This window comes from Spirosoma sp. 48-14 (genome assembly GCF_001898575.1).
In the GTDB taxonomy this organism is placed as follows: Bacteria; Bacteroidota; Bacteroidia; order Cytophagales; family Spirosomataceae; genus Spirosoma.
Window position 1 is genome coordinate 57672 of record NZ_MKUD01000010.1, and the last position, 55864, is coordinate 113535.

Sequence of the window (55864 nt, forward strand, 5' to 3'; positions counted from 1 at the left end):
TAACGTAGATGGTACAGTTGTAAACATTCCAACAGCCCCACCACCATTTGATGAAATCTGTACTATTTTTCCTCCTGTTAATGTACTACCTGCTGCACCAGATGGAAAAGCAGTTAATGTAATACCATTATTAGCTCCGTTCATATTAAAAATAGAAGCAAAGCCCGTATTACTATATATTACATTAGTTCCGTTATAAAACGCGTTTGCTGCAATAGCAAATTCGTTACCACTAGAAGCATCGGTTATTGTGGTTCTACCAAATTGTAAAGCATTAGTATAACTACTCCACAATGTGCCAGGTAATGTTGTATTTCCAAGTTGAATACGCGTACCTTGTGCGCTTAAATTACCAGTAAATGTACCATTACCAGAACCATCAACTAAAAATTTATATCCTGTATAAATTCCAGGAGTAGTTACTATTTGTGGACCTACAGCAAAACTACCATCTGCATTTATTTTTAGTTGATTGTATTGCCCTAAATTAGTTGCAGTTGTACCTGCCGTACCGCTTGTAACAAATCTAAATTGACCTTCATTACCATAGAAATAAAATAACCCACCAGCACCAGTATTTCTATATTTAAAACTAGTACCATCATAATAAGTATTTTCGCCTATCCATGCATTATTTAATGCAAAACTCTGATATTCTAATGCTCCTATTTTTAATTGTGAATCGGTAGTTTGATAGCCAGAACGAGTAATATTACCACTAATACTTGCACTACCATTTACAACCAATTTATCGTTATTAGCATTAGTAGTTGTGTTAATTAATACACTACCTCCTTGACGTTGTAAAATGAGTGGTGTTGTGTAACCAATGCCTGCGTAATATGACTGTAATTCTACATATCCATTACTTCCATTATTACCAGTAGGAGTAATATTTATAGAAGCACCACCACCTGAAGCAAAATTAGTTCCAGTAGTAGCCGCTAATGCGTTACCATTTACAGAAGATATACCATTTCCCGTTATAAGGCCTGTAGTTGTAATTAAGCTCGCTGTCAATAATCCAGTAACAGTCGGGCTAACCAGCGTCTTATTGGTTAGTGTCTGACTGGCGGTCGTCGTTATTACACTGGTAAACCTATTAGTAATCGCCTGATCAACGCGCAGGGGCGTCATCATTTTGGTGTTATCGGTGCCAGTAGTGGCTTCCGTTTGGGTAGCGATAAGGGGAGCGTTTCCTGTATTGGAAGCTGACACGCCCGCTACCGCAGTGGCAACCGTTGAGCCGTAGGCTACTCCAGATAAATTCAGCACCTGAATGGGGCGATAATATTCAACAGCTTTACCGATCTGAATCGCCACTAAATTAGCGCCGTAGGGGTAAATGCCAATGGTTTCCAGGCCCGCAAAAAAATCACCTTGAATCTGGCCCGAGGCCGAATCCGCTACGATCAGGTGATTATTGGACCAGTAGATTCGCTTGGCTTTAGGCTGAACTGTCTGCGCCTGAGCGGCCAGAGCCAGTAAAAGAAGAACCGAAGCAAACAGGGCTTTTTTCATGGTGAGTTCCAATCGAGAAAAAGGCGTTCCCAAGCCGTCCCAATAAGAGCCCGGTGAGAACGCCTTTTTTAGAAAATGACTTATTCGATGAATTGAACCGGTCCTACGCCTGATTTGGTAGGTACCAGCGCCTTAATTGTGACATCTACTCCAAACAGGTCCTCGCTTGAGAAGTCCCCATTCAGTTTGGCAGTCACCGATGCCCGGGGGAATACCACCGCCATGCCTTTTTTGGGTGTAATTTTGACGGTCAGTTCCTGAGATACTACCGAAGCTGGCATGTTCCAGGTCTTGTTCGGGGTCGTGCCCGAGGCTGTGCCGCCAAACAGCGTGACCAGCGTAGCCGTATCGGGATTCATCACCGTCCAGCTGAAGGTAATATCGCCCTGGGTCGTGATGGAATCCACGGGCTGATCGTTTTCTTCTGCGTACAGATTGGTAATGTTGGCGTCCGCCTGGGCCATTTTGGCGGTGCCTTTTTTTGTATAGCCCAGGGTAGTCAAGCTCGTGCCCGGCCCGCCGTCACCGGCAATGGCTCCGAGTGCAATCGAGAGGACACCGCGCGTTAAATTTGCCATGTGTGATACGCGTTAATCAGTTGGGAAAAATTTAAAATCAATGCGGAGGTTGGTATAGAACTGACCCGTTTCCTCCTCTTCCAGCGTGGCTACATTCACTAACCAGAAATCATAACTAGCATCGTAGTGCTCGGCAAACAGGCTCGTGGCCAGATTCACCAGCTCCTGCATACGGGCGAGATCGGCCACCTCCTGCTCTTTGCCGCCAATCTTTTCTTTCAGATTCGGCACATACAAATTCGCGTTGATGGTACCGATCTGGACCTGATCGGCATTGAAGGGAAGCGCGTTTAAAACGATGTCCTCAAGCTGGGAGCCCAGGGGCCGCTTTAACTTATACACCCCGCCACTGATCGCCGTTTTCAGCGCAGAATCCGCGATGAGCTGGTACAGAATGGTGAGCGCATCCAGTCCCGTTTTTTTCATGGTTTCTTCGCTTTTAAGTCCTGCTTGAGCTGGGTTAGTAGATTAGGTAGTTCGGTCTTCGCCAGAAGCTCAGCCGAGGAGAGCACATCGAGGCCCCGACTTTCCACGCTCAGCGCGTAGTTCATGCCTGCTACCACGATCAGGCCCCAGCCATTGCCTAGCTCCGATGCCAGTTTGTTTGCCAGAGCCAGCCCGGCCAAAACACCCTGTCCACCTGACTTAGCGGCCTTGGACGACTTGCCGAAATTGCGTTTAACGACCTGGCCGTTATGCACAATCACGTAGCCAATCGAATTGCGCAGGTTTCCGGTCTGATCACGGTAGGTGTTCAGTTCACGGGCCTGAATGACGCAGAGTTCACCGAGGTAGCTCAGGGTCTGAATCACGCCAGCGGCAAAGCGCTCGGCGATCTGGTCGAAGAGCTGACCTACCTGGGCTTTTGAGGAGTTCCATTTGAAGCCCATCTTACACCCATGCCCTACAATGCATCTGTTCCCGTCTGAACTGCCGAATCGTACCCACTACCCGAACCGTGACCCCATCCAATACCTGCACCGATTGACCTGCCTGTAGATCAGGACAGGAAAGCGGTAATTGAATAGTTGAATCGAACACGTAGGCGGATCCATCGGTCAACGTGACCTGCCTTCCGCCCGAATTCGCTTCATCCCGGCAAGATGAAACCGTTTCCCAATCCTGCGCACTGCCCGAATAATTGCCGTTGTTATCCTGTTGGGATTCACTGGCAATCGAAAGCACTTGCAGGGTATACGGGTACTGTTTCATCTACCAGAGATAGGATTTGTCGCTAACAGATGGGCCGCCCAGCGAGGGCATCACGATACCGGTTTCACTGGCCAACTGCCGACAGTAGGCCGCAATGGCGTCCTGATTCCAGCTCACCGAAAAGCCGCCTTCAGAGACCGTTTTAGGGATCTTGGGCAGCATCGCTACCAGTACATAGAGGAGAGCCGACTTCCGGTTCGACTTAGTCGCTGGATCGCTGATTAGCATATTGCCCTCCGCCAGATAGAGTTCGAGTTGAACATCCGTCACGGTCTGGGAATACGCCGATAGCTCGTCCGCTATGTACTGTTGAAGCGTTGCCATGATTCAGAGATTAGTCAGGCTTTTTTTCGGGATCCTTTTCGGGCTCTTTCGGACCTTCGACGTGACCGATCGAAACCAGGTGAGCGAGCCGGACCTCATCGAAATGAGACACGTCCGAGCCGACTTCGTGGATCTTGTCGAAGTTGTCCTTATCCCGGAACTCCTTCACCACGACGTGCGTGGGTTTTTTAGGGCTTTCTTTTTTATCAGCCATGATTAGGATTGAACCGTGGTTGAGTCAATCAGATAGATATCTGTGACGTTAGCGATGACAGGAACAACGCGCGCTTGAGAATTGGTGAATTCTCCCAGCGTAGGCCGGTTTTGCCGGAACTTGGATACCAGAATGTAATTATCAGCTGTCTGGTATTCTACGCCTGAAACGGGGTGATTCATTTCGGCCAGTTGGGCCCAAACGAGTGAACCGACCTGATCGCTGGTCAAACAAACCACCGCTCCCGTTGCCCAGGGGCGAACCGTCGTTTGACTACCATTCTTTTCGTATTTCATGGTTCGATCAACGATCTCAATGGTAAAGCCGAATTCTTCCTGAAACAGGTTGTTCACCTGGGTCAGGTTGGGCTGCGCCCGAGTGGCCCCATTGTAGCCAATGTTGAAGGCGAACAGATCCATGATCTGGGTGGTCTTCACCATGTTGTTGAAGGCTGTACGGTCCATCATCACGTTGGTAATTACGTTACCATCGGTGTCCCGAGCTTTGGCAATCACCCGCTGAAAATCATCGTAGGGTTTAGCCGTTGAGGCCGAGGACCATAGTACGGATACGCCAAACTTATTAGCGGTCAGATAGCCGTAATCAACTCGGAATCCCGTACCCACCGTTTCGGTGTCCTCAATTAGGGTTACGCCCGTCGACAGCCCACGCAAAAAGATTTCTTCGTTCCGTTCGTAGACGGCGCCAATGACCTTTTTGGTATCGCCAAAGAGTTTGGCCATCAGCGTTTCGGTCATGTTGGGACGGCTGGCCAGGTTGTCCAATTCGTTGAGCTGGGTTTCATTGAGTTGAAGCTCTAAACCCTGCTTGGGAATATTGCCACTGGCTCGGCTAATGGAATCACGCTTTTTGAGCGGTAACGGCGAATCAAAGGCCACAATATCGGCCATCACCAGCGTATTGACCGACTGAACGGATTCCCACTTACCCGAATCCGAATACTCTTTTTTGAGCATGCGCAGGTGCAAGTAGCCCGGTTGAGTTTTAGCGTCATTGAACAGAGTGACGTACTGAAGGACAAGCCCGGCAAAGAACCGCTGGATATACTGAATAAAATACGATTGTTCCATGGCTTAGTCTTGACGGAAAGCGATAAGTGGCAGAGCTGTTTTTACGGCCGACAGAATGGTCGACATATCGAAAGGCGCAGCGGCCGGGTTTACCGTGCCGTTAACCAAAATAGACGCGAAGGGCTTTTTGGTTAAAATGGTAGCGATTAAAATACCTGCATAGGTATGACCTGTTGGCAGGGACGCGTAGGCGGTAGCCCCACCGTTGAGGGGCATGGGTTTAAAGTTGCCCGTTGCCGTTTCCTGAATGATCACGTGCCCGGCCTTAATAACCTCCGGCGTGAAATTAGTAACGTCCAGCGTGCGACCTCCACGGATGGAATCAAAATGACGAACGATCACAATGGAGTCGTTGGCGTCCAGATTTTGATAACCAGTGTTTGTTAAGTCTGCATACATAGTTAACCGATGTTTTTAACGAGTCGATCAATCTCCTCTTTCGAGGCCGTTTTGGTATTGCTCCCGTTCGACTTCACCGGCGGCTTGCTCTGACTTAAGCCGTTGTTGGCTTCCGTCTGCACGAAGTCGGCTGAATCTTCTTTGACCGACTCAAGAAACGCGTTGAATTTTTCGTCCGTGTCGAAATTCATCAGGTCGAAATTTTTCAGCGTGATTTTCTTGAAGGCGTCAGACGAATCTTTCAGCGCGTCTTCTAACTGAGACTTGCGGGTGTCGGCTGTCTTCCCCGATTTGAGTGTACTCACTTCCTGAGCCAATGTTTGCACCGTGGTCAGTAAGCCTTTCGCCCATTCGGGAGCATCAGCGGGAGGGTTGGCCGGGGTATCCGGGTTCGGATCATTCCCTTCCTTTTTTTGAGGATCACCTGCCGGGGCTTTGGCTTTGGCAACAGCGGTAGAAACCCGGCTATCGACTTCGGCCTGAAACGCCTTCAGTAAATCCTCTACTCCATCAACCGCTTCGTCAATCTTGTCTTCCTCCGTGACGGTTTTCTCCAGATACCCGAGAACCCCGGCTATGGCTTTATCGGAAAATCCAAGGCTCTTGTATTTTGCCTTTAAAGCCGCTAAGAGTTTTTCTTTCATGAACTACAGCTTTTGATTTTGATTTGATTGGTCACAAATATATCTAAACTGCTTATATTGCAAGCAGTTATTATGGCTATAAATTATTGATTTACAGTAAGTTAACTAATGATTTTTGATCAAGTTTTGTCCGGATTTTTGGTCAAGTTTTTGCGCTAAACCGGGTCTTGATAAACGGCGTAAATATTTGGAAATGAAACGGTTCTAAAATTGGATTTCCGTAAGAAAACCCGTAAAGAAATTCGTAAGATTTTCCGTAAAAAAATCCGTAAAAAATGCGTGCTGAATTTTTTGTGATCACCCTTAAAAATTTGAGAAATGAACCTGCTGAAGAGCTTTTTTTCGAAGGATAATGCCACAGCCAAGCTATCGGGCTGGCTGATTTTACTGACGAGTCTAATCACATTAGCGGGTCAGTTTTTTCATTTTCCGCCCAAAACGTACCTGATCTTAACGCTACTATCGGGGGCGCTGGCGGTAGCGGCCCAGTTCATGCAGACCAATAAGGTCGTCTCCAAATCGTTCTGGCTCACCTTCGCCTATACGCTACTGGTCTACTTTGCCGACTCCCCGCTGATCGTTCAGATCTGGCCACAGGCGCAAAAGGTCATTGCCTTTCTTGGTGCGGCCGTCAAGCTCATTACGCCGATGACGACCCAGCAGGCCGCTGATTCCAAACCGCCCACCGCTGACCCACTGGTGAAATGATCTGGAAAATTCTATCGGGCGTATCCATCGCCATATTGCTATTTGTCCTACTAGCCTGGCTGGTACCTGACCTTAGAAAATGGCTCAAACAGCAAACGGGCACCAATCAGGAGTTAACTGACTCACTCAGGACCGAAAGGACCAGACGACTTCGCACCGAGGCTGAATCGATCCGGCTCAAAGCCAGTCAGGATCGGGCCGAAATGGCCTACCAGCAATCACTGGCCAAACAAAATGCCATCGTGCCCCAGATCAAGCTGGAGGTGTCGGGCTTGTCAGCTATGCAGCAACGACTGGCCATTCTGGAAAGCCTCATCGCCCAAGGATTGTTGAAACCTGCCGACACAACGGTAAAAACACCTGCGGTTTCCTACAACCTGCCTGAGCAGACCGCGCTGGCTGTTCAATTGCGCATCTGTGATAGTTTGAAAGCGCATAATTTCTACGTCGAGCGAAAGATTGCAACCCTATCAGAAGCGTATCGACTCAGGGGTGATTCGATGAGCCTGTTACACGGCTGGGTTGAGGAGGGCAAAACGATCGCTGATCAGAAAGGACTCTTCACAGGTCGAAATAAACGGCTGAGACTTCACAGCAGGGAACCACCTGTTTTTAGATAATCCGCTTTTTGCTTCTATCCAACGCCCATAAACGGTTTCAACCCACTCGAACGATTGTGAAAATGACAAAAGTATTCGTACCCCTGCTGTGGGCAGCGGGTGTCGTACTGGCAAATGCTCTTGGTGAATTATTGGCGTACTTATCCGGAGTGACGGACTGGGCGATGGTGGGGTGGGCGTTCGGGGGATCGACAGCGTTTGTGGCCTGGGAGGCACTCCAGCGAAAAGCCCCCATTAAACGAACGGGCTGGGAGCGGCTATTGATGATTGCTATCGGCATGTTTATCTCGCTGGGCCTCAACGCCTGGGTGTCGGACCTGACCAAAATTCCGCCCATTCCCTGTACAATCATGCTGGGCGCAGCGGGCTACAAACTGTTTGGCAAACTTCAGGAACGTGTCGATAAGAAGAAAAACATTGAGGACTTAACAAAACTAGGTGACGAATGATACCCTTTGCACTTGGACAGATTGGGTTGGGCCTGTCGGCCGTGTTTGGCATTTCGATTGCCCACATTACTAACCAGTGGCGACACCGCCCGCCCGGCTACGTCATAATGGTAGTCTGGATATTCTCCGTCCTGTCGGTGTTTGCCCTCTCGGACCCCTACGTGATTCCCAGGCTGGACTACCTGCCCACCATTACGTACCTGTTTCGCTTCAGTGCAGGCGTTTCGCTGGCTGCCGTATTTTATTATTTGCGCTACCGGAAAGGAAAACCCTTTTCCAAGACCATGGCGACCCGGATCAATCACCTGATTAGTTACGGGTGTGGGCTGATTATCCTGTCGGTGATTGTGTACTCACTGTTTGGCGATAAGCTGGACAGCCGTACCAAGCAGCAGGTAAGCAGTTTACAGAAAATGGCCGCATCGAATCGCAAAATCTTCCTGCGCGATACGGTGCTAACAGCCCGGCTACGTGCCACGGTGGATTCTCAGAATACCCTACTGGCCAGCTACCAGCAGCAGATTGGTTTTTTATCCAGCCAACTCGCTACCTCAACAGGGGAAATAAAAGAGCTAAAAGGCATCATTCTTTCGCTTCGCAAATCGATCCAGCTCATTGGTCGCCAGCAGGCCAATCTACATCAGGACATAGGCGATATCAAACGTAGTCAGGGACCCCAGAAGATCCCCCCTCAGCCGCCGAAAGAATTCATCCTGCCCGCCGATCCCTTCAAGCGCAAGCCTTGACAAATGCATTTTTCTTAATCAATAAAACCCCAATAATCATGAGTACGAAAGTGAGAGTGACCTGCGTGTCCAAGAAAGAGAGCAAGAACTGGGATACTACCAACCCCATTGCCACAGCTATTGAATTGGAAGTGCCTTATGATCAAAAGTCGGTCTACTGGAAACTATCAGGAGGTACCAACCTGACACTGAATACGGTCAATAAAGCCGCTGCGGATATGTTCGTGATTGGCGGTGAATATGACATTGTGGTCAGCCCGGCTGAAGTAGAAGCTTAATCAAAAGGCCCGGTGATACTTAACCATCCACCGGGCCTTATTCCCATTTCGATCTTAAACTCATCGAATTCGATGACCTTTCGATGTCCAATCCCCTAATTGACGAACCCGTTACAAGCTATCCCGACTTTGGGCCTTATCTGACCTTTAAGGAATCCATCAAGTCGGCTACCGCTATCCGGAAGGGTATTCTGAACATGCCCTCTGCCTTGATTTATCAGAACATGGTCAGGGTGTACCATGATTTTTACGTGCCCATCTGTGACCGCTTCGGCAAGATTCCCGTATCAAGCTTTTATAGGTCGCCTGAACTAAACCGGGCCATCGGCGGAGCGAAGGCATCGGCTCACATGGTCGGCTGCGCGATCGATCTGGATTGTGATAGCCTGCGCACCGTTAGCAATCTGGCTCTGTTCAATTGGATCCGGCAGAACCTCACGTTTGATCAGCTCATCTTAGAAAATCCTGATCAGCACAACAATCCCGCCTGGGTGCATGTAGCGCATAACCGGGACGGGGAAGCGGACCGGATGCAGGTACTGAGAATGGTGTGGGAGAAGGGCAAACAGGTGTATCAGGCGATTTAACTATGGTTTACATCGACAATTTCAATGCGCCCTACCGAGGCATGAAGATGTGCCACATGATTGCGGATTCAACCGAGGAGTTGCTGGCCATGGCAGATAAAATCGGGGTGCAACGCAAATGGATTCAAAAGGCGGGTACCTACGATGAGCATTTTGATATATGCCAATCGAAAAAGGCCAAGGCTATTCAGTTAGGTGCTCAGGAAGTAACCATGATGGAACTGGGCAGGATGCTGGTCAAACGGCCAGGACATCCGCTGTACCAGGCAGAGGAAGTTCGTAAAGTTGACTAGGAACGCCCGATGTAAACCGAAAATGTAAACTATTGTAAACCATGACAGCGCAGCAGGGGCGATTCGTAGAAGAATACTGTAAGCATCAGAACGGCACCAAAGCCGCAATTGCGGCCAAGTATTCTGAAAAAACCGCCAGACAGATCGCTTATAAACTTCTACAAAACCCAGACATCGTTCAGGCTATCAAAGAGCGATACGAATCACTTGGCATGTCAGCGGAAGAAGCCATTAAGCGGGTCTCTGACAATGCAGCCACGCGTCTGAATGATTACATCCGGGTTGATGAGGTATGGGAAACGCCGATGGTGAAAAAGCATTTGTCGATCCTCATCGCCGAACTGCAAATGGAGGTAGATATTGAAGAGGAGGTAGCCGACAGGATTGGACTGTTCAATGGAAATGGAGAGACTAGCGACAAGTCAGAAAAAAAACTGACGGCCGCCCAAGATGAATTCTTTCTCGAACAGGCGAAACGGAAAGCGCAGATTGTCCGCTACCAGGTCGAACTGGAGATGAATCCGAATGCGTATCGATTCGTCAAGGGTGAACCCGTGCTCATCGAAAGGCCAGGCGTTGATCTGATCAAACTCTCGAAAGCGGATGAGAAAGGATTGATCAAAAAACTCTCCTTCAATGAACGCGGCCTACCCTCAGTAGAAATGGCCTCAGCAGAAGGAGCACTAGAAACGATTCTTAAGCTCCACGGCAAGCTAACTCAAAAAATAGAGATGAATACCCCGCCAAGCCAGATTGACACCAGCAATTTGAGTGAAGAGCAAAAAGCGGCCCTGTTGGCTGTTGCCCGTAATATGAAGTAACGCATGACTGCCTTAAAAACCGATTACCTCACACTCAGACCGGATATGCTGGATTTGCTAACGCAGATCGAACGGGATGCGTGTAAGGGATCATTTTTTGAATTCGTGCAGTCGTTCTGGGATGTAGTCATTAAGGAGCCACCAGTCTATAACTGGCATATCCCGTTTTTGTGTGAGGAACTTCAAACCCTGGCCTATTACATTACCAACCGGCTACCCAAGCCGTATGACCTCATCATAAACATTCCACCGGGGACAACCAAAAGCACGATTGTCACCATCATGTTCCCGGCCTGGCTTTGGACTCAGGACGCTTCGTTACGAATCCTGAGTAATTCCTATTCAATGGATTTGAGCACCGAGCATGCGGTGAAAAGCCGGGATATTATTATTTCTGAAAAGTATGGCCGGCTCTTTCCTGAAGTTGTCAAAAGGCGCGATAAGTGGGGCAAATCCATGTATGAGAATACGGCGACGGGTTCGCGTACAGCGGCCTCTACGGGCGGCACTATTACCGGTAAACACGCGCACGTAATTCTAAATGATGATCCGCTCAATCCCTCACAGGCTGCTAGTGATATTGATCGAAATACGGCCAATGAGCACACTAAAACACTTTCATCGCGAAAAGTAAACAAGCGAAATACGCCTATCATCACCATCATGCAGCGGTTGCACGAGGAGGACGTAACGGGCTATTTGCTCAAGAAAAAGTCTGATGGCATTCGCCATATCTGTTTGCCGGCTGAGCTGACCGATGATGTAAAGCCAATAGAGCTTAGAAATAAGTATGTAAACGGTTTGCTGGATTCGAACCGACTGGATCGGGACGCACTGACTGAAGCAAAGATCGATTTAGGCTCACGGGGCTACGCAGGTCAGTTTCTGCAATCGCCATTTGTGGATGGCGGTAATATCGTCAAAAAGGAATGGTTCCGTTTCATCGAACTAGAGCGCTTCCTCAGGCTTCGTCGCAGTGAACCGATGATCTTCTTTGCCGATACGGCCTATACGGAGAAATCGGAAGAGAATGACCCTACCGGTTTACTGGCTACCTGTAAGATTGGGCAGGACCTTTACCTCTTCGATGCCACCAAACAGTGGCTGGAGTTTCCGGAACTGATCAAGTTCGTGCCCAATTGGGTCAAACAGCGCCTATACAATGAGTGTAGTTCACTTCGCATCGAACCCAAAGCCAATGGTATTTCAGTGATTCAAACGCTTCGCCGAGATACCAATTTAAACATTACCAATACGCCACCCCCTAAAGACGATAAAACGACCCGGCTCACGGCGGCTTCCCCGAAAGTGGAATGCGGCAGAGTCATTCTGGTCAAGGGGCCATGGAACGACGACTTTATCGACGAGGTGACGGGCTTTCCGGCAAAAAGCCATGATGAATACGTGGATTTACTCGCCTACGCCGTCGATTACCACCTCAGCACGGACAATTCAAGTTTAGATCAACTCGCTAATTTTTTACCCTGACATGAAATTTACCGACATCACCGAGACCGATGATATTACCAAATCCATCGAAACGCTCAAGGCGGGCAAGAGCTACGACAAATTTGATGACGTAAAGGCTGAGTATGAAATCTCCGAAAAGCGGGACATTCTGAATCCATCGGTCTATAAAGACAAGCCGAAAAAAAATAAGGATGGTCAGCAGTCGGGCGTTACCTACGTCAACCGGATTCCGCTGGCACTCGAAAAGCGGATCGTGGATAGTACGGTTTCGTTCACCTTCGGCAATCCCGTAGAAGTAACCTGTGAGCAGGACGATGAGATGAGTCTGGCCATTCTGGCCGCCATTAAACGCATGCTGTCGGACAATAAGATCGACAGCTTCAACCGGCAGATTGCCCGCGACATTGCCCGCTGCACTGAATCGGCGGAGGTGTGGTTTCCAGTCAATACCAAGGAGAGTCATGCGCATTACGGATTCAATACGCCGTTTAAAATGCGGGTACAGCAGTTTTCGCCCTGGAAAGGCGATTTACTCTTTCCGTATTTTGATAAAACGGGCGATATGATTGCCTTTAGCCGGGAATTTCGCGTCAAGGAGAATGGCAAAGAGATCATCTACTTTGAAACCTATACCGACGAGCAGAAGGTCGTCTGGCGCAAAGACGAATCCGACTGGGAAATGGTCGGAACACCGGAGCCGATTCAGATCAAAAAAATTCCGGTGGTCTATGGTCAGCAGGACTTCGTAGAATGGAATGATGTCGAGCCGCTCATCAAGCGGCTGGAAAAGCGCATTTCCAAGTTTGGTGATACCAATGATTACTTCGCTTCACCCAGCTACGCCGTGGTGGGCGATATTACCGCGATGCCTGACAAGGATGAGACGGGTAAAGTATTCCAATTAGGCAGTGGGGGGGATATCAAGGTGGTGAGCTGGGATCAGTTGCCCGAAGCTATCAAGCTGGAGGTCGATACCCTGATCCGGTTTATTTTCAGCAATACCCAGACCCCGGACCTCTCGTTCGATGCCGTGAAGGGACTCGATCTATCAGGCAAGGCCATGAAATACCTCTTCATGGATGCCCACCTGAAGGTGAAAACCAAGCGCGAAATCTTTGATCCATATTTACAGCGACGAATCAACATTCTAAAGGCCTATACGGGTGAGTTGAACACCGCTTGGAAGAAAAAGGCCGTAGCCATCGAGATCATTCCTAACATTGTGCCTTACATCATCAATGACGAAAGCGATCTGGTGGATATGCTGACGACGGCTACGGGGGGTAAATCCATTATTTCCCAAAAGACGGCCGTCGCTAAATCGGGCCTGGTCGATAATGTCGAGGAGGAGTATAAGCAGATTCAGGCCGAAGAGGAGCGGGCCAATACTCTCAACATCTTTCCCCCAGCCGCCTAGATGATCAGGATCGATAACAAATTTAGTCTCAAGCAAACGGTTTACCTCAAAACCGACCGCGATCAATTGCCCCGACTGGTGACAGCCATAAAGGTATGTCCTGATGATTTGCTCTACGAACTGATACAAGGCACGACCTCCTCGTATCACTATGACTTTGAGATTTCGGAAAGTGCCGATGTGCTGATGACGACGACCAACTAATGAGTAATCTACTAACAACTGTCCCTAAATCTCGATTCAAAGACTGGGAAACCGCTGAGCGGGTGCTCCGCCGGTGCGATGGTGAAACCGATTTTGGCGAGGAAGGATCGGAATGGCTTTGGTTTATCCGAACCTCCCATTTGCCTAAAAAGCCGCTGGATGAATCGGTCTGTTTTATGATTTACGACGGACTGGTACGGGGCTATTTTCATATTATCGAAAAAGCCTCATCCCGGAAATGGGTAGACCTGGGCTATCTCTTAGAAGATAAGCCATCCCCTTATGTGGTCGTACTAGCTCACTGGACAACACTACCTAAATCACGCCAGGTTGAAGCGACAGGCTTTCAGGGCTGGCGCTATACCGCTCTTCGCCCATGAGCAATCGAAAGTTCGCCAAAAAGTATAGGTAGAATGTTAACTTTTTTTGTACAAAACTGGGTAAGTAGCTGATAGCTAGCCAATGTATTCGCCTGAAATGATATGTAGAGTTCCGATTTTTTTTGTACAAAGTCCATGAGCAATCGTAAATTCAATATAGCTGACTGGAACGCGAATCACTTTAAAAAGGTGGAGGAAGTTGCCCATAAGGTAAAGGTCATTTACTACACGGCCGTCAAGGAAGCGACCCAGATAGCCCTGTCAGCCAATCCGGATCCAGCGCAGGAATTCACCTTCGACGCCTATCCTAAAACGCGCGAACGTATTAATGATTTGTTGCAAAAGTTAGCCCTGCATCTGGTGGTGACGATTCAGGCTGGACAGAAAGCGGAGTGGACATTAGCGAATGCAAAAAATGACGCTTTAGTGGGCTACGTGCTGGGCAAAACTGCCCTCAGCCGGGCGAGTGTTTCTCGCTATTCCAATCAAAACTTAGAAGCGCTGGCCGCGTTTCAACAGCGAAAGATTCAAGGGCTGGGTGTGTCGGATCGGGTCTGGAAATACACGACTCAGTTTAGACGGGAAATGGAACTGGGATTGGATTTAGGTATCGGGGAGGGGAAATCGGCGGTGCAGATTGCCCGAAGTATGCAGCAGTATTTGGTGGAGCCGGATAACCTGTTTCGCCGGGTCAGGAATAAACGGGGTAATCTGGTCCTTTCTAAAAATGCCGAGCTGTTTCATCCGGGCACGGGTGTGTATCGGAGTAGCTATAAAAATGCGCTCAGGCTGTCAAGAACAGAAATCAATGCGGCCTATCATTCGGCCGATCGGGCCCGCTGGAGCCAGTTGGATTTTGTAGTAGGGTATGAGGTCAGACGCTCGAACAACAAAACGGCCTGTGAGGTTTGTGACTCGCTGAAGGGGTTCTATCCAAAAAGCTTTGTCTGGAATTCCTGGCACCCATCCTGTCGATGTAACGCCATACCCATCCTAGCCACGGCCGAGGAATTAAGCCAATTGAACCGGCTCTTACTGACCGATCAGGATACCTCAGCGTTTCGCAGTAGCAAGGAAATCACGCAGATCAATCCGGGCTTTATGGAATGGCTGGATAGGAATCAGGAACGGTTATCGCGAGCCAAAAGCCTGCCGAGTTTTATTACGGATAATCTGGCGCTTGGGGTTTAGTTGGTAGTCAACCAAGGTATGTTTGCATACGCTTGGCTTTACAATGGCCATGATCTTACGCCGGTTCAACTCGGTTTTGGTTGGTGGGCAGATTCGGTCAGCAAACGCCTGTAGTTCGATCACTTGCTGTTTGAGGGGTACCATCGTAGCGCCGAGGTCATAAACCGCATGGCAGGTGTAGACCAGGGAAGAATTAGTTTAACGCATTCGAGATTGACATATCGTTCGACGTTATTAGCCCAGCGGGTTAGCCATCGGTCCATCATATCTCCGGCCTGACGACGAACTACGACCAATTCAGTTTTTAGCTGGTCTGCCAAACGTTCACAAGTGGGCAATGAATCTTTCCACTCCGTTCGACCTAAATCCGAATGGATCAGTAGTCTTGGTCCCCGATGATTTATTTCGTTCAAGTGCTGAATAGTGGCCCACGCTGCGGCCGTAGAATCCTTTCCGCCTGAGACACCAATGGCCACAGGCATCCAGTTGTTGAGATGGGTTTTTACTTCAGGAGTCAGAGCTATTGAAAACAACTTACGAGTAGGCGCAAATAGATTTAACTGGTTCATACCTTTGTCTGTATGGAAGGAGACTTATTTTGTAATGCGGGGAATGGTGATTTGTATTTACGTGTATCGGGCCATCACATCCGGCGAAAGGTCGGTGTTGGCTGGTCGCTCACAACAGTCGATCAACTCCCCCCTGACATCAACTGGAGTCCGCTGCACTATAAGCAGTTTGATACGATGGTGCCCTATCTGATCAAAGAGGGGCTGTTGCCTGAAAATGTCCAGTTCGCAGGGGAGCGGCCAGCGCCGAAAGCGTCAGAGCAGGGACTCAACAGCACGCCCCACTAACCATTCCATCGTTGAAGGTGGATTCGCATTGCCAATTTGAATCTGCTGATCCTCTTTGTTACCTAGAATTACATAATCATCAGGAAAGCCTTGCGCTTTAGCTGTTTCCTTGGGCTGCAACATCCGAAAGTAGCATTCATTAATATCGGGCTGATTATGAGCCTCAACCAATGATACACTGTCTTTGGTAGGTATAGTCGAAACTGGATCGGTTGCTAAACGGGCATTGTTAACACCATGGTAAGGTGTCAAAAATGGGGTTGCGCTCATCAGCCAATTTTGTATACTGGTTGTTTGCGCTGCCAATGGATCAGTTATACCGTCAAGGCTTCGCGAACCACGCATTGTCAAAATGGCCGATGGCGCCAAAACAATACTACTATGTATGCCGCCAGCTGATACTGTCGACAGGGGGTCGGTTAGTTGATGCGTCAAACTCTTCCCTCGATGGATCGGCATAAACCCTGGCATGGCCAGCCCCGCGCTCTGCTGCGTAGTCTGAGTAAATAAAGCTTCATCAAGCCCGTACGCTTTGTGGGCCGATTTGGTGTGCGACATATTAAACAGGAACGGAGCAAACAGGTAACTACTGAAACCTGTCGTCTGCGCATTGAGTACTTCGGTTTCCGCTCCACGAATCCGCGAACCTAACGAGCCATGCTGATTGCGCTGATCAAGAATAGTTGGACGTAATCCATATTTCTTTAAGCCATACTCAATTCTGGCGATCGTATTTGGCGACAAAGGGGCCATCTTATTAGCTACCCGATCGCCAATCTTTACCATTGGAATTGATAAGTCAAGACAATTCACAGCTGCATAGTAATAGGGCAATACTTCCTGATAACAATTCGGACATCGGTACACATATCCACCTTTGGGGCCATAGGTCTTATCGATACAACCCGGCTTCCAGGATTGAACAGCCTCAACCACTCCGCAGCGTATACAGGGAGCCTTAGGGGTAAATCGTAAATTAGGCTTCTTATTCCCCTTTCGCCAAAAAACAATATAGATTCGGTCACGGCTCTGCGGAGCATAATGAACAATATCAGGGCCGTGCGCAAACATGGCGTTCATGTAAACGCACTCATGTAGATAACCTAATTTGTGCATCGCTTTCAGCCAGGTATCAAAAAGTGGCCAGGCGCGAACACGCACGACGTTCTCGATAATAACGACGTCATGACGATGGTATTCGGCAAACGTAACGACATCCCACATCGTTGCGCGGCTTTTGACTGCCTTTTCGTCGAAAACCTGTGGACTGAATAGGTCGGTTTGAGCTAGATTTTTGGTTTTACGGCCGCCAGCCTGACTATGATAGGTACATTCAGGTGAAGCAATGTAAATATTCGTCCGTTCGTACCGAGCAGGGTGGGTTTCGGAAATGTTTACGCAGTCATGATCCGTATCCGGATGGTTGGTATTATGGCTATCAACAGCAAGCTTCCAATGATTACGAGCATATTTGACCCGTACACCTTTTACTTGTTTTGCGCCCTGCGTAGAGCCGCCACAACCACAAAAATCGTCACTTAAAGTAATATCGGATGGATGAATAAGATTGCTCATGCTAAAACTAGGTGTAGGATAAGGTTTGTAGTGAGCGTAAAGCCCTTATGGATTGGTTGACCTCCTCAGCGACAAGGATTCGCTGATCTAATAGCCACAATAATTGTTCAGCCCTGGCAACAGACTCACTTGTCGAACAAATCGTTTTTTCCATTTCGCTATTCGGAAACAGCACAATTGAGAATGCGCGCTTCTTTTCGTTCCATTGAGGCAATCTTGTGGCAACCCCTCGAATCAAAAGGAATCCCAATTCAGTCGCATCGAAAGCACGTTTAGGCTGATACATGACAGGGGGCAAATCTTCGTTTTCTGACAAATAGAAGCATCGATTCTCTCCGCTTGAGAGTGTTACCCAGTAGCTGTCCCCGGGCTGCAATTCCTGATCAATACCAAGCAAAGCAAGTTCTACGCTTTGCTCAAATGAGCACACTTTATGTTCTGGTTTCATTTTGTGTCTGATTTAACTTCGTACTTCCCACAGGCAGCGAGTAGGGCGGCATGATCGATGGCAGGAAAGTCCTGAATCTGTAAATGTTCTGGCCATTCACTCGGGTCAGTGCCATGCCGATCAGTCAAGCCCAGCTCTTTCGATAAGTGCGTACCGAGTTGTTTAATAAAAACAGCTGTTCCGATTTGCTGAAACTGATAAGCCAACTGCTCAATCCAATCGACCTGACAAGGTCGGTAGGTGTACTTTCCCTGATTGTTACCCGATTCGCCACCCAGAATGACCCAATCAATCGGGGGGAGTTCCTCTGAGGGAGGGGTGGGCAGTTCACAGGCACAGCATGCCCACGTATTACCATAACACGCCCCACTGGTATGGGGGCAGTTATGCACATAAGTAAGCAGTAACCGGCCGGGCGTGATTTCTTCCAGCATGGGCTCGAAAGAAATAAACCGAATATGGGCGGGTATTCGACGTAGTAACATGCCCCGCTCGATATACTCATCTGACTCGATGCTCACACCCAGCCAGACGCAGCTTGGCGGATGGCCGTTTAACCAGGCTTCAAGCCATACCGCCAGATTCAAATAGTCTGAATTGTCGCTACCTAGTTCACAGGCCTGTTCGTAGGCTTTTTTGAGCGCAGGGATAATATTTTCCGGTCGCTTGGTGAGCATCTGGAAAATATGCAGGTTTCGACACAGGTAGATGATGCGAAACACTTCATGAATGAAGGGGAAGATATCTTCGTGAAATACATCCGTCAGCGAAGAGGTAAAGATCAGTTTAGGCTCTTTCCACTTTAATGGATTGTCGAATACGGTTTTAGTCCGTGTAACCCGTTTGGCATCGTAGCGGGTATTGTCCAGACTATCCCGGTACATATAGCAGTTTTTGCAGCCTTCACTCACCTTTGAGCAGCCGCGGGCCACATTCCAGGTGGCAGAGGTCCAGCTAATTTTTGTTGATTCAGCCATGATTAAGAAGGTATTGAAGTAGAGTAGGTAACGACTGTTCGACGTTCATAGGAAAAGACCTTGCCACAGTCGTCATAGGGACAGGCCAATTCGCCCTCATCGTCTTCGTAGGCCCACGAGTCGCCAAGGGTGCCAAAGCAATGAGGACAGACCATTTCGGGCGTATTGCGGCAATCGGCCGTTCGTTCCCATTCGTCAATGAAAGCCTGCTGTTCTGGGGTGAAATTGGTGTTTGCCATGATAGTTATATGGATTGTGAATCAAAAAGGGTAGCTGCATCATCAGCCGCGAACCGGCTTTTTACATCTTTCAGGTTCTTAATGGCCTGTTTGTAGTAGCTTTCCTTAAGCTCGATACCAATCCCAAAGCGGCCGTAACTAACTGCTCCGTAGACCTCGGAGCCAACACCCATAAAGGGAGTCAGAACTACTTCGCCCGGATTGGAATACATATCCATACACCGGTCAATCACATCGAGCTGGAGCGGATGAACGTGCTTTTCGTCATCCTCATCCTTGCCTTCTTTATAGGACAACACGTTATCCACCCGGATATCATCCCAGAAAACCGAAGCATAGCGACGGAAGATGATTTGACTCATCTTGTTTTCGCGAGGGTCCTGGCAGTTTTTATACCTATCGACGAGTGCCCCCCAATTCCCATATAAATGCTCCAGATAGGGGGGGACAGGTATAGCGCCCGCGTAGCGGGTGAAGCCTTTCGGATGGGTGACCGGAACTTGATTCTCCCCCTTCTTTCGGAAGATCATCAATATATCACCCAGAGCCGACCGTGTTTTGGTCGAATCTTTCACGACCCATTTATGCTGAAGGCCTTGAGCCCGCGTTCGGAGTGCGACGGCCAGCGGCTCTTTCCAGATATAGCGTTCGTCGAAGAATTCAAAGCCATGGCGTTCGTGCATTTCCAGAATATGACTTGGAAAGTGCCAGAGCTTATTGCCTTTTTCTGGAATGTGCTGGCAATGCACAATCGTCATGCGGCCTGGCTTAGTTACCCGGCCCATCTGTTCGATTAAGAATTCGTACTGGGCCAAAAACTGCTCTTTGGATTCGCAGTTGCTGAAATCATTTTCCGAACTGGAGTAGTTATAGAGCCCCGCAAAAGGCGGAGAATAGATACTCAGATCAATACTAGCATCGGGCAGGGTTGGTAGTACGTACATGCAATCGCTGTTATAGATCGCATACGTATCGGTAAGAAGCTGGTCTTTGATCATGCGCATAGGAAGCTAGGAAGTTGGACAGGTTTCGAAAACGGAGTAGCCGAAATGGTGTAATCCTGATGCAGGAACCGGTTGAGCTGGGCCGTCATTTCGGCGGCTTTAGTGGCTTTGGCCGAAAGCGATAGCAGCACACGGGTTTGACCATCACTGCAAATCCGGTCGGCTACAACATCGCGCGTTTGGCCAAATCGCCAGAATCGGCGGACAGCCTGATACCACTGTTCATAGGAATGCGTCGGAAAATAGGTCGTATGGGCACAGTGTTGCCAGTTGAGTCCAAAGGCGGTAATACTAGGCTTAGTGATGAGCTTTTTTAGTTCGCCCCTGGAAAAGGACACAAGTAATTCCTCTTTTTGATCAATGGACATGGTACCCTTAATCTGGCGGGCTGAGGAGTCCAGCGATTCAATCAGATCGGCTTCATCATTGAGGTTGGTCCAGTAAACACTCGTGTCGTGCGATCTGGCCAGTTCGACCGCTTTCTCGCATCGATGCTCGAGCGTGGCCCGGCTTTCGGCCCGCAATTGCTGAAAGTTTTTGGCTTCCATGGCAAACAGTTGCATCTGACCACCGACGGCCAGCGGCTGTTTGTTTTTCACCACATGGTCGTTAATAATTAATTCAGGCAACTGGAAGTTTTCATCAGAAAACCCCAGATCACTTGGTTTGCGAACCGATAAACTCCAACTGGAAACCCATTTCCAGAAATTCTCCCGGGCGTGGTTTTTTAGAATCCATTCCGTACCGATGTTAGCGGGACTGATGGTGTCTTCATTGTTTTTAAAGAACCGCGTCAGCATATCCATATACCCCAGATAGCCCAGGGCCTCGGAACTCGTACCCAGTTCAGTGTAGTCATTGGGGGCTGGTGTGGCCGTCGACAGGATGCGGTATTTAACCTGTTTGACAAAAGAGGTAATCAGGTTTTTGGTCGCCCCTTCAAAGTTTTTCAGAATACTACTTTCGTCGAGAATAACCGCTTCGAAATCCTGACTGGCGAAATAGTGTAGCCGTTCATAGTTGGCAATGATGATTTCACCTTTATAGCGGCCATCTTTTGAGTATTCAACGCCTTCAATGCCAAACTTTTGGGCTTCAGAAACGAATTGGAACGCAACCGCTAACGGGGTAAGGATTAGCACTCGTTTGGAAGTCTTTCGGACAATGTTATGGGCAACCACCAGTTGAATGATCGTTTTACCCAGGCCCGTATCGACGAAATTGGCCCCTCTGCCTTTTCGAATCGTCCAGTCAGCGGTGTACTTCTGATGATCAAACATCGAGTCTGGCAGCCAGATGGATTTAAAACCAAATGAGCCAACCAGGTGCGATTTTTGTTGTAAAAAGGTTTGATAGTCCTGCATGGCTCTTATTTGCGTTTACCGTCCGATAATATCTTCACCAGTTCCCCCTCATATTGCCACCCGGCTGGATCCTTATCATAGCGCTCGATTTCTTCCGGTGTAGCATACCGGAATTTGTAGCCCTTCGCCTGATGGGTCACTTCTCTGGCGCAGTAGCCAATCGACTGGGAGGAGAGCCGGTAATGCTTACCCGCACTGAGTACAGTGTGAAAAAAGCGCCCATCGTTCAGACAGATCACCGGGCGGGAAGACGTCTTACGTACATAGCGATCAATGGGCGGCTCTGGTAAGACCGAGACGGGATTGACCGTAATCCCTTTGGGCGTTTGAACAACAATGCCCAGCGCAGCCTGACGGGCCACGTAGCGGTCGAGGGTGTGAGGCCGAACAAAGGCGGTCGTCGGCACAATGATCGATTTGCCGAATAGTTTGCAGGGCACCAGATTCGAAATATCGGTTTGGGCAAGGTGTTTTTCACCCATGGGGGTGAAGCCTTTTTCCGAGGATTTTCCGACTAAATAGGCGGGGGTTGGCATCGCAAAATTGATTTTAGGGTGAGTGCTCCCAAAGCAGGTAAACTGCTAAAAAGGGGCAGGAAATGAGTTTGGAAAGCGTTATTCGCGCAGGCTGGGCGCTGCGGGGTCGAATTCGATCAGGTTGAACATTTGAATCATGCGGTCATATACCCGGCCGTCGTAGGCCTGCTTAATTGCATCTTCACTGGCATTACTGGTCAGATGCGTGTAAGGGCCGCGGGCGACGCGGTATCGGGTTTGTAGCAGAATATCCAGCAGATTCACCCGGTTGCCCATATAAGTAGCCTCCCCTTCAGCGCCAAAGTCGTCCAGATGCAATCCTAAATGGGTATGGCCGTAATATTTAGAGCCGGATGGACTAGGGATCATGCCCGCATAGCGATCGATTAAGGTCGGACCTCCTTCGTCTTTTTTGGCGTAATCACTGGCCAGCGAAACGCAGGAAACCGTAACAAAGGGCGCATAGGGATTGCGGGCAAAAAGCTCTAACATATCCGACTTGCCCACGCCCTTGGGGCCGCAGAGCAGAATTCCTTTTTTGAGTGAAAACGCACCGGGTTCAAGTCCCATCAGCTCAGCGCCTTCGGTTTCAAAGCGGGCATCTCCGGTGAAATACAGGCAGAGGGTTTGGTAAATGTGCTCATTCCACTCCGTTAGTGTAAACGGTTTGGGCCAGAACTTTTCCCGTGCCATTACCTCAGCCCGTTTTTTCACCTCGGCCATCAACAGTTCAGCGGTATCCGGCACAAACGAAGCAAGGGCAATTTTCTGGGATAGTTTTTCCCGCTCCAAGATATGATGCTTGGCTTTCTGGCCAGCTACCAGTAGCGAGGGCAGATTCTGAATCAACCAATCCTGCTCTTCCTCCTCATTGAGCTGAGGCCAGGCGGAGGACGGATAGCCGCAGTTAGCTGGAAGCTTTACGGTTAAAACCCTTTCCGGTTGATCCAGAGGACTGGGCGGAAACGGGAATTTTTGGGCCGCTTGTCCGACTGGGTTGGAAGGGGTGAGTTTTGGCGTTTCCATTGCGCTTGATGATTGGGATGTTAAACTCTTTTTTTAGCAGGTAATTGGCGGGGGCTTTCAAATAACCCAGCTCGTTAGAGAGCATGTATCTTGGGGTATGTTCCAACGCTTTTTCTCGCTCTTCGTCGGTAAGGTCCATCCATAGCTTTCTCAGTTCGGTTTCGTTGCCCTCCAGCAGGTAGATCGTTTTCCAGCTCGAGTAGGGCACGTTCAGTTTTTCCGAATCGCTTTTGAGCGTGAAAGACTCGCCATGTTTTGGGAGGGGGCGGGGGGGAGGGTCTGTTTTTTTTTGTTCGCCGGTAGGCGTTGAAACAGACCCTTCGCCCGCTGTATGTGCTAGAAAAGTTTTAAATGGGTTTTCTAAAGGTTTTCTATCCTTATATAAGCTATAAGGAATCGGCTTATAGGGTGTAAGGAAATTCCTTATAGGGTCTAAGGAATTTCCTGATAGATCAGGCGGTGGATTAGGGGCACTATAAGGAATTTCTTTATAGTCACTGTCCGTAATTTCCTTATACCTATCAGCATTTTCCTTATAGGGGGTAACCAGGTGCGGCAATGGGCCAATGGTACGGGCGTTGGCCCGCTGACCCAAGATGGTAGCCTGAATGATGCCTTCCTTGTCCAGCTTACGAACCAGATCCGAAACGCTCTGGGCATGGATGCCGATAGCCGCCGATAACTCTTTGTTGCTATCGTGACATAGACCATCTTTCGCTATAGCCGCCCGGTAGCAGATCCGGGCCAGCAGTAGCGTTTCAGCGCTGGTTCGGCCAAGCCGTAAAATGACGGAATCAACCCAAATACCCTTCATGAAAATCCACTAAAAATACCTAACTCTATACACTATACGTTACTTCGATTCAAACCCCATATCAGCCTTGTTGACCGAAAAGAACAGGGGTTGCAGGGTCTGGTTAAATGTCCAGACTGAACACCAGAGCTTGCCTGTTAAGAGAAGTTTAAGTCGGTCCAGGGGCGATAGCTGCCAACACGTAATCCTGATGCCTTCGGTCCCTTCCCGGATGTAGGCAGGCAGGGGCCGGTACTCAGGCTGATCCTTGGCGATGACAATCGTCTGCTCGGCAAATTCGATTGCTGTCAGCCCGTAGGGGCGCTTATCCTCAGCGTCGAGCTTAACAGCAGACAGCGTTTTGTAAAGGAGCCAGCCAACAACCAGCATGGCCAGTGCTACAACGATGAGGGCGATTTTGATACCCGTGAAAAGAAGCATAGTTAATGATTTAAAAGTCGTTTGATAATTCGGTTCAATCGTGCGTTTTCTTTTTCCAGTTCACGGATCAGTTGATCTTTTGGATCTGGTAAGACAGGAAGTCGGCAGGTGCAGCGGTGAGGGCCGTAGATGGCACTACCATAGCAACCAGGAATGAGCACCTTGCCAACTTCCTTGTCGTAGACGTAATGACACTTCACTACTACTGCTCGATAATGGCGATGTCCGGCGCAATCTCCCGAATGCTGTCCAGGACCTTGTCGATCTCAAAATCGCGCATTTCTTCGATCAGATCGTTTGCCTGGGCTGATACCAGTGTACACGACAGATCATCAGGCTTGATATAGACCTCTACTTCGACTATTCGCTTCGGCGTTCCTTTGAAAATGGGAACATTCAGATTGAAACTCTCCGGCAGATTACTTTGAACGGCCTGATTGCGTAGGTCGGTCGCATTGCCCCGGTTATCAGTTGCCTTTTCGATTTCACGCTGAACCTTCGCCTTGAAGTTCTGAAGGTCCGAAACCAGGCTCATGGCGGTTGATTGAACCTCGAAGGCAGAACGATTCATTTTAAACAGCTTGGCCATGTCGAAATTGGACAAATAGCGCTCGGTGTTGATGCCAAATCGGACAAACATGGGATGCAGTTCCAGTTTGCCTTCAATGGTGGGTCCGAAGTAATCCTGTTCGCCAATGTCCAGTTTGATCGACAACTTATCCCGGTTGACCAAAATATGACTTTGTTTCTGATCGATCAGACTCACGCGTTTGGAAAGCCACTGGAGCGGGCTGTCCAGTACGCCTTCGATGTCGAGTTGTAGCGGTTCCCGCACTTCCAGCGCTTTGCCTTCCCGGAAAATGATTTCGTTAGTGCCAGCCAGCTCGAGTTTGATTTCTGGTTTCATAAATAATTAGTTGTAAAAAATGTGAGGAAATAAACGCTTAGTAGGGTAAGCGTTTTTAGTCGTTGGTGCCCGTTTTGAACTCATCGCCCCGCGTGAGACCAAACACGGTTTGCTGATTTTCACCAGGCCGCATGGGTCGGGAGCTGACCAGCCGTCCTTCGGCGTTGTAATAGCCGACGATCTTAGCCTCGGTATCGAAGAACATATAACAGGGCTCGGTGACCTGCTCGGCTTTGTTACGCAGATACAGCAGTGTTATACCCGCTTTGCCTTTGAGTTCTTTCAGCGTTTTATTGAACTCATCGGTAAGTTTTTTCTTTTCAGCCTCCAGCTTGGCAATCTGGATACTGACGTCGGTGTACGAATCCTTGAGCTGATTCAGATCATCCGATTCGTAGGGCTTGAGGTATTCCAGCTCCTCGACACGGTCGCAGTTATCGCTCAGGTAGCGTTTGCGTTCTGACAAAGGGATGTCGGCAAATAATTGGTTTTGCATCGTAATAAAAGGGGTTTTTTAAATTGGTAAATCATCGTTGGGATGGCGGGAAGGAGTCTTGCCCTCAAACGTGTGAAGCTGCTTTTTCAGCTCCTCATTTTCTCGTTTGAGTTGGCGCATATCGTCCAGCAGGGAGCGGTAGGGATAGTCAGACCGTCCCCCAAAGCCATACCCCCAGTTATCCAGTAGCGAATTGTGGTCTTCGTCCTGAAGCTTTTTAATGGCCTGGTTCAATAGTTCAATCATCCCCCGAAGCCGGGCATCCTTTTCGTGATGGGTGCCACCCATGCCCACCATTTCAGCGCACATGATCACGGATCGGAAATAGACCAGCGTTTCCTGATTCATGCGCTTGCGTTCCGATATGGCCTGAGCCGCGTCGTGTTTGTAATGATTGAGAATGGCCTGAATTTTCTTAGCCAGATCACCACAGTGGAACGTGTGAATGATTTGCTCATGCTCTTTAACAATTCGCTCCAGTTTAGGATCCTGCGTAGGTTCAGCTTCTTCATCCAGCCATCGAACCAGGTCCACACTGCGCTCCAGATTGTCAGCAGGCATATAACCGCCATCTTTATAAATCATCAGGCGGGGGAAATTCGCATTGTCCATGAACAGGGTAATAAGCCCCTCCACTGGTTTTCGGTCATTTAAATTGATCCATTTCATGATTTTGGTTTGGTTTTGGCATACGTGAAACAGCGTGCGTATTCAGCAATAGAGGGCGAAAAGGAATAGACAACAGGCACTCCTTTCGTATTGAGCGCATAGCTAACGCGCTGCGGAAACTGGATAGCCAGGGTACTTCGGGGGTTTGCCAGTGCTTCACCAGACAAGCCCGTTATGGTTGCGTAGAGGGGCATAGGGTGTAGATCAAGTTTGGATTTTTAAGGCCATTTGAATAGCCTGCTCAAGCGCGACAACTAATGGGCTTTTCACCGGATAAGTAGCATATGCAATAGTTTGCCCAACTCCAGGGACATTGTTGTTATGCCAGCTTGCAGCCTCATATTCTGCTGTATAACTTTCGTTTAACTGAGCAACTAATGCCTGAGCAGTATCCAGAAGGCTAGGAGCCGCAGCAATCAATTGAGCATTCGCAAGAGTTTGTAGATTAAAATCCTTCCAACCCTGTTCCTGCCCTTTCCGTGGTCCGCTTCGGTGCTGTTTAAAAACCACAATGGGCGCACATCCTGTTGGAGCACCTTCCAAAACAGGCCCCCGAACCTCCAACTCATGTTTGGCTTCGTTGTAAATTGGCACCCAAGGACCCGGTGTATGTTGCGTATTCATAGGATGTGGAGTTAAACAGCCGCTACGTGCGGAGTATAGTTGAGCATGTAGAACCGGCGCGTCACGCTGTTATAACCCAGTCCTTTTTCGCGAGCGCGGACTTTGAGGCCCTCCCAGTTGGCTTTAAATTCAGCCTGAGGTAGAAAGTCCAGATCCTTTAGTTTCAGGGCATGTTCATCCCAGTCAGCGGGGAAATCAGACGACAACCCATCGACTCGGTTTTGCCAGTCGCTGAGTAGTTTCGAACGTTCGGCCAGTTCCAGCTTGTGCGGATGACGCTGCTTTTTCTCCTCCACCGGTGGAATCTGATCCGCCGTGGTCAGGCCCGGTACATGTTGCTTGACAGCCTCCACCGTTTTAGCCACCACAGGGGCGGAAACGGTAGGGGCTTCTTTGACCTCGTTTTTTATGGAAAACTTATGACCAAACAGATCGGGCAAGTACTCCCAGACCAGCTTAGCCAGTAGATGATCGTACAGGGGCCGGGCGGCCAGGGGTGGATTGAACTCAGCCTGATCCGCGGTTAGACTGCCTACCAGACGCCCCGCTTTTTTGAGCGATACCGTGCAAGCCGTAGCCGTCGTAGCCGTTTCCACGCTGTAGCTATTTCGCTTCAGGACCCGTTCCGTAAGACCCCGTTCCAGCACTGTTTGATTATTAACCACACTCACCCCATGCAGGGATTCCAGTACGGTCAGGCCCAGGGTTGTACCCAGAAACAGTTTCAAATAGGTCTCGTCGCTGTTATCGCAATACTTGGAAGCTGTCAGCTGATCGGCCAGAATCTTTAGGTCAGCGTGAGTGGTAGGGGAAAGGAGCGGATGCATGATGAGAATTGATTGTTCGATAGTGGCGTACCAGATAGCAGTGCAGCATCAGTAGGAACCCGGCCATGCATAGCGCAATGACCAGATTATCGTAGAGCAGATCACCTAAGAATCGTTTCATCGCGCAAAGGAGCAGTAGAGGTAGCCAGCGAAGAAGGCGCTCAGGATTAGTATGCCCGACCAGGTGACGATGGTAACCCAGTCGTAGGAACGTGCTAACTTTTTCATGACCGGGCTTTGGCTTGGGCTTGGGTTTGATTTTGAACCTGTACCTGTAAATCCGAGAGAATAGCCGACCCCGCCAGCTGGGCCGTGATGCTGCCAATACCCAGCGTTTTCATCAGGTACTGGTACCGCTCGGCCATCATCAGCTGCACTTGAGCGGGGCTCATCGGGCGTTTCATTTGTTGCTTGTTTTGCATAGCTTTGATCTTGAAAATATTTGAAGTTTTGCACCTGAGCCTGGCACTTGCTGGGCTCAGGTCTTTATAGGATGCCTGTTAGGCCGAAATACGCTTCTTCTTGACCGCTTTCTTTTCGAGTCGCTTTTTGTAAAGACCGATCGCATCAGCTACGGACAGACGGGTGGAGCGTACAATAGAGCGGATTCGTCGTTTATGATTTACCTCGACCTGATAGGTTTTTTCGGGAAGAATTTTCGCTTTGGTCAGATCAAAGGGAAAGCGTGGGTCGTACTGGGTGACCGCTTCCACGTGTACCGTTTCCTGAACCGACGGGAAAATTTCATTCCGTAGGTCTGCTCGGAGTTGCTTAGCTTTTTTGGCGCTCATGTGAATTGATTATTAGTTAACTGTAAATTTTTAGGGCGGGGTAGGGTGAACAAAGAAGGCCAGCGGCAAAAGGCCCCTGGCCTTACTCCCTTTTTATCCACACCATAGAGATAGCTAGGCTATTAACCTGGCTACAGCTTCCCCTTTTATTGGGCAAGAGTTACATGGCTTTCGCCTTTTTCTTGCGTGTTGAATGCAGCACGGTCGATACATCCACCGGACTGCCAGAATTTAAATACGCCAGCAGCTCAGGCTTATAGAAATAGAGCCGGCCGTGCCGCTTCTGGTGAGGGATCTGGCTAATGTTCTGATACACCGTTCCGGGCGCAATGCCCAGTACTTTGGCGGCTCCTTCCACGTCCAATGGCAAATTCTCGTCCACCGCCGAAGCCGACTGGAACGCCTGAACGAGGCCGATCAGGTGGTTTACCAGCCCTTCCATTCGGTTAAGCTGGGCCTGTAATTCGTCGAACGGGTTAGTCATGGCTGGCGCAGGATTTGGGTAATCTTTTGAATGCTCGATTGACTCAGTCCGTATTTCTGGGCCAGATGGCTCAGCACGGCCGTTTTCATGCTTCCTTTTCGGATCTGGCGCTGGTATTGGGCGATGATCGCTTCGTTGCGTTTTTCTTTTTGCTGGCGGGCGGGGGTGAGAAAAGGCATAACAGTCGAAGGTTAGGCGTTGGCGGTCGGCAAACCCAGCCGGACAGCGGTTAGGCTCGTTGACTGGATCAGTTTTCTATTCAGCGTGCGGTGAATAAACTCGCGCCCTTTTTCGGTCCACACCAAATAGTGTTTGGTTTGAGGCTTGCCTGCACTGTCGGTATAAGCGTGGGTTTTCAGATGTGCGTAGTCCTTATCGACGTGGACGGAATAGAGCACCCACGTGCCGCGCTGTTTGTACTGCACACCTGCCATGTGCAGGTGTTTGTTGAGTTTAATGGCACTCATGCCCAGTTCCTGCGCAATAACCGTCGTGGTCAGTTCGGTCGTAGAGGAAAGAACCGCATCGGCGTATAGGGCCTTTGGGCGTAACGCTTCGTTTTCTGCCAGAAGAAGCTCTTTCTGTTCGACCTCCACTAAAAGCGCTTGCAGGGCTTCCTTATAGGTTTGGGGCAGGGAAGGGGCTTCTGCCGTTTTTGCCACAACTAAATCTTCTGCCCAATCTCGAAAGCGTTTAGCTCGGTCTGATTTGATAAAAAAACCAAGTCGAACCACACCCCGTTTTGTCCACCACGTTTCGGCTTGATTTCCAACGGCGTTAGGATTCCTAACGCTGACGAAATGCTTTCCTTCAATCAATTCATCTGTGTGAACAGACTTATGATAACGGATATTCCCATCATCAACGCCGAATCCAGCAGCTACCTCAGCGGTTGTCAATGCCCATTCATGCACAGCATGAGGGCGAACGTTTAGGGCTATTTCGTCGAATTGAAGTTGCATAGACTTAAGCAGTTAAAGGTTGGGCATAAGGATCGTACGACTCCATCCAATCAACTTCAGCCTCAAAAAGCGAGGTAAATCCATTCATTTTGTTACGAAATGTTCCAGCTGTGACATGATGGGCCTCACAGAATGATTTTTGAGCTACTTGCCGTTGGGTATGATTCAACCGTTCATATGCCGATCTGAACCGCGAGCGTAGGCTTTTTGACCGCTTGCTCATCTGCCTTGGATTATTATCTTTGCTTGTCATACGTTTGTCATTTCACTGTCAAGCGTTGTCATTACATTGACATGTGCAAATGTAATTACATTTTATATCGTGTCAATGCATTATGGAAAATTTTTTTGATGAAGTAATTACAATGTCAATACACGAAGGCAAATGGCTTAAGAAAACGCTACGCCAGAGAGGTATCAAGCAGGAGGATTTTGCATCCGACTTAGGACTTTCGCGCAATCAATTGATTGTACTCATGAAGGAAAGTCCCTTCAGCAAGCGGTACCGAGGTGAAATGTTGGCAAAACTTGGTTTGTCAGAAGAGGAGTTTGATAGAATAGCGCAGTTGGAACATGATGAACCAGATGATGAAACCGAACCTGAGTTTCATTCGCCATATAATGCCAAGCATAAGGGGAGTAGCTCGAAGCTAAACATGTGGTGGGTACCAGCCAAAGCAGAAGCTGGGTTCATCAGAGGTTTTGCAAAACGAGTATTTCCCAGTATGATTCAACGAGGTAGTATGCCCTTTATTCAGGGTGAATGTTTTGGTTTTGAAATAGAAGGCTTTTCAATGTTTCCAACCTATTTACCTGGAACATACATTGTTTGTACAATGCTGGAAGATGCGAGTTGGCTTAAGAAGGGGAAAGTCTATGTCTTTCAAACGCACGATGGATTGATTATTAAATTTTTTGAGCGCATTGAAAAAGGATTGATTTATACGCGCGCCGATAACAATAATTTCAATCCTGTCCAGCCGATTCCAGTAGAAGAAATTGTGCAGTTATATAATATAGAATTTGATATGAATCGACCGAAACATTAACATAGAAAACCTACACCGTAACCTTCCTGATATGAAAAACACCTTTACTTTTTTATTGGTCATACCCCTGCTTTTAAACTGCGAACCTTCTAAAGAGCAACTATGCTCAAAAATGGATGATAGCATTCGAAAGCATTATGAGGACATGGCTTTTAAGGCTAATATCCCTTTAAAAATATTTGATATAAAAACAGTTGATTTTAAAATGGTGGGTCAGGACAAAGTAGACTCTCTTACCCATGATCGATATAGTAATATGATGAATGCTTTTCATCAAGCTTTCTTAGCAACTAATGAGGTTGCAAAATCTAAAATTGAATTAATGAAGCTTGGTGGAGAAATAAATGGAAAAGCTTCTGAGTATGATAAAAATAGAGTAGATGAATCTTTAGCCAAATTAAAGGAGCTTAGCGATTCTGTAAATTATTATGTGCGCTTAGATTCTCTATTAGAAATAAAGATGAAGGCTCGAAAAGACGATCCTAAAATCTATTATTTCTCAAAGACATTTACAAAACTGACTGCTGATAATAAGAACACATTAGACACTCTCTATTATGTGCTTAACAAAGATTTCAAAATAATTACACATTAATTTTCTCCACCCTCAATCCTTCCTGAAAAATGAAATGGACTTATACATTCCTTGTATTGGCTGTCCTATTAACGGGCTGCGGTCGCTTTATCCCTACTGAAATTGAGTCGAATAAACTCCTTGGTATTATACCGATACAATATGGCAAAGGTAGTTACCAGGCAACCCAGCAGGTAAGAGCCAGTCGGGAGGATATATTTCGTCAAGCCCGCCGGTGGGCCGCATTTCATGTGCCTGATCCTTCGGCTGCACTTTCAATCAGTGATAATATGCTGGGCGACATTATCACCTATGGATCAATTGCCAGTGTTTCGCTTCAGGAGAAACGCCTTTACGTGAATCTGCCCAGCGTTCAGTATTCAGCAAGCATCGAATGCTATGACAATGCTTACCGGGTAACGCTAACTAATTTTGTCATGCAGGGGCAGCCTACACCTCATCCAATTGAGGTCCGCAATACCGATATAAGTAAAAAGCGGGCCCGACTTCAATACGAAGCGATTGATCAAAAAGTGATAACTATTCTGGAAAGTATTGACGGATTTATTCGCTCAGAAGTAGCAAGCGTGCCAAGATAATCCCAGTCTTAAACGAGTGATTTTGTACACAGCCTCAACTCTTCCTGTCCATGAAAAACCTGTTTACTTTTTTAAGTATCATCATATCTTTTCCTATCGTTGCCCAGAATAACTATGTAGCGACATCACCTAACTCGGCTATACCGGGTAATAATAACGTTTTAGTTGGGCCTAATTCTGGTACTGCCATCACAACGGCTGGGTACAATGTCTTTTTGGGTGCTGGGACTGGTTCTAATACGACTAGTGGAGAAGGCAATGTGTTTATTGGCTATACTACCGGACGCAGCAATATATCTGGAGCGTACAACACCTTTGTAGGGCTTGGGTCCGGTACGCACAATGTAAGTGGTTACCAGAATACCTTTCTTGGAAATAATACAGGTGTTTGGAATACTGCTACTGGTAATACGTTTATTGGGGCCGTTTCGGGTAACTTAAATTCTACGGGTGGAGGCAATTCATTTCTTGGCGCTTATTCTGGCTATGTTAACACGACAGGAAATAACAATACGTTTCTGGGTAGTTATGCCGGCACTAATAATGAAACAGCCTCCGATAATACCTTTGTTGGCACCGAATCTGGCAAAGCAAATTCTACCGGTTTTAGTAACGTTTTTATTGGTTCAGCTTCGGGTAAATCCAACACCACTGGAAATTCAAATATCTTTTTAGGTCATAACAGTGGCATGGCCAATACCACAGGAGGGAGTAATATTTTTGCTGGCGAACAGGCTGGTTACTCCAATACAAGTGGAGGGGGAAATATCTATCTGGGTAATAGTAGCGGAATCAGTAATACAGCTGGTAACAGCAATGTTTTTATTGGTGGTAGTTCAGGCTATAATAACCAGGCGAATTATAACATTTTTATTGGCCTCGCTGCGGGGGCCAGCTTTGAGCCGCCACCTAATACGACATCTGCCGATCCTACTGGATATGCCAATACGATGATAGGCTATAAATCCGGCCAATTCAATCAATCAGGTGCATTCAATACATTTTTAGGTAATGGTACAGGGGCACGAAATACATCAGGCTCTTATAATACATTTTTAGGGTCAGGAGCCGGTGGTGAGGGCGATGGCGTATTTAAAGGTTTATTTATGACGACAGGTATACGAAATACCTTCGTGGGTAATGCCAGTGGCTATTTTATTAAAACAGGCAATGCCAATGTAGCCGTTGGCTCTCAAGCTTCTTTTAATAATCAGTACGGTAATTATAATGTAACTGTTGGGGATTCTTCTGGATTTAAAAGCGTAACTTCTAATAATGTCTATGTAGGGAGTAAGGCTGGCTTCAACAATTTTACAGGAGGAAATAATACATTCCTAGGGTTCAAAGCAGGCTACAATAGTACAGGTTCTAACAACATCATCATCGGCCCTTCTTCTGGTACCGCAATCTCTACAGGTGACGATAATGTGTTGATGGGCTACAACGCCCAGGCCATCGATGGCCTACAAAATGCCATCGCCATCGGTTCCAACTCCCGCGTAGCTGTCAGCAACGCTATGATCTTAGGCAATGGGGTGAACGTGGGCATCGGTACCTCAGCACCCACGGCCCGGCTGGAAGTGGTCAGCGATAAACCCGATCAAAGTGGCTTAAAGCTATCGAGCCTAACAGATAATAGTCGAACGACTCATCAGAGTGATCAGTTTCTAACGGTCGATGGCCAGGGCAACGTCGTCAAGGCCCGATACCAGCTCCGCATTCAGGATCCGGCCCAGTGGAGTGATAAGGTCTTTACGCCTGGCTATTCGCTCAAGTCACTGCCTGCTATCGAACGTTATGTACAGCAGAACGGGCATTTGCCGGATGTACCATCGGCCGAGGAGGTAGCCAGTAAAGGGGTGGATCTGGTCAAGATGAATGCGCTCCTGCTTCAGAAGATCGAGGAGCTGACGCTGCATGCGATTGAGCAGGAGAAGCGTCTGGAAAAACAACAGGCACAATTAGATCAATTACTAAAAACCTCTAATAAGTAAGCTTTTAAAAACCACCGCTTAGTAAAGTGGGGTTGACAATAATCAGCTTATAAGTAGATTTGAATACCCATATCCTTACGTTATAAATCCTCTTTTACAGGGAGTTGCAAGCTACTATGCTATTTAATTCGTATATTTGCGCCCCCTTTTAACTTACACCATTAAAGGGAAAATAATGATTCAACCTGAAACCCCAACTGTAACAACACCTTCAAAATTAGATATACCCACATTTGCAGACTTAGTTACCTATTATGGACCTTATTTAGGCCTGATTATTGCACTGATCATTGTTATCTTGATCCTTCAATATGTTTGGTTCAAACGGGTACTTAAGGCAAATGCAGAAGAAATTAAGCGGCTTGTTGATCATGAAAAAGAACTGAGTACGCGGCTCATGCACTTCATTGATCAAAGGATCGGTTTTAAACCACCGAAGCCTCACCGGTAATAACAAACCGATAGAAGCCCACGTTTATAATAAAATGTCCACTCAAATAGTAGAGATATGCTAACAACCGAATCCATTGTCCTGCTGGTATTGCTTCTTGGATTGCTGTTGACGTTGGCGATTCAAATTAGAAGTACGTTGCAAATTGAAAAGCATAACCTGGTATTGTACAGGCTTCGCGCTACCCATGATGAGGTATTTCTTACCTTAGTTGACAATGTTGATAATGAATCGCTTTCAAGGGAAGAAAAGCTGGAAATGAGAGTAACTATTGAAAAACTTGAAATTATGACTAGGTTTTTTAATAAGGCTAAAGAGCGATTTACTTTTAAAAATCTGTCTCAACTTTTGTTTGCCAAAAACAATTCTCCTTATGTAGAAACTGACATTCAACAACTAAGCCCTGAAATTATAAAGGTAAGAAAGACTGTTACAGGGGCATTGTTATTTGCCTTTGAGCGCTATATTCCTTTTTACTTTTTTCGACTAGTGATGAAACTTTTTACTCTGGCCAGCCAGTTGCTTTTTCTTTTCGGAGTAAAACAGATTTCGAGTAAGTATGAAAAGCTAAAGGAATATAAAAAGGTATTTGAGATATATAAAAATGTAAATAAAAAATACCATCAGTACGAGTTATGTGAAATCTAAAAGATGATTTCACTAAAAAGCCCAGATGAATCTGGGCTTTTTAGTTTTAACGATTTGTTATTACAGCAAATTACTCAAATACTTCCGCGTCTGCTCATCCTCAAAACTGCCCAGGTAGTCCTCCGTTGTTTTGAGGCTGGTATGTCCCAGCGACTGCGAAATAAACGCCACCGGCGCTTCGGAGCGTAGTAGAATCGTCGCAAAGGAATGGCGGGCGGCATAGGTGTTGACCTCTTCCTGAATCCCAAGCGCCTGGGCTACCCGGGCCATGTACTTGTTGGTCTGTTTGACCAGCTGCTTAATGACCGCCTTTTTGCGCCGGGCGTCCATGTCATCATTCAGGTAGGGAAACAGATAATCCATCGGACCCCGGCTTTTATTGCCCCATTCATCGAGAATAGCAAGGCTCTGGGGAAACAGCTTACAAACGACCTTGATCTGTTTGGCCCGGCTGGTACGGGTCGTCTTTTGGCGCACAAACGTCAGTTCTTCCGACTCCAGATTGACATCCTTCCAGCGAAGCCGAAATATATCCGACAGGTTCATACCGTTACACAGGTACGAAAACACCCAAAAACACTTGCTCCGCTGCTCAGTGGTGCCTTCCAGAGTGGGATAGGCGATAATGTCCAGAATCCGCTGTTTGGTCAGCGACTTCTTCACGTTGATCGTTGCCGGTACCGTGTAGCCTTCCTTGGTGAACGGATAGGCATCGGCCGGGATCTGTTTGTTCTGAATGGCGTCGTTAAAGATGGCCCGCAGATTACGGGTATACATGCTGATGGTCGTCAAACCGGCCGGGGTAGGGGTCCCTTTGGGTGAGCGGGGTGCTTTTCCGAATTGCAGCATCCAGTTTTCGTACCGATACAAAAAATCGGGCGTGATATGATGAAGCAGAAGCACAGGAGAATCGCCCAGCAAACCCCGCCGATCGGCGGGCGAGAGCGAATCGATAAACCGCTCGAAGGACCGGGCCGAGGACTTATAGTTATCACTGTTGCCGATTTGGTCCGCAGCTTCAAATTCGGCAGCCTTGGCCCGCATCTGGGAAATGACGTCCGTTTTATTGATTAGTACCGGCCCCTCGCTCTGCCAGGCGGCTTTAAAGCCAGCAATGGAAAAGGGGCGAAGCTGCTGGGCCAGAAGTCTGGCTTTCTCAATATGTGGGCTCAGCAGGTCATAGACCGCCTGGGCTTCGGCCGACAAAGCGATTCGTTTGGCAGGATTGTCAAACCTGGTCACCAGCCGCTCGTACAGGGCCGGTTTGACCACAACACCCTCTTTGATCGGAAAGGCAATGCGCTGGCGGATATTCTGATACGAAACCCGTAGCTTTACACTGTAAAGACCCTCCCTGGTGGGATTAAAGGCGAGGTTGAGCGAGGGGATATTGGGGTTCATGACTAGTGAAAAAATGGCCCAAAGAATGGCCCGAAACTAGTCAAATAGCAGCAAATAACAGCAAAATAGTTTTATTAAAAATGGATAATAATTGGCTAATTATCTGTTAGTTGTCAAGTATCGTAAAACAGGCGGGTAAGGGTATGGAATCGTATCCGCGTGCCTTCTAAGCAGACGGTCAAGCGTTCGAGTCGCTTCGGGATCACTCAGATAATCAAGCACTTATCTAAAATGATAAGTGCTTTTTTGTTTAAACCGCGTTTTAAACAAATATTACCCCGGTTGTTAATCAATAAAAAAGGTCTTGGTACAGACCTGCTTTTAATATTTATCTAATTCCAGTAAATCAACGTTTGATTTTATTCTGGCAAACCGCAAGCATACAAACTTTTAATGGCTTGTAGTCTTCTCCTTATAAGAATCCCTTCAATGCCTGCCACATGTGCTTGGTTGAACAAAACTCGGTTAAGCCCTTTTTGGGAGCTAGGAAGTACGTTCTCTATGAGTTTTGCCATGTCCCATCTGTAATTACTGGCACATAGACGTATATAATAACCAGCGTATTACATTTTTACATACGTTTACTGCTTCATTTTGAGGTTAAAACGTATGAAAGAATTTTCCCTATCCGACCTTTTAAAGTCAATTTGTGGAGAAAAAAGAAGACGGCTGCCATACCAACTCATAGTGCTAAAGAGTTGGTTGTTTTTCCTGCTTGGATTGAGTTTGTTAGGCTTTCTGGGAAATTCATCTGAGGCTTGGGCTCAATGTCCTGCCCATGTTAATCCCGTTGCAAGCCTGACCGTTTTGGCAGGGTCAGTAGTCAATGCAATTAGTTTTGATGGAACATCCAACAGTTATGAGTGGTCCAACTCTAATCCTGACATAGGATTGCCAACCAACGGTAGGGGAACTATTAGCTCGTTCACTGCCCTCAATAGTGGAACCAGCTCACAGACGGCTATCATAACTGTAACTCCAATAACTAAGTCTTCTCCTCTACTGTACGTGAGCTTAGAGCAATCGATAAGCAGTACAACAACTGGATTAGTGGATGTCTATGACCCTATATCTAATACGATTCTTACGTCAATTGAAATCGGTCATGATCCCTTCGGCGTAGCAATCAGCCCGGATGGCAGTCGAGTCTACGTAACTAATAGTCAGTCTAATAATGTAAGTGTGATCAATACCACCAATAATACGGTGATCGCTACCGTCCAGGTTGGTGCTTCGCCGAGTGGCATATGTATAACTCCTGATGGTCATTGGGTTTATGTATCCAATCGGGAATCCAATACTTTAAGTGTTATCAGTGCGTCTACCAATACGGTGCACGCCACTATTCCGGTTCAGAAAGATCCTCTCGGGATAAGTGTAAGCCCCGAGGGAAACCGAATCTACGTAGCATCCAGTTTCAAGGGAGTGAGTGTTATTGATGTTGCAACAAATCAAGTAATAACGACTATTTCAATAGGATATCCTATTGGAGTGAGTGTAAGCCCTGATGGGAAGCGGGTTTATGCTACCAGTGTATCTGAAAGTGCGGTAAAAGTTATTGATGCAGCTACCAATACCATTATGGCATCAATCCCAGTGGGCGATATCCCTTATGGTATAAGTGTAAGTCCGGACGGCAGCCGAGTTTATGTGAGCAATGAACTTTTGAATACAGTAAGTGTAATTGATGCGCTCGCCAGCGCAGTAATTGCTACCATCCCAGTAGGCTTGCGTCCTAATGGGATAAGTGTGAGCCCAGATGGGAAGCGAGTTTATGTGATAAATTCGTTAGGGTTTAGTATGAGTATTATTGATGCGGCAGCCAATACCGTTATAGAAAAAATATTCTTTCCTAAACCAGTTGGGAATAATTTAGGAAACTTTGTTCAGTCGGGTTTATGTAAGGGTGAGCCTGTAAACTTTACAATCACTGTGCTGCCGATGCTCAGTTTACAGGCTAACTCCACTCTTAGCGTCAATCAACCCATATCAGTAACGGCTACTGGTTGCTCAGGGGGGGGGACCATTAACTGGAGCCCTCAGGGAGGGCTTGGCTCGGCAGATGGAGCTGTCTACACTTTCTCGGCACCCGGTAGCTATACCCTTTCTGCTTCCTGCACTCTGGGTAGTTACACCAGTCAGACTAGTACTCCCACGACACTGACAATACTGCCGTCAGTACCAATTTTCGCGATTGCTTCCGTCAACCTGATCAGCTGCGAGGCCACCGATACTGGTCGGCGATTGATCAAGTTCGATCCCGTCTACACGGGGCAGACAGGAGAGAAGATTGTGCTTGCTATTGCCTACGATAACTTCATTACTGATCAATCAGGGCCCTACACTTTAGAAGTGCCTATTGATCAGACGATTCTGACGTTTATTGCTCAACAGGGAGGTACTACGGCCATTTACAACTACCGCTGGCTGGATGCCTGTACACAGGCAACATCCAATCAACAGCCGATCACTACTGGTATTCCTAGTCAGACAGCCCTGGTAGGGCAAGCATATCAGCTTAACCTGGCTACTTACTTTGTTGATCCGAATAAAGATCCTTTAAGGTTTATCGTATCCGGTCTTCCCGACCATCTAAAGTTGACAGGATCCATCATAAGCGGCACTCTCTCCAGTACAGAAAGTTTTGTGATCAGTGTAACGGCGGTTAATCCAAAGGGTTTGTTCGTATCGACGACTTTTCAGCTCACAGTCAATGAGGTAATCCCACCAACTCAACCCTTTACTATAGTTAGTGTCATCATGAATGGTTGTCAGAATTTGGGGAATAATCTGCGGCTGGTGAGTTTCTCTAATCAATACGCTGGTCTAACGGGGGAGCCGATCGTACTGGCGATGACTAATGGATACATCACTACGCTGGCAGGACCTTACAGCCAAACTCTATCAACTGATCAGCCGCTTTTAACTCTGATTGCTAACCAGGGAGGGGCAACCGCTGTCTTCAACTACAATTGGCTGTCGGCTTGTGGTAGTGGAGCGCGTCGAGCGATTGGGGAGATATCGACTGACTTGCAGGTGAAAGTACTGGGTAATCCGGTGCAGGGCCAACAGGTGGAGTTGGAGATTCGGGGCGTGGTAGGGAGTTGGGTAGAGGTATCATTGCTGGATGCCCAGGGGCGCTCTAATCACCAGCAGCGGTTGACTTGGTTAACGGACGGGGAGCGAGTGAGTGTACCTTTAGCTCCAGCTTTAGGTATGCAGTTGGTTAAGGTACAGACTGAAAGTCAATCCCAAACGCTGAAAGTAATCAAGGGTCGCTAACATAGGAGCAGTAACCGATTTATTCCATCAAAGTTGGGTCTTACTCTCCTTGGGCTGGTACAAGGCAAAATCCATACCCAGTACTTTCAGGTATATTATAGGGAGCTTACCACCTTGCATCTGGGTGCGAGGTCCTCATTAAAGCTAGCCAAGGAAACGCATTATCAGGACTTATTCTAAAGACTTTTCTTCGGCATACTACCTCTAATAGCTGGCTATGTCTTTTTGCAGGTATCCAAGTGAGCGATAGGAGCATTTTGCTGTATGCTATTTGGTTTGGGAGTTGAAAGCTGGGAAGGGTTAGAGTGCCACGTCGTGTTATACCACCTTGCCAAATAAGGCGATCTACAAAAACTTATTTTAGTAAATAAAAATTTTAAAATGGTTATATATTGGGAGTGATAGATAAAGTTTATACATGGCCGATATACGCGTTATGGGCCAAATACCCATTTCTGGTTGTCGCTTTTTATCGATAAAGCGCTTCGTTTTGTCCAACGATATGGGCTCCCATTCAACTCCGCTTGGTGGTTCGATAGATGGCAACTTCAGTGAAGCCATTAAAGGCCAGCAAACCAACTCAGCTAGTTGTAGTTATCAGTCATAGTGTTTGAATCAAAACGAGTTAGCTGTCGCTTGTACTAACCACAAAGTACCCCTATGACCATTAGGAAGTTACTACATTGGATTACACCACTAACGTTAGGAGCTTTAGTGGGTCTCTACGAGATCCTGCATGGCTTATATTATGTACTGTACGGAACACCCGAACAGAAGCGAGATTATCCACTCGAGATTGTACTAGGTCTGCCTATCATGGTCATTTGCCTTGGGGGACATTGGGTGATAAGTCGGCTTACACATTCGAATACGCGCACTATCTGGATTATTGAATCAATATTGGTGGGGCTGACCCTGTACGGTTTTTATCGGTCGTAAAAGTGCATAGTACGGTCAGAAACGGAGCGGACAGCATTTTAGTCAGAACTCAGTATGAATAATATCGTAACGATTTGTTAGGCAACAGCCGGGCTGAAACAGCTAATTTATTGGCAAAAGGGTAGGAGTAGAATTAGGGATTCCCAGTAGGCGATCTTGCTCCTTGCCCATGTAAATTACTAATCGAGTGAAACGTTAAATTTTACTATGAGTAGCACCTCTGATGGTCATCCAACCATGCATATATCTAAATCCTGAATGGGCTATAAAACTCTTGCAGATGAAGATGGTGATTGCAGAATAAAGAGAAATCTATTAATCTGTCGTGACTCTGCATCAGTGGATTTAGAAAGCCAGTAATGCGTCTATTCCATAAAATGAAGTGCCTCTTTGAAGCTATGTTGCTACTGTTTCTAAGAAGTTTCTAAGATCTGATTAAGGCCTTTCTAAGTATTTCAGGTGTTATTTGCTCTGTTCGCAACTAGCCGACAGCGGATGGGGCTGTCTCGGAGACGCCCAATAATTCATTTATTTATAGCGAGTTATGTCAAGACCATGAAGCTGGGTGTCGATGCACTCGTCTGACCAATGGCTATGCGGTGGTTAAGAAAAATTTGCCAGTAGATAGCTGGATGGTTCGCCAGCATCTCGTAACCGCTTTTTCTATGAGTAACACGATAGAGTATCCGCAACGATCGCTTGGTCTTACGTTCACCCCAGACCGTAAGGCCCGGCTACATATATGGGCGCCTTTTGCTGAAAAAGTGGTCGTTACCCTCCCCATGAAATCGTTGGAATTACCTTTACAAAAGGGTACTGACGGGTATTGGAATACCGAAACGGATCAGATCAAACCCGGTGATTTATATACGTTTGTCATTAACGACGAGCAGGAATGCGCTGACCCGGCGTCGCTCATACAGCCTCAGGGAGTTTATGGGCCTTCTGAAGCTTTTGATACATCAGCTTTTTACTGGGAAGATGCGCACTGGATCAATCCGCCTATCAACGAATACATCATTTATGAAGTCGATATCTGCACCTTTACACCAGCAGGTACCTTGAAGGCGTTGATCCATAAACTGAATTACCTGAAAAAGCTGGGTGTTACGGCTATTCTGCTCAGGCCGGTCCCCCCGTTTCTGAATCCTAACGATCAACAGCCGGGATCGCCTTTTTTATACGCTGTTCAGTCGTCCTGCGGTGGTCCGGCTCATCTGCAACAATTGGTAAATGCCTGCCATTTTGAAGGAATTGCGGTTATTCTGGATCTAGTATATCAATGGGGCGAACAACCTGCAAAGGAGGTAGGAAACGTTGGCTTTCTGGGCCATTCGCAGACTCGTATGCCTAATCGTAAACCGGCTTTGTCCCATGAGGCTAATGAGCGCTATATTATCGAAAATATGCTCATGTGGTTCCGGGAGTTTCATATCGACGCGCTCCAGTTGACGGATAGTCAAACCCTGCCCGATGCTGACCAGCTACTTCATCAGATGCGAACGCATACGAGTGCGTTGACCCGCATCACCGGACGGCAATACTACCTGCTGGCTGAACACGCTATCACGCAACGCCTGTCTGGTAACGATCAGCAGACTGGCGATCTATTTGTAGAGCAGGTGCCGCCCGAAAAAATGGCTGAGGCAACCGGGATATCCTTTGATCAGGATATGGTCATCCGACGGTGCCAAACCCGGCATTATCAGGAATCGTATCTGTATGATTCAGACTTTTCGGCTGCACTCGATGAGTTATTCGATCAGGGAGATGGCGATGGGGTAGGCGAAGGGCTGATGTCTATTGCGCAGAAATGTGCTAAAACCCATCCTAGCCTGCTGGAGGCCTATGCTGATCAGTCATTGTCTACGGAATTTGTGAAGCTGATGGCGGGCTATATTATGGTAAGCCCCTGTATACCTACCCTGTTTATGGGCGAGGAGTGGGGGGCTATGAATCCGTTTCAGACACTGACTCCCGGCGAGCCAGTTTCAATAGGTTCGGTTCCTGAATCGCTGCTCGTCGATCAGGAAAGCCAGTCGGTCTCTGCGTTGCCCTGGGAAAGGCTGAGCGAGCAATCCTGTAGCACCTTATATCAGTATTATCAGTCGCTTACGGCGCTCCGGCGACAACAACCTGCCTTGCATCACCTCAATTCGGGGCAAACCCGGACCATTCAAAAGCAGGGTGAGCCAACCATCCGTATGCACCGATCGTATAAAGCCAATGAGGTGGTATGTCTGATGAATTTTTCGCCTGAAAAGCAAGTCGTTACCTTGCCTGAATCGAGAAATGGCTGGCAGAAACTGCTCGATTCGGCCGATCCGGTCTGGGGTGGTCCGGGCCAGTCGCCCGAGTTGGTGACGACTACTACAATGCTGACACTACAGCCCGAATCAATCGTCGTTTATAAAGCACAGTCCTGAACTTGTTTGGGCGAGATAGCAAACGCATAAACCCTGCCTATATGGCACTTAAAAGTGCAAACCGATGAGTGATTCTGGTACATGCTAACTAGGTTTTAAAGCGTCGTAAGGTTGGCGTTGACCTGATCTGCGTTAACGTGATGATCTAGTTTTCACTGAGCAACTTTAATAACACACCATTAGTCCAGCCGAAGCCGTCCTGATTAGGGTATTCACCGCCTTTAGCTGCGGCCGTACTAACTACGTCGTATTTTTCGACCATCTTGCCCGACGCTTTGTAGACCCGTAGATTTTCGGCTACCCAGTGTGTCTTAACCTTATTAGCCAGTGGAACCTGACGATACGTGCGGAGTCCCTGAATAGCTATCCATTGCAGTGGTGCCCAGCCGTTGGGCGCATCCCACTGCTGCCCCGTAGTTTGCAGTGTCGCCGTTAGGCCGCCCGGTTTCAGAAACGATTGTTCCACCTTGCGGGCCACCGTCACAGCCTGGGCCGACGTAGCAATTTTTACAAAAAGAGGGTATACCCCCGCCAGCGTATAGACCAGCGATGGTTTGCGGGACACGAAATCATAATCGAAAAAGAAGCCGCTTTTAGGATTCCAGCAGTAGCGCTGGATGGCGATACGGCGTTGCTGGGCCAGTTGCTCATAGGTTTTCGAACGAGTTAGATCGCCTTTCAGTCGGTACCCGTCTGCCAATGTTTGCTCCAGATTGACCAGTAGCGTATTTAAGTCGACGGGAACGAAATCGGTCGTGTGAATCGTGCGTAGATTTTTTCCATCCCGGAACCAGCGACTGCTGAAATCCCAACCCGACTCGGCCGCAGCCCGAAGATGCCGGTAAAGAACCGCCGGATTTCTGGTATGCCGGACCAGTTGCACATCCTCTCGATACGATTCCGGGCGCGGGGTTGATTGGTCGTCATAGTAACGATTCATATACACACCTTCGGCCAGTTGTACCACCCGTCGGTAAGCCGGTTGTTGTGTTGTTAACCGATCTTTGCCATCCATCCAGAAATCATACTCCTGCTGGAGTTCGGGCAAATAGGTGAGCAACGCCCGACGTCCCTGAATTTCTGTGAGCAGATTGACCATGAACGAGAAAAACGGCGGCTGTGACCGACTCAGAAAATACGTTCGATTTCCGTTGGGAATAAAACCAAACGTACGGATCAGGTAGGCGAAGTTATCGACCATATTTCTAATCAGCGCTGTTTTGCCCGACGCCCGAAGGCCTAACATCGTGAAATAGCTATCCCAGTAATAAATCTCTCCAAAGCGCCCACCGGGCACGACGTACGGATTTGGCAAGGGAATCAGCGACCCAGCCTGTTCACCTGGTTTAGAACGGGGCGTGGCCGGGCGAGTGAGTACAGGCCATAGATCGGTTATGTGCTGGCTCGCTGATTGACCGACGCGACTCGTGTAGCCCGATGCGGACTTGGTCGGTAGTGTAAACTGTTGTAAAACAAACGCTTTTAGGGTGAAGTCGTTACGCTGCCGGGCTTTCTCGTAGCTCGTCAGAATGGCTTCTGGCGGGTAGTTGGGAATGCAGTCGGCAAAGGTTTTCGAATCGGGGAAAACCGCTTTTAGCTGAACGGCTTCAAATAACTTACCGAATTGCTCGTCGGGGCCTGGTAGGGATTGTTGTTCTGGGCTGGCGTTTTTAAGGACCTGCTGCCCCTGACTGGCGGGTAGGCTACTAAAAAAGAAAACAAGAACTAAGAGGTATTGAATCGGATGGTATTGTTTCATGAAGTTCCGTTTATGGATAGGGCGTTCGATTAGAACGACCCTATCCCATCAACTGTCTCAGGCACAAACGCTTTCGCTACAGTGTCCGGCCGGTCTATAATCGATTGAATGATCTGCAGCGGTACGCGTACCCATTCGGGACGATGGCTTAACTCCTGATTTAAATCCGAGATGGCTTTTTCGAGCAGATAGGTTTCCAGCATCATTTGCAGATCGTCGGGATCGTCAGGAATGAACGAGCTGCCCTGAACTGTATCCAGATAGGCCTCCATAAAAAAGTTGCTCATGCACTGCGCCCAGAATCCGGCATAGGGTAGTAGGGGAGCAGTATCTTCGGCCGTTACCTGATTTGTCTGTAAAAAACCTTCGTAGCCGACGTAGTAAAACGAGCGGATCAGGGACGCTACATCGCGCAGGGGCGACCGCTTCAAGCGACGTTCGCTGTAGCTCCGGCCCGACTCGCCACCGAAATCCTGAATAGCGATGTCTTTTCCCGTCAGCAGAATCTTTTCCAGTTGCAGATCGCCGTGAATGCGGATTTTCGTGCTGACCAGTTTTTTACCATAAATGCGTTTGAACAGGGCTAATACCTCTTCTTTTCGGCCTAGTATCCGTTCCACATCCTGCCGTACATCGTCCGGAAGGCGTTGAAGGTTCCGTTTCTGCGTCTGGTAGCTTTCGCGAACCAGCGATTGGAAACCGGCATATAAAGAGCGCTGATAATGGAGGGAGAACTCTTCCGGTGAAAAATCGCCCAGTGTCTTGTCAGACGCCAGTGCCCGATGCATCTGGCCGATTCGTTCCCCTAAAAGGCGAACCTGCTCGGCGGCACGATGACCGATCAGCTCCTGAGTTTCATGCCCAAGCTCAGCGAAGGAGACGGGTTGGCTCAATGTACCCAGGCTGGCATTCACCGCATCGGCCAATTGTACCGGATTGCGGGCCAAAATCCGTTCAATGAAATTGTTGATGCGCTCCAGTACGTACTGCTTGCCATCGCCATGCTGCGCTACCTGTTTCTGCATGACGGCCAACATGATTGGCTCGCCAGAAACAAACATTTCGAGCATACCCGCAAACGGAGGCACATTGGAAAAACCGGCCTTTTCCGACAGGAACCAGCTTATTTCGGCATCCGGGTTGATGGATCGGTCGACCTTCCGATATACTTTCAGTACGAAACAGTGGTCGTAGACAATAGAGGCATAGGCTGGGCCGGAAGCCGCCAGTTTCGACTTTATTGTGCTGTGCTGTGCTACGTAATCCGTTAGCATTGGCTTACTTTGACGTACCAGATTGCCTTCTGCAGGCCTGTTTTCCCCAGCTATTTTCTGAAGTAATGCCTGCTGTACATCGGGGAGGTACAAGCCATCGCAGAGTACGCCCGACTCATGGCCCAGATGCAGATCAGCCAATACAGCCTGGGGGCAGCTATGCAGCAGAAGAGCGGACTGTAATTCGTCGGCAAAGGCAACGACCAACTGGAAAATTTCGGGCAGGCCGCGCTCGTACGACACCTCAAGCAACAGAATATAGGCCGAGCCTACCGGCAACATCAGTGGGGCATGGTTCAGGATCGTAACACTCCGCATGGTTACACGCTTTTCCCGGAACCAGTCCGTTCGGAGCAGATAGTCGGGTAACACTTTCGTTTCCAGTCGTTCGCGGGTGTTGTGATTCAGGATTTGTCCCCAGAGAGCAACGTGTAGTTCGGGCAACTGGAGCGGGCTAGTCTGATTTACAGCTGCTTTTTCCAGGACAAACCATTGGTAGTCGTGAGGAGCCAACGTGAAGAAATACGTTTCCCGTTCGGAAATGGCCGGGAACGCATTCCGGCTGAATAACTCCACAGGGATGTATCCACCGAAGCCATCCAGCTCGATCTCGGCAGGTTGTGCATATTTCGACAGGTTGATGATAATCAGCAGGGTCTGCTCTTCGTAGGTGCGGGTAAACGCCAGCACTTTCGGATTTTCGACGTTCAGGAACCTCATATCCCCCCGGCCAAACGCCTTGTATTTCTTTCGCAGCGTCATCATCCGCTTCATAAACCAGAACAGCGACGAGGTATTCTGGCGCTGGGTTTCAACGTTAACGGACTCGTAATGGTACTCCGAATCGAGAATGGTAGGTAAATACAGCTTATGCGGATTGGCAGCCGAAAAGCCCGCATTCCGATCGGGCGACCATTGCATGGGTGTGCGAACTCCGTCGCGGTCGCCCAGGTACACGTTGTCGCCCATCCCGATTTCATCACCATAATACAGAACGGGTGTACCGGGCAACGAGAAGAGCAGTGAATTCATCAGCTCGATTTTCTTCCGGTTGTTGCTCAGAAGGGGGGCCAGTCGATGGCGGAGACCGAGGTTAATGCGGGAGCGGGGATCTTTGATGTACGTTTTGTACATATAGTCCCGTTCTTCGTCGGTAACCATTTCCAGCGTCAGCTCATCGTGGTTGCGGAGAAAGATGGCCCACTGGCAGTTTTCGGGGATAGTGGGGGTCTGATCGAAAATGTCGGTGATGGGGTATCGATCTTCCATCTGCAACGCCATAAACAGACGCGGCATAACCGGGAAATGATAATTCATGTGGCATTCATCGCCATCGCCAAAGTACGACGCTGCATCTTCGGGCCACATGTTGGCTTCGGCCAGAAACACTACCCCCGGAAAATGGTCATCGATGTGCTGGCGTAGCTGTTTCAGAAAAGCGTGTGTTTCGGGCAGGTTTTCGCCATTGGTGCCTTCCCGCTCGAACAGATACGGAACGGCATCGAGCCGGAAGCCATCCACGCCCATCTCGCACCAGTAGTCGATGATGTTGAATATCTCGCTTTGAACAAGCGGGTTGTCGTAGTTCAGATCCGGCTGGTGATGAAAAAAGCGGTGCCAGTAGTATTGCTGCGCTTCGTGATCCCAGGTCCAGTTGGAGTGTTCGAAGTCCTGGAAAATAATGCGGACATCGTTGTACTGGGTGGGGTTGTCGGTCCAGACATAGTAATCGCGTTCGGGCGATCCTTTTGGCGCTTTTCGGGCGCGTTGAAACCAGGGATGCTGATCGGAGGTGTGGTTAATGACCAGCTCTGTGATAACTTTCAGGTTCCGCTGATGGGCTTCGTGAAGCAGCGTTTTAAACTGGTCGATGGTACCGTACGACGGGTTGATGGTGTAGTAATCCGCAATGTCGTAGCCGTCATCGCGCAGGGGCGACGGATAGAAGGGTAACAGCCAGATCGCCGTAACGCCCAGTTCCTGAAGGTAGTCCAGTTTCTGAAGCAAGCCCTTAAAATCACCGATGCCGTCGCCATTGCCATCGCAAAAGGCTTTGATGTGCAATTCATAAATAATGGCGTCCTTATACCACTGGAGATTGCCCTGAAGATCTATGTTCGTTTCTGTCATGATTTCTGGAAGTAAACGGTTCGATTGGTCGATAGCGCTAGCCTGACTGGTACTGAACCCGACTCTATCGACAAACAGGATTTTGGCAACTTCTCGATTCGAGCTAAGAATCTGCTTACAGACCGCTTAGAAATTACTTAGAACGCTTTTGAGACTTGGTTGTTTAGCGGGAAATCAAACTTTTGATGGAACGTCTCTAAGAAGTTTCTAAGATTTACTTAAGTCGGTTTTAAGCTTGATAGACGTCTTTTGTACTACACACTGCGCGTTCAGTAACGCAACAAGCCTGCATGACAACATCTAAAACTCCGTTTAAACGCCTGATTATTGTTTCCTATCGATTACCATTTACCGTTAAGGAAAAGCAGGAAGGTTATGAACTGGTCCAGAATTCAGGAGGTCTGGTATCGGCCGTTTTGTCGATGGCCGGGCAGATGGGGCAGTCGTCCGATGGCTTACCGACCAAAATTCACTGGGTAGGGCATGCCGATTCGGCCTTTCAGGAGGTGGATGCGTCGGTTTTTGAGAACGAAACGTTTGTGGCTCATCCGGTTTTTGTCGATGAAACGGTTCACACGGGCTTTTACTACGGATTTAGTAATGATCTTGTCTGGCCCTTATTCCATTATTTTCCGTCGTATGCTTCGTTTCGGGAAAGCGATTTCGAACACTATCAACAGGCCAACACTTGTTTTCTGAAGGTTCTGAATGACCTGATCGAACCCGGCGACCTGGTCTGGATTCACGATTTTCAACTGATGCTGTTGCCTCAGATGGTGCGTCAGGCAACTCCCGACGCGTCGATTGGTTATTTCTTCCACATCCCGTTTCCGACGTATGAAATCATCAAGTTACTCCCTCGTGCCTGGCGACAGGAGTTGTTAAGGGGTGTTCTGGGGGCCGATGTCGTTGGGTTTCATACGGCCGATTATGTGCAGCACTTTATGCAGAGCGTGGCCGAAGTGCTGGAGCTACCCATTATTGATCAACGGATTGTGTTAGCCGATCGGTCGCTGCTGGTTAAAGAGTTTCCCATCAGTATCGATTTCAATAAGTTCGATCAAAGCAGCCAGGACGCCGATGTTATCCAGACCCGGTTGCGCGATCAAGCCATGCTGCGTCACAACCGCCTTATTTTTTCGGTTGATCGGCTCGATTACACAAAAGGAATCATGTATCGATTGCGGGGCTTTGAGCGGTTTCTGGTTCAGCATCCCGAATGGCATGACCGGGTTACGTTTGTGATGACGGTGGTGCCCTCGCGCGATAAAATCGGTCAGTACCAGGACCTTAAACGTGAGATTGAGGAAACAGTTGGCCGGATCAATGGGCTATTTGGCACCATTGGCTGGCGGCCTATTGTTTATATGTATTCGTCGCTCTCGTTTACTGAACTGATGGCGCTCTATACAGCCTGCGACGTTGCCCTGATTACCCCGCTCCGCGACGGGATGAATCTGGTCTGTAAAGAATTCATTGCCAGTCGGCACGATCACCGGGGTGTGCTGATTCTAAGCGAGCTGGCGGGAGCAGCCCAGGAACTTCGGGAGGCTATCATTATCAATCCGACCGATACCCAGGAAGTCGCTGAGGCCATTCAGCAGGGGCTTACCATGCCCGAAGCCGAGCAGGAGCAGCGGTTGATAACCATGCGTAAGCATCTGCAGAACAATAATGTGTTCCGCTGGAGTCATGATTTCCTGTCGTCTTTTCAGGGCGCTCGCGAAAGTGAATCTGAGCTGGAAACCGACCTACCGATTGCTTCATTTGTCAGTTCGTTCGAACAGGCTCAGCAGCGCCTGCTCCTGTTCGATTTCGACGGCACACTGGCCCCTATTGTGAATGATCCGGCACTGGCTTGTCCGTCCGATGCCTTAAAGAAAACCATTCAGCGCTTGGCCGAAACCAGCGATGTGGTCGTCATTAGTGGCCGTAATCGGGCGTTTCTGGAAAAAACATTCGCGGGTATTCCGGTTTATCTGGTTGCCGAACACGGCGCTTTCCTTCAGAAACCAGACCAGCCCTGGGAGCGACTCGATTTATCAAGTGATGATTGGGTCGATTCGGTTCGGGCGATGATGACCCCCTATGTCGAACGTGCCCCCGGCTCATTCATCGAGGAAAAAGAAACCTCCATTGCCTGGCATTATCGAAAAAGTGAGGTTGATGATATTGAAAATCAGGCCGTTGATCTGGCTACCCAATTGCGAAGTACTGCCTATACAATACCGTTGACGATTATTCAGGGAAGTAAAGTGGTGGAAGTTAAAACCGCACAGCATAGCAAGGGCACCGTTGCCAATGCCATTTTTGAGCAAAAACCGTATGATTTTATCGTGAGTATTGGCGACGATACCACCGATGAGGATATGTTTCGGCAGTTACCCAACTGGGCGTATACTGTAAAAGTGGGCGCTGGGCTTTCGTTTGCCCGTTACCGCCTGGCACGGCAACGCGATGTCGAAAGGTTGCTGGAACGAATGAGTGAGGTAGTCGTTGAAGCCTCCTGAAACCAGTTACTTACCTGCTTTTGATCAGGTCGTCGACTCGGTTTTCAGGCTTGGGCGATTCGTTTAGCTTTTGGCGTAAATGCCTGTAATGCGGTGGAAGCTTATCGAAGTTTGAGCTTCTGAGCCCATACCAGGCGCTGGCAAAATAGCTAAGAGCGCCTATCGCCAATATGACTAGGGTCACGATCAAAAATAGCAGCATGAGATAGTTAACGTTAAGGTGAACAACCCAAACAACATTGACCATACCCTGCCAGTAAGAAAACAGGGTATGGATCAATGCATGGGAAAGCGCATGTTCACCGCTTTGTAGGGGCAAAGTGGCGGTAACGAATAAGGAATTACTTAAACAGACCTTAGAATTTGATTAGAGCCATGTAAGGTATTGTTAGTCAATAAATTAGCGAGGGTGAGTTTAACCAATGAATTCGTTTCGTGGTTTACTACTATATACGGGCTGCTCATCGGGAGCCTATTGAACTATGAAACTATTAGTAGTAGAAGATGAGGCCAAGACGCTACAGGCCATTCAGCAGGGACTGGAAGAAAGCCAGTTTGAGGTCGATATTGCCTACGACGGGTTGATTGCCAAGCGGTTGGCGTTAAAAAACAATTATGCGGCCATCATTACAGATCTGATTTTGCCAGGTCTTAACGGTTATGAACTGTGTCGCCAGCTTCGTGCCGAGGGGCTTACTACACCCATTTTGATTCTGACAGCGCTGGGCGAAACGGATGATAAGGTTATGGGCTTTGATGCCGGGGCCGATCAGTACCTGACCAAGCCATTCCAGTTTGCCGAATTACTGGCCAGAGTCCGGGCGCTGACCAAACGGGGTACGCAGGTTGCTATGACCGCCCAGACTTTGCGCTATGGAGGCATTGAAATGAATCTGGATGCTAAAACCGTTACCCGCGACGACAAACCGATTGATCTGACGGCGAGGGAGTTTGCGCTGCTGGAGTTTCTGATGCGTAATCAGGGACGGGTACTTTCTAAGCCGGCCATTGCCGAACACGTCTGGGATTTGAATTTCGACACGGGGACCAATGTCGTCGAAGTTTACATTAACTACCTCCGTAAAAAAATCGATAAAGACTTTCCTAAAAAGCTGATCCATACCCAGTTTGGTATGGGCTACATGTTTAAGGAAGAATGAATGAGCGGGGGCAGGGAGCAGGGTGAGGGGTAGCGTATAGACCCGTAACACCCTGCCCCACGCACCCTGCTCCCTGCCCCTCGCCCTATGACTATTCGAAATCGGTTGACGATACGCTTTACTGGCCTGGTTTCCAGTATTTTGTTACTGGCCTTTGTGAGCATATACGCTTTTTGCTGGTATTTCATTTCGTCGGACTTTTACCGTCGGCTCGACCGGAAAGCCAACACGATTGGGGATATGCTGATTCGGCATCGGTTGAATACTGATCTGATTCGGCAATTGACCCGGATTCGTAAAGATCAGCTACCCAACCAAAAGATCATTGCATTCGACCAGCGGGATTCCATTATTTTATCGACCAACGAAGCGATTACCCTAACCCTTCCCGAATCTATACTGGGCGATATTCGTCAGGTTCGGGAGAAGGCGTTCCGGCAGGATAAGTACTATGTGGTTGGTACGCGGTTCATGACGGCTTCCGGCCAATTTGTTGTGATTGCCAGTGCTGAGAATAGGTATGGCGATGAATTCTTACGGCGGTTATTCTGGTCGCTGACAGGCCTTTTCTGCCTGATTGTAGCCATTACGGCCTTTTCCGGCTGGTTTTTTGCCGACGATGCCTTACGCCCGGTGCAGGCTATGGACCGCACACTCAATGCCATTTTTCCAAAAAACCGCGACGAACGATTACCGTTGCACCACGATAATGATGAAATAAGCCGCTTATCGCAAACTATCAATCAACTGCTGGACCGAGTCAACGAATCGTTTCGGCTGCAACGGATGTTTGTCGCCAATGTATCGCATGAACTTAAAAATCCGCTTACCCTCATCAGTTCGCAACTGGAAGTGAGCCTGCTGAATGAGCGAGGTCCTGAAGCCTATCGGCAAACCATTCGCTCAGTGTTGCAGGACGTGACTGAGCTGTCCAGTTTAACCCACGAACTGCTCCGGCTTTCACAGCTCAACCAAAATGATGCCGTTAGTTTGCTGACCGATCGGGTGCGTATCGATGAAATCGTTTGGGATGTTCGCGCCCAGATAAAAGCCATCAATCCGCTGTATGCTGTCACAGTTCAACTCGGCACATTACCCGAAGAGCCTGATCAATTGTCCGTTCAGGGGAACAAAACATTACTGGAAACAGCCCTGAAAAATCTGACTGAAAATGCCTGTAAGTTCTCGGATGATGGGAAAGCGGAGGTAAATGTAGATTTCCTGGATGCCGCTGTTACCATCCGCATCCAGAACCAGGGGAAGCCCATACCCACTGCTGATTTGCCGTATATTTTCGAACCCTTTTACCGAAGCAGTAAAACGGCTGAGGTGCGCGGGTATGGAATTGGTCTGTCGCTCGTTGAGCGTATTGTTCGGCTACATCGGGGACATGTACAGGTCAGTTCATCCACAGGCCAGCCGACCGTATTCAGTATTGTTCTTCCCCGGCAATAGCTACCAGTTTATAAGTAAGCGTTTTGCCCAGGTAGGGTGAGGGCAGATTCTTAAATCTGCCCTAGTGAGGTTTCTCAAAACCGAACGATTTGTCTGGCTCGGTTTTGAGAACCTGCCTCCACGAACTCAAATAGTTTCTAAGAATATTCTAAGGAGTTTATCAGCGAATACTAATTCGACGGAGGCAGATTTGGTTGTTTACTAACCTACCCTTAGCTGTAAATAAACCAGACACATGATCCGTACAACCCATCCTTATACCCCATTTTTTCCACCGGGGCCCGCAACGCCAACCCGAAAACGACCGACGAACGATCCTTTATTCGACGATGATCCGCCACCTCAGCCCGATTGGCTGTTAATTCTGATGTGTGCCCTGTTTTTGTTGACCCTCTTTCTGGCCTGGTACGTCGATATTCCGCGCTTATTGCACTAATTGGGCGTCTATCTACTACGTTATTCGATCAGTAGTTTAACTTTTTTGCTTTTGGTGCGGCTCTGTAACCAGCGTTCGATTCGGCGTTTCTCGGTAGGTGTGTGTTTCCGGGAAAACTGTGCATAGACAAGGGTAACCGTATCGGGTCGGTTACTGGTTGTGTTCATCACCAGAGCCCTGGTCGCTGTAAATGTGCGTACATCGGGCATAAGTGTTTTGAGTTCATTACGCAGGTCGGCAACTGGAAGGCCAGCTATCTGATTTCGCCGGATGTAGTTTTGCAGTGAGTCGATGGTCTGATCTTTTCGGGCTATGGCACCCTGACTGTATTTGATCATCTGGTCGGCCAGGGTATTGGTAATGGCATTCATATCGACTTCGGTATCTTTAAAATTCCCCTGTTTAATTATGAGTTGAGCATCCTGGATTCCATAGGCTCCCATCCTGTTCTTCAGTTCGTTAATAGAGTCCTTCGGTAGTGGTTCGCCTACTAGGGTTAGTTCCAGTTTACTCTGTTGGCGATTATACCGGGCTGCGTAATTAATGACCTGCCGATACTGGAATTCGCATTCGTTGGACACAAACCGTTTGGCCGACTGCTCGAAGATGGTTTTACGGACAATCTGATAGGCAAGGTACGTGCTGGGTACAATAACGATCAGGACGGCAATCCAGATGGTATTTCGAACCCGGCGCTCAACATCAGGTGATAGATACTCCTTCTTATGGAAATTCAGAAAGCGTACCATCAGGAATGTAGACAGGCTGATACAGATGCAGTTGATCAGAAATAGGTAAAAAGCGCCGGCGAAGTAATAGAAATTGCCCGTTGCCAGTCCATACCCTGCCGTACAGAGCGGAGGCATCAGGGCAGTAGCAATAGCCACTCCCGGAATCACGTTCGTTACTTTTTCCCGACGCGATCCGGCAATGATCCCGGCCAGCCCGCCAAAAAAAGCAATAAAGGCGTCCCAAACGGTAGGCGATGTACGAGCCAGCAGTTCGGATTGCGCAATATGCAGGGGGCTTATCAGAAAGTAGATGGTCGAGGTGAGCAGGCTGATAAAGACGGCAATGCTGATGTTCTTGATGGCTCGTTGAATCAGCGTCAGATCGTTAATGCCGATACCCAGACCAATACCCATAATCGGGCCCATCAGTGGCGAAATGAGCATGGCGCCGGTAATAATCGCCGGGGAGTTGACATTCAGGCCGATGGAGGCAATAAAAATGGCGAAAATGAGCGTCCATAAATTAATTCCGCGAAACTCGATGCCTTTACTGATCGACTGGATAATCTCTTCCTCCTCGGCTTTGTCTTCGTCCAGACTAAACCTGCCACGAAGAATTCGACTAAACTGAGCAAACACGTCAGAGCGGTTTGCCCGTAGGTTGTTTTGATTTTCAGTAATCATTTTGGTGTAGTGGGCTTAGGATTCCTGATAACTCAACCCGGTTTTTAATCAAAAGTTAATGTATTCTTGTGTAATTATTCTTTTGTCGATGGATCTATTTACCCTGGCCACCTTGCTCATTGTTGCTTCGGCGCTCTTTGCTTACCTAAATACCCGGTTATTGAAATTGCCGGATGCCATTGGTATTATGGTGCT

Annotated in this window: 65 protein-coding genes (2 of these 65 only partly in view); 28 read left to right on the top strand and 37 right to left on the bottom strand. The window is 48.2% G+C overall.

The annotated features are described in order from the left end of the window. The 10 genes from BGO59_RS08625 to BGO59_RS08670 all read right to left on the bottom strand — a co-directional run. Positions 1-1521, bottom strand: partial view of a hypothetical protein gene (locus BGO59_RS08625; protein WP_293683207.1) — the beginning only. It extends 1791 nt beyond the left edge of the window; only the first 1521 of its 3312 coding nucleotides appear in the window; its start codon is at positions 1519-1521; its stop codon lies off the left edge, out of view. A gap of 80 nt (positions 1522-1601) precedes the next feature. Next, a complete protein-coding gene (locus tag BGO59_RS08630) occupies positions 1602-2099 on the bottom strand; it encodes a hypothetical protein (protein ID WP_293683209.1) in 498 nt (165 codons plus the stop codon). Between the two features lie 12 nt (positions 2100-2111). Beyond that, on the bottom strand, positions 2112-2525 hold the full coding sequence (locus BGO59_RS08635) for a hypothetical protein (protein ID WP_293683211.1): 414 nt from the start codon (positions 2523-2525) through the stop codon (positions 2112-2114). Continuing rightward, entirely contained in the window at positions 2522-2989 is a 468-nt protein-coding gene (locus tag BGO59_RS08640) for a hypothetical protein (RefSeq protein ID WP_293683213.1), read from the bottom strand. The genes BGO59_RS08635 and BGO59_RS08640 overlap by 4 nt, the downstream gene beginning before the upstream one ends. Before the next feature lies 1 nt (position 2990). Next, on the bottom strand, positions 2991-3311 hold the full coding sequence (locus BGO59_RS08645) for a hypothetical protein (RefSeq protein WP_293683215.1): 321 nt from the start codon (positions 3309-3311) through the stop codon (positions 2991-2993). Then, complete coding sequence (locus BGO59_RS08650) at positions 3312-3635, bottom strand: DUF6706 family protein (protein ID WP_293683217.1); 324 nt, start codon at positions 3633-3635, stop codon at positions 3312-3314. Positions 3636-3645: 10 nt separating this feature from the next. Further along, on the bottom strand, positions 3646-3849 hold the full coding sequence (locus BGO59_RS08655; RefSeq protein ID WP_293683219.1) for a hypothetical protein: 204 nt from the start codon (positions 3847-3849) through the stop codon (positions 3646-3648). Positions 3850-3851: 2 nt separating this feature from the next. Beyond that, a complete protein-coding gene (locus BGO59_RS08660) occupies positions 3852-4940 on the bottom strand; it encodes a major capsid protein (protein ID WP_293683221.1) in 1089 nt (362 codons plus the stop codon). Between the two features lie 3 nt (positions 4941-4943). Next, positions 4944-5339, bottom strand: a complete 396-nt coding sequence (locus BGO59_RS08665) for a hypothetical protein (protein WP_293683223.1) — start codon at positions 5337-5339, stop codon at positions 4944-4946. A 2-nt stretch (positions 5340-5341) separates the two neighbouring features. Next, positions 5342-5983, bottom strand: a complete 642-nt coding sequence (locus BGO59_RS08670; RefSeq protein ID WP_293683225.1) for a hypothetical protein — start codon at positions 5981-5983, stop codon at positions 5342-5344. A 318-nt stretch (positions 5984-6301) separates the two neighbouring features. Here BGO59_RS08670 and BGO59_RS08675 point away from each other — a divergent pair, with 318 nt between their 5' ends. The 13 genes from BGO59_RS08675 (at position 6302) to BGO59_RS08735 (ending at position 15147) form a co-directional block, all read left to right on the top strand. Further along, complete coding sequence (locus BGO59_RS08675) at positions 6302-6691, top strand: hypothetical protein (RefSeq protein WP_293683227.1); 390 nt, start codon at positions 6302-6304, stop codon at positions 6689-6691. After that, on the top strand, positions 6688-7311 hold the full coding sequence (locus BGO59_RS08680; RefSeq protein WP_293683228.1) for a hypothetical protein: 624 nt from the start codon (positions 6688-6690) through the stop codon (positions 7309-7311). Before BGO59_RS08675 ends, BGO59_RS08680 begins: the two co-directional genes overlap by 4 nt. Positions 7312-7373: 62 nt before the next feature. After that, a complete protein-coding gene (locus BGO59_RS08685; RefSeq protein WP_293683229.1) occupies positions 7374-7760 on the top strand; it encodes a hypothetical protein in 387 nt (128 codons plus the stop codon). Continuing rightward, positions 7757-8506: a hypothetical protein gene (locus BGO59_RS08690; RefSeq protein ID WP_293683230.1), complete on the top strand. Its 750-nt coding sequence runs from the start codon at positions 7757-7759 to the stop codon at positions 8504-8506. The genes BGO59_RS08685 and BGO59_RS08690 overlap by 4 nt, the downstream gene beginning before the upstream one ends. A 38-nt stretch (positions 8507-8544) precedes the next feature. Then, positions 8545-8784 (top strand): hypothetical protein, encoded by a 240-nt coding sequence (locus BGO59_RS08695; protein ID WP_293683231.1) that lies wholly within the window; start codon positions 8545-8547, stop codon positions 8782-8784. A gap of 83 nt (positions 8785-8867) precedes the next feature. After that, complete coding sequence (locus tag BGO59_RS08700; protein ID WP_293683232.1) at positions 8868-9371, top strand: D-Ala-D-Ala carboxypeptidase family metallohydrolase; 504 nt, start codon at positions 8868-8870, stop codon at positions 9369-9371. Positions 9372-9373: 2 nt separating this feature from the next. Beyond that, positions 9374-9664: a DUF4031 domain-containing protein gene (locus BGO59_RS08705; protein WP_293683233.1), complete on the top strand. Its 291-nt coding sequence runs from the start codon at positions 9374-9376 to the stop codon at positions 9662-9664. 41 nt (positions 9665-9705) lie between these two features. Beyond that, positions 9706-10485, top strand: coding sequence for a terminase small subunit (locus BGO59_RS08710; protein ID WP_293683234.1), 780 nt, complete (start codon positions 9706-9708; stop codon positions 10483-10485). A gap of 3 nt (positions 10486-10488) precedes the next feature. Beyond that, on the top strand, positions 10489-11973 hold the full coding sequence (gene terL / locus BGO59_RS08715) for a phage terminase large subunit (protein ID WP_293683235.1): 1485 nt from the start codon (positions 10489-10491) through the stop codon (positions 11971-11973). A gap of 1 nt (position 11974) precedes the next feature. Continuing rightward, positions 11975-13372: a phage portal protein gene (locus BGO59_RS08720; RefSeq protein ID WP_293683236.1), complete on the top strand. Its 1398-nt coding sequence runs from the start codon at positions 11975-11977 to the stop codon at positions 13370-13372. Further along, positions 13373-13576 (top strand): hypothetical protein, encoded by a 204-nt coding sequence (locus BGO59_RS08725; RefSeq protein WP_293683237.1) that lies wholly within the window; start codon positions 13373-13375, stop codon positions 13574-13576. Next, entirely contained in the window at positions 13576-13956 is a 381-nt protein-coding gene (locus tag BGO59_RS08730; RefSeq protein ID WP_293683238.1) for a hypothetical protein, read from the top strand. The genes BGO59_RS08725 and BGO59_RS08730 overlap by 1 nt, the downstream gene beginning before the upstream one ends. Positions 13957-14091: 135 nt before the next feature. Then, positions 14092-15147 carry a hypothetical protein gene (locus tag BGO59_RS08735; RefSeq protein WP_293683239.1) on the top strand — a complete coding sequence of 352 codons (1056 nt, stop codon included), beginning with the start codon at positions 14092-14094 and terminating at the stop codon, positions 15145-15147. 119 nt (positions 15148-15266) lie between these two features. Here the strand turns inward: BGO59_RS08735 and BGO59_RS08740 are convergent, their stop codons facing one another. Beyond that, positions 15267-15716, bottom strand: a complete 450-nt coding sequence (locus BGO59_RS08740) for a hypothetical protein (protein WP_293683240.1) — start codon at positions 15714-15716, stop codon at positions 15267-15269. Positions 15717-15728: 12 nt separating this feature from the next. Here BGO59_RS08740 and BGO59_RS08745 point away from each other — a divergent pair, with 12 nt between their 5' ends. Then, a complete protein-coding gene (locus BGO59_RS08745; RefSeq protein ID WP_293683241.1) occupies positions 15729-16004 on the top strand; it encodes a hypothetical protein in 276 nt (91 codons plus the stop codon). On the opposite strand, the gene BGO59_RS08750 is transcribed toward BGO59_RS08745, so the two are convergent. The 22 genes from BGO59_RS08750 to BGO59_RS08855 form a co-directional block, all read right to left on the bottom strand. Then, positions 15972-17579, bottom strand: coding sequence for a DNA cytosine methyltransferase (locus tag BGO59_RS08750; protein ID WP_293683242.1), 1608 nt, complete (start codon positions 17577-17579; stop codon positions 15972-15974). The two genes, BGO59_RS08745 and BGO59_RS08750, sit on opposite strands and share 33 nt — an antisense overlap. Before the next feature lie 7 nt (positions 17580-17586). After that, positions 17587-18027: a hypothetical protein gene (locus BGO59_RS08755; protein WP_293683243.1), complete on the bottom strand. Its 441-nt coding sequence runs from the start codon at positions 18025-18027 to the stop codon at positions 17587-17589. Continuing rightward, entirely contained in the window at positions 18024-19004 is a 981-nt protein-coding gene (locus BGO59_RS08760) for a DUF5131 family protein (RefSeq protein ID WP_293683244.1), read from the bottom strand. The genes BGO59_RS08755 and BGO59_RS08760 overlap by 4 nt, the downstream gene beginning before the upstream one ends. A gap of 2 nt (positions 19005-19006) precedes the next feature. Continuing rightward, on the bottom strand, positions 19007-19243 hold the full coding sequence (locus tag BGO59_RS08765; protein WP_293683245.1) for a hypothetical protein: 237 nt from the start codon (positions 19241-19243) through the stop codon (positions 19007-19009). 5 nt (positions 19244-19248) lie between these two features. Then, entirely contained in the window at positions 19249-20247 is a 999-nt protein-coding gene (locus BGO59_RS08770; RefSeq protein WP_293683246.1) for a DNA methyltransferase, read from the bottom strand. Continuing rightward, positions 20238-21611 carry a DEAD/DEAH box helicase gene (locus BGO59_RS08775; protein WP_293683247.1) on the bottom strand — a complete coding sequence of 458 codons (1374 nt, stop codon included), beginning with the start codon at positions 21609-21611 and terminating at the stop codon, positions 20238-20240. The genes BGO59_RS08770 and BGO59_RS08775 overlap by 10 nt, the downstream gene beginning before the upstream one ends. A 5-nt stretch (positions 21612-21616) precedes the next feature. Beyond that, positions 21617-22147, bottom strand: a complete 531-nt coding sequence (locus tag BGO59_RS08780) for a hypothetical protein (protein ID WP_293683248.1) — start codon at positions 22145-22147, stop codon at positions 21617-21619. 78 nt (positions 22148-22225) lie between these two features. Continuing rightward, the gene (locus BGO59_RS08785) at positions 22226-23173 is read right to left on the bottom strand and encodes an AAA family ATPase (protein WP_293683249.1); all 948 of its coding nucleotides are present in this window, start codon (positions 23171-23173) and stop codon (positions 22226-22228) included. Continuing rightward, positions 23055-23987 carry an Lrp/AsnC family transcriptional regulator gene (locus BGO59_RS08790; protein WP_293683250.1) on the bottom strand — a complete coding sequence of 311 codons (933 nt, stop codon included), beginning with the start codon at positions 23985-23987 and terminating at the stop codon, positions 23055-23057. The genes BGO59_RS08785 and BGO59_RS08790 overlap by 119 nt, the downstream gene beginning before the upstream one ends. A 39-nt stretch (positions 23988-24026) precedes the next feature. Further along, positions 24027-24407 (bottom strand): hypothetical protein, encoded by a 381-nt coding sequence (locus BGO59_RS08795; RefSeq protein ID WP_293683251.1) that lies wholly within the window; start codon positions 24405-24407, stop codon positions 24027-24029. A gap of 202 nt (positions 24408-24609) precedes the next feature. Beyond that, positions 24610-25314 (bottom strand): hypothetical protein, encoded by a 705-nt coding sequence (locus BGO59_RS08800; RefSeq protein WP_293683252.1) that lies wholly within the window; start codon positions 25312-25314, stop codon positions 24610-24612. Positions 25315-25369: 55 nt separating this feature from the next. After that, positions 25370-25810, bottom strand: a complete 441-nt coding sequence (locus tag BGO59_RS08805; RefSeq protein ID WP_293683253.1) for a hypothetical protein — start codon at positions 25808-25810, stop codon at positions 25370-25372. An 18-nt stretch (positions 25811-25828) separates the two neighbouring features. After that, on the bottom strand, positions 25829-26479 hold the full coding sequence (locus tag BGO59_RS08810; protein ID WP_293683254.1) for a hypothetical protein: 651 nt from the start codon (positions 26477-26479) through the stop codon (positions 25829-25831). Continuing rightward, entirely contained in the window at positions 26476-26673 is a 198-nt protein-coding gene (locus BGO59_RS08815) for a hypothetical protein (RefSeq protein ID WP_293683255.1), read from the bottom strand. The genes BGO59_RS08810 and BGO59_RS08815 overlap by 4 nt, the downstream gene beginning before the upstream one ends. Before the next feature lie 10 nt (positions 26674-26683). Next, a complete protein-coding gene (locus BGO59_RS08820) occupies positions 26684-27103 on the bottom strand; it encodes a hypothetical protein (RefSeq protein ID WP_293683256.1) in 420 nt (139 codons plus the stop codon). Positions 27104-27114: 11 nt separating this feature from the next. Beyond that, positions 27115-27930: a hypothetical protein gene (locus BGO59_RS08825; protein ID WP_293683257.1), complete on the bottom strand. Its 816-nt coding sequence runs from the start codon at positions 27928-27930 to the stop codon at positions 27115-27117. Continuing rightward, complete coding sequence (locus BGO59_RS08830; protein ID WP_293683258.1) at positions 27896-28051, bottom strand: hypothetical protein; 156 nt, start codon at positions 28049-28051, stop codon at positions 27896-27898. The genes BGO59_RS08825 and BGO59_RS08830 overlap by 35 nt, the downstream gene beginning before the upstream one ends. 103 nt (positions 28052-28154) lie before the next feature. Continuing rightward, positions 28155-28334: a hypothetical protein gene (locus BGO59_RS08835; RefSeq protein ID WP_293683259.1), complete on the bottom strand. Its 180-nt coding sequence runs from the start codon at positions 28332-28334 to the stop codon at positions 28155-28157. Between the two features lie 96 nt (positions 28335-28430). Continuing rightward, positions 28431-28721 (bottom strand): hypothetical protein, encoded by a 291-nt coding sequence (locus tag BGO59_RS08840; RefSeq protein WP_293683260.1) that lies wholly within the window; start codon positions 28719-28721, stop codon positions 28431-28433. Between the two features lie 160 nt (positions 28722-28881). After that, positions 28882-29205: a helix-turn-helix domain-containing protein gene (locus BGO59_RS08845; RefSeq protein WP_293683261.1), complete on the bottom strand. Its 324-nt coding sequence runs from the start codon at positions 29203-29205 to the stop codon at positions 28882-28884. Further along, entirely contained in the window at positions 29202-29384 is a 183-nt protein-coding gene (locus BGO59_RS08850) for a hypothetical protein (RefSeq protein WP_293683262.1), read from the bottom strand. The genes BGO59_RS08845 and BGO59_RS08850 overlap by 4 nt, the downstream gene beginning before the upstream one ends. A gap of 12 nt (positions 29385-29396) precedes the next feature. Further along, the gene (locus tag BGO59_RS08855; protein WP_293683263.1) at positions 29397-30167 is read right to left on the bottom strand and encodes a phage antirepressor KilAC domain-containing protein; all 771 of its coding nucleotides are present in this window, start codon (positions 30165-30167) and stop codon (positions 29397-29399) included. Positions 30168-30502: 335 nt separating this feature from the next. Between BGO59_RS08855 and BGO59_RS08860 the strand changes: the two genes are divergently transcribed. The 6 genes from BGO59_RS08860 (at position 30503) to BGO59_RS08885 (ending at position 35482) form a co-directional block, all read left to right on the top strand. Further along, the gene (locus BGO59_RS08860) at positions 30503-31216 is read left to right on the top strand and encodes a LexA family transcriptional regulator (protein ID WP_293683264.1); all 714 of its coding nucleotides are present in this window, start codon (positions 30503-30505) and stop codon (positions 31214-31216) included. A gap of 31 nt (positions 31217-31247) precedes the next feature. After that, positions 31248-31811: a hypothetical protein gene (locus BGO59_RS08865; protein ID WP_293683265.1), complete on the top strand. Its 564-nt coding sequence runs from the start codon at positions 31248-31250 to the stop codon at positions 31809-31811. 29 nt (positions 31812-31840) lie between these two features. Then, the gene (locus BGO59_RS08870; protein WP_293683266.1) at positions 31841-32389 is read left to right on the top strand and encodes a DUF4468 domain-containing protein; all 549 of its coding nucleotides are present in this window, start codon (positions 31841-31843) and stop codon (positions 32387-32389) included. Positions 32390-32439: 50 nt separating this feature from the next. After that, positions 32440-34383, top strand: a complete 1944-nt coding sequence (locus tag BGO59_RS08875; RefSeq protein ID WP_293683267.1) for a hypothetical protein — start codon at positions 32440-32442, stop codon at positions 34381-34383. A gap of 175 nt (positions 34384-34558) precedes the next feature. Next, entirely contained in the window at positions 34559-34834 is a 276-nt protein-coding gene (locus BGO59_RS08880; RefSeq protein WP_293683268.1) for a hypothetical protein, read from the top strand. A 57-nt stretch (positions 34835-34891) separates the two neighbouring features. Next, the gene (locus tag BGO59_RS08885) at positions 34892-35482 is read left to right on the top strand and encodes a hypothetical protein (protein ID WP_293683269.1); all 591 of its coding nucleotides are present in this window, start codon (positions 34892-34894) and stop codon (positions 35480-35482) included. Between the two features lie 60 nt (positions 35483-35542). Here the strand turns inward: BGO59_RS08885 and BGO59_RS08890 are convergent, their stop codons facing one another. Then, positions 35543-36883, bottom strand: coding sequence for a site-specific integrase (locus BGO59_RS08890; RefSeq protein ID WP_293683270.1), 1341 nt, complete (start codon positions 36881-36883; stop codon positions 35543-35545). Between the two features lie 1008 nt (positions 36884-37891). Here BGO59_RS08890 and BGO59_RS08895 point away from each other — a divergent pair. The 3 genes from BGO59_RS08895 to BGO59_RS08905 all read left to right on the top strand — a co-directional run bounded on the left by BGO59_RS08895 (position 37892) and on the right by BGO59_RS08905 (position 43530). Then, positions 37892-40165, top strand: coding sequence for a beta-propeller fold lactonase family protein (locus BGO59_RS08895; protein ID WP_293683271.1), 2274 nt, complete (start codon positions 37892-37894; stop codon positions 40163-40165). Between the two features lie 660 nt (positions 40166-40825). Further along, entirely contained in the window at positions 40826-41104 is a 279-nt protein-coding gene (locus tag BGO59_RS08900; RefSeq protein ID WP_293683272.1) for a hypothetical protein, read from the top strand. A 665-nt stretch (positions 41105-41769) separates the two neighbouring features. Beyond that, positions 41770-43530: an alpha-amylase family glycosyl hydrolase gene (locus BGO59_RS08905; protein WP_293683273.1), complete on the top strand. Its 1761-nt coding sequence runs from the start codon at positions 41770-41772 to the stop codon at positions 43528-43530. A gap of 145 nt (positions 43531-43675) precedes the next feature. Here the strand turns inward: BGO59_RS08905 and treF are convergent, their stop codons facing one another. Both treF and treS read right to left on the bottom strand, forming a co-directional pair. Next, positions 43676-45289 carry an alpha,alpha-trehalase TreF gene (treF, locus tag BGO59_RS08910; protein WP_293683274.1) on the bottom strand — a complete coding sequence of 538 codons (1614 nt, stop codon included), beginning with the start codon at positions 45287-45289 and terminating at the stop codon, positions 43676-43678. Positions 45290-45318: 29 nt separating this feature from the next. Then, a complete protein-coding gene (gene treS, locus BGO59_RS08915; RefSeq protein ID WP_293683275.1) occupies positions 45319-48693 on the bottom strand; it encodes a maltose alpha-D-glucosyltransferase in 3375 nt (1124 codons plus the stop codon). A 290-nt stretch (positions 48694-48983) separates the two neighbouring features. Here treS and BGO59_RS08920 point away from each other — a divergent pair, with 290 nt between their 5' ends. The 4 genes from BGO59_RS08920 to BGO59_RS08935 all read left to right on the top strand — a co-directional run bounded on the left by BGO59_RS08920 (position 48984) and on the right by BGO59_RS08935 (position 54254). Continuing rightward, positions 48984-51203, top strand: coding sequence for a bifunctional alpha,alpha-trehalose-phosphate synthase (UDP-forming)/trehalose-phosphatase (locus tag BGO59_RS08920; protein WP_293683276.1), 2220 nt, complete (start codon positions 48984-48986; stop codon positions 51201-51203). A 482-nt stretch (positions 51204-51685) separates the two neighbouring features. Continuing rightward, on the top strand, positions 51686-52363 hold the full coding sequence (locus tag BGO59_RS08925; RefSeq protein WP_293683277.1) for a response regulator transcription factor: 678 nt from the start codon (positions 51686-51688) through the stop codon (positions 52361-52363). An 87-nt stretch (positions 52364-52450) separates the two neighbouring features. Further along, positions 52451-53818 (top strand): HAMP domain-containing sensor histidine kinase, encoded by a 1368-nt coding sequence (locus tag BGO59_RS08930; protein WP_293683278.1) that lies wholly within the window; start codon positions 52451-52453, stop codon positions 53816-53818. 235 nt (positions 53819-54053) lie between these two features. Continuing rightward, on the top strand, positions 54054-54254 hold the full coding sequence (locus BGO59_RS08935) for a hypothetical protein (RefSeq protein WP_293683279.1): 201 nt from the start codon (positions 54054-54056) through the stop codon (positions 54252-54254). Positions 54255-54274: 20 nt separating this feature from the next. Here the strand turns inward: BGO59_RS08935 and BGO59_RS08940 are convergent, their stop codons facing one another. Then, positions 54275-55669 (bottom strand): TIGR00341 family protein, encoded by a 1395-nt coding sequence (locus BGO59_RS08940; RefSeq protein ID WP_293683280.1) that lies wholly within the window; start codon positions 55667-55669, stop codon positions 54275-54277. Positions 55670-55757: 88 nt separating this feature from the next. Between BGO59_RS08940 and BGO59_RS08945 the strand changes: the two genes are divergently transcribed. Then, positions 55758-55864 carry the 5' portion of a sodium:proton antiporter gene (locus tag BGO59_RS08945; protein ID WP_293683281.1) on the top strand. Its footprint extends 1141 nt past the window's final position, so only the first 107 of its 1248 coding nucleotides appear in the window; its start codon is at positions 55758-55760; the stop codon falls past the right edge of the window.

Bases quoted from the DNA above. Each gene is read 5' to 3' on its own strand.
- BGO59_RS08630 (WP_293683209.1), bottom strand. From the start codon at position 2,099: ATGGCAAATTTAACGCGCGGTGTCCTCTCGATTGCACTCGGAGCCATT.
- BGO59_RS08635 (WP_293683211.1), bottom strand. From the start codon at position 2,525: ATGAAAAAAACGGGACTGGATGCGCTCACCATTCTGTACCAGCTCATC.
- BGO59_RS08640 (WP_293683213.1), bottom strand. From the start codon at position 2,989: ATGGGCTTCAAATGGAACTCCTCAAAAGCCCAGGTAGGTCAGCTCTTC.
- BGO59_RS08645 (WP_293683215.1), bottom strand. From the start codon at position 3,311: ATGAAACAGTACCCGTATACCCTGCAAGTGCTTTCGATTGCCAGTGAA.
- BGO59_RS08650 (WP_293683217.1), bottom strand. From the start codon at position 3,635: ATGGCAACGCTTCAACAGTACATAGCGGACGAGCTATCGGCGTATTCC.
- BGO59_RS08655 (WP_293683219.1), bottom strand. From the start codon at position 3,849: ATGGCTGATAAAAAAGAAAGCCCTAAAAAACCCACGCACGTCGTGGTG.
- BGO59_RS08660 (WP_293683221.1), bottom strand. From the start codon at position 4,940: ATGGAACAATCGTATTTTATTCAGTATATCCAGCGGTTCTTTGCCGGG.
- BGO59_RS08665 (WP_293683223.1), bottom strand. From the start codon at position 5,339: ATGTATGCAGACTTAACAAACACTGGTTATCAAAATCTGGACGCCAAC.
- BGO59_RS08670 (WP_293683225.1), bottom strand. From the start codon at position 5,983: ATGAAAGAAAAACTCTTAGCGGCTTTAAAGGCAAAATACAAGAGCCTT.
- BGO59_RS08675 (WP_293683227.1), top strand. From the start codon at position 6,302: ATGAACCTGCTGAAGAGCTTTTTTTCGAAGGATAATGCCACAGCCAAG.
- BGO59_RS08680 (WP_293683228.1), top strand. From the start codon at position 6,688: ATGATCTGGAAAATTCTATCGGGCGTATCCATCGCCATATTGCTATTT.
- BGO59_RS08685 (WP_293683229.1), top strand. From the start codon at position 7,374: ATGACAAAAGTATTCGTACCCCTGCTGTGGGCAGCGGGTGTCGTACTG.
- BGO59_RS08690 (WP_293683230.1), top strand. From the start codon at position 7,757: ATGATACCCTTTGCACTTGGACAGATTGGGTTGGGCCTGTCGGCCGTG.
- BGO59_RS08695 (WP_293683231.1), top strand. From the start codon at position 8,545: ATGAGTACGAAAGTGAGAGTGACCTGCGTGTCCAAGAAAGAGAGCAAG.
- BGO59_RS08700 (WP_293683232.1), top strand. From the start codon at position 8,868: ATGTCCAATCCCCTAATTGACGAACCCGTTACAAGCTATCCCGACTTT.
- BGO59_RS08705 (WP_293683233.1), top strand. From the start codon at position 9,374: ATGGTTTACATCGACAATTTCAATGCGCCCTACCGAGGCATGAAGATG.
- BGO59_RS08710 (WP_293683234.1), top strand. From the start codon at position 9,706: ATGACAGCGCAGCAGGGGCGATTCGTAGAAGAATACTGTAAGCATCAG.
- terL (WP_293683235.1), top strand. From the start codon at position 10,489: ATGACTGCCTTAAAAACCGATTACCTCACACTCAGACCGGATATGCTG.
- BGO59_RS08720 (WP_293683236.1), top strand. From the start codon at position 11,975: ATGAAATTTACCGACATCACCGAGACCGATGATATTACCAAATCCATC.
- BGO59_RS08725 (WP_293683237.1), top strand. From the start codon at position 13,373: ATGATCAGGATCGATAACAAATTTAGTCTCAAGCAAACGGTTTACCTC.
- BGO59_RS08730 (WP_293683238.1), top strand. From the start codon at position 13,576: ATGAGTAATCTACTAACAACTGTCCCTAAATCTCGATTCAAAGACTGG.
- BGO59_RS08735 (WP_293683239.1), top strand. From the start codon at position 14,092: ATGAGCAATCGTAAATTCAATATAGCTGACTGGAACGCGAATCACTTT.
- BGO59_RS08740 (WP_293683240.1), bottom strand. From the start codon at position 15,716: ATGAACCAGTTAAATCTATTTGCGCCTACTCGTAAGTTGTTTTCAATA.
- BGO59_RS08745 (WP_293683241.1), top strand. From the start codon at position 15,729: ATGGAAGGAGACTTATTTTGTAATGCGGGGAATGGTGATTTGTATTTA.
- BGO59_RS08750 (WP_293683242.1), bottom strand. From the start codon at position 17,579: ATGAGCAATCTTATTCATCCATCCGATATTACTTTAAGTGACGATTTT.
- BGO59_RS08755 (WP_293683243.1), bottom strand. From the start codon at position 18,027: ATGAAACCAGAACATAAAGTGTGCTCATTTGAGCAAAGCGTAGAACTT.
- BGO59_RS08760 (WP_293683244.1), bottom strand. From the start codon at position 19,004: ATGGCTGAATCAACAAAAATTAGCTGGACCTCTGCCACCTGGAATGTG.
- BGO59_RS08765 (WP_293683245.1), bottom strand. From the start codon at position 19,243: ATGGCAAACACCAATTTCACCCCAGAACAGCAGGCTTTCATTGACGAA.
- BGO59_RS08770 (WP_293683246.1), bottom strand. From the start codon at position 20,247: ATGCGCATGATCAAAGACCAGCTTCTTACCGATACGTATGCGATCTAT.
- BGO59_RS08775 (WP_293683247.1), bottom strand. From the start codon at position 21,611: ATGCAGGACTATCAAACCTTTTTACAACAAAAATCGCACCTGGTTGGC.
- BGO59_RS08780 (WP_293683248.1), bottom strand. From the start codon at position 22,147: ATGCCAACCCCCGCCTATTTAGTCGGAAAATCCTCGGAAAAAGGCTTC.
- BGO59_RS08785 (WP_293683249.1), bottom strand. From the start codon at position 23,173: ATGGAAACGCCAAAACTCACCCCTTCCAACCCAGTCGGACAAGCGGCC.
- BGO59_RS08790 (WP_293683250.1), bottom strand. From the start codon at position 23,987: ATGAAGGGTATTTGGGTTGATTCCGTCATTTTACGGCTTGGCCGAACC.
- BGO59_RS08795 (WP_293683251.1), bottom strand. From the start codon at position 24,407: ATGCTTCTTTTCACGGGTATCAAAATCGCCCTCATCGTTGTAGCACTG.
- BGO59_RS08800 (WP_293683252.1), bottom strand. From the start codon at position 25,314: ATGAAACCAGAAATCAAACTCGAGCTGGCTGGCACTAACGAAATCATT.
- BGO59_RS08805 (WP_293683253.1), bottom strand. From the start codon at position 25,810: ATGCAAAACCAATTATTTGCCGACATCCCTTTGTCAGAACGCAAACGC.
- BGO59_RS08810 (WP_293683254.1), bottom strand. From the start codon at position 26,479: ATGAAATGGATCAATTTAAATGACCGAAAACCAGTGGAGGGGCTTATT.
- BGO59_RS08815 (WP_293683255.1), bottom strand. From the start codon at position 26,673: ATGCCCCTCTACGCAACCATAACGGGCTTGTCTGGTGAAGCACTGGCA.
- BGO59_RS08820 (WP_293683256.1), bottom strand. From the start codon at position 27,103: ATGAATACGCAACATACACCGGGTCCTTGGGTGCCAATTTACAACGAA.
- BGO59_RS08825 (WP_293683257.1), bottom strand. From the start codon at position 27,930: ATGCATCCGCTCCTTTCCCCTACCACTCACGCTGACCTAAAGATTCTG.
- BGO59_RS08830 (WP_293683258.1), bottom strand. From the start codon at position 28,051: ATGAAACGATTCTTAGGTGATCTGCTCTACGATAATCTGGTCATTGCG.
- BGO59_RS08835 (WP_293683259.1), bottom strand. From the start codon at position 28,334: ATGAAACGCCCGATGAGCCCCGCTCAAGTGCAGCTGATGATGGCCGAG.
- BGO59_RS08840 (WP_293683260.1), bottom strand. From the start codon at position 28,721: ATGAGCGCCAAAAAAGCTAAGCAACTCCGAGCAGACCTACGGAATGAA.
- BGO59_RS08845 (WP_293683261.1), bottom strand. From the start codon at position 29,205: ATGACTAACCCGTTCGACGAATTACAGGCCCAGCTTAACCGAATGGAA.
- BGO59_RS08850 (WP_293683262.1), bottom strand. From the start codon at position 29,384: ATGCCTTTTCTCACCCCCGCCCGCCAGCAAAAAGAAAAACGCAACGAA.
- BGO59_RS08855 (WP_293683263.1), bottom strand. From the start codon at position 30,167: ATGCAACTTCAATTCGACGAAATAGCCCTAAACGTTCGCCCTCATGCT.
- BGO59_RS08860 (WP_293683264.1), top strand. From the start codon at position 30,503: ATGGAAAATTTTTTTGATGAAGTAATTACAATGTCAATACACGAAGGC.
- BGO59_RS08865 (WP_293683265.1), top strand. From the start codon at position 31,248: ATGAAAAACACCTTTACTTTTTTATTGGTCATACCCCTGCTTTTAAAC.
- BGO59_RS08870 (WP_293683266.1), top strand. From the start codon at position 31,841: ATGAAATGGACTTATACATTCCTTGTATTGGCTGTCCTATTAACGGGC.
- BGO59_RS08875 (WP_293683267.1), top strand. From the start codon at position 32,440: ATGAAAAACCTGTTTACTTTTTTAAGTATCATCATATCTTTTCCTATC.
- BGO59_RS08880 (WP_293683268.1), top strand. From the start codon at position 34,559: ATGATTCAACCTGAAACCCCAACTGTAACAACACCTTCAAAATTAGAT.
- BGO59_RS08885 (WP_293683269.1), top strand. From the start codon at position 34,892: ATGCTAACAACCGAATCCATTGTCCTGCTGGTATTGCTTCTTGGATTG.
- BGO59_RS08890 (WP_293683270.1), bottom strand. From the start codon at position 36,883: ATGAACCCCAATATCCCCTCGCTCAACCTCGCCTTTAATCCCACCAGG.
- BGO59_RS08900 (WP_293683272.1), top strand. From the start codon at position 40,826: ATGACCATTAGGAAGTTACTACATTGGATTACACCACTAACGTTAGGA.
- BGO59_RS08905 (WP_293683273.1), top strand. From the start codon at position 41,770: ATGAGTAACACGATAGAGTATCCGCAACGATCGCTTGGTCTTACGTTC.
- treF (WP_293683274.1), bottom strand. From the start codon at position 45,289: ATGAAACAATACCATCCGATTCAATACCTCTTAGTTCTTGTTTTCTTT.
- treS (WP_293683275.1), bottom strand. From the start codon at position 48,693: ATGACAGAAACGAACATAGATCTTCAGGGCAATCTCCAGTGGTATAAG.
- BGO59_RS08920 (WP_293683276.1), top strand. From the start codon at position 48,984: ATGACAACATCTAAAACTCCGTTTAAACGCCTGATTATTGTTTCCTAT.
- BGO59_RS08925 (WP_293683277.1), top strand. From the start codon at position 51,686: ATGAAACTATTAGTAGTAGAAGATGAGGCCAAGACGCTACAGGCCATT.
- BGO59_RS08930 (WP_293683278.1), top strand. From the start codon at position 52,451: ATGACTATTCGAAATCGGTTGACGATACGCTTTACTGGCCTGGTTTCC.
- BGO59_RS08935 (WP_293683279.1), top strand. From the start codon at position 54,054: ATGATCCGTACAACCCATCCTTATACCCCATTTTTTCCACCGGGGCCC.
- BGO59_RS08940 (WP_293683280.1), bottom strand. From the start codon at position 55,669: ATGATTACTGAAAATCAAAACAACCTACGGGCAAACCGCTCTGACGTG.